We start from the raw sequence: 53,659 nt of genomic DNA, 5'->3' as shown, positions 1-53,659 counted from the left end.
GCTCGGTGACTGGTCCTACCTGCCGAAGGGCTTCGAGGTGCTGCGCGACACCGAGGGCACGCTGCCCGCCGTGCTCGCTGCCGTGGGCCTGGCTGCGGCCGTCGCCGCGCTGGCGACTGGCCTGACCCGGGCCGCGGTGCGGGTGGCGCGGACGGCGGCCGAGCACCCGCGCACCACGTGGCGCAGCCTCGCCGCGCTGGCCGTGGTGTGGGCGGTGTGTGCTGCCGTCGGTGGCCCCGTCGGCGGGGTGGCGGCTGCCGGCTCCGCCGGCCTGCTGGCCGACACCGTCGAGCAGGTGCGCGCCGACCGCGACGACACCTACGTCTTCACCCGGGTGCTCGAGGACGACGACTACGCCCGCGTGCCCGGCGACGAGCTGCTGCGCGGCCTGCGCGGCAAGGACGTGCTGCTCGTGTGGTTCGAGAGCTACGGCCGGGTCGCGCTGGAGGACAGTTGGTTCGCCCCGTCCGTGGTGGACGTCCTCGAGCGCGGCGACCGGCAGCTGGCCGCCGCCGGCTACCACTCCCGCAGCGCCTTCCTCACCTCGCCGACCTTCGGCGCCGCGAGCTGGCTGGCGCACGGCACCCTGCAGTCGGGTGCGTGGGCGGACAGCGAGCAGCGCTACGCCCAGCTCCTCGACAGCAACCGGGTCAGCCTCACCAGCGCGTTCGCGGACGCGGGGTGGCGCACGGTGTTCGCGGTGCCGGCCAACACCCGCGACTGGCCCGAGGGAGCGGCGTACTACGGCTTCGACGCGCTCCACGACTCGCGGAACGTCGGCTACCGCGGGCCGGAGTTCGGCTACGCCTCGATGCCGGACCAGTACACGCTGGACCACCTGCGCCGCGCCGAGCTGGCCCCGGCCGACCGGGCACCGGTGTTCGCCGAGGTCGACCTCGTCTCGAGCCACCACCCCTGGGCGCCCGTGCCCGAGCTGGTGCCGTGGCCGCAGGTCGGTGACGGTTCGGTCTTCGACGGCATGCCGGAGCGCGGCGCGGAGGCGGTCGACGGCGACGACGAGCCCGAGGCGGTGCAGCGCAACTACGCCACGTCCGTGCGCTACACGTGGCGCACCCTGCTGTCCTTCCTCACGACCTGGCCCGACCCCGACCGCGTCGTCATCGTCGTCGGCGACCACCAGCCGCACTCGTTCGTCAGCGGCCCCTCCCCCGGCCGGGACGTGCCGGTCACCGTGCTCGCCCAGGACCCCGAGGTGATCCGTCGGATCGAGGGCTGGGGCTGGCAGCCGGGGATCCACCCGGACCCGGACGCCCCGGTGTGGCGGATGGACCAGGTCCGGGACCGGTTCCTCGCCGCGTTCGCCCGCTGACGGCACCTGGCACCGCCGCTGCGACCGTGAGCGCGAGGCCGGCGAGCAGGTAGGCGTTGCCGGGCAGGTGCTCGAACCAGCGCCAGTCGTACTCCCGGCCCTCCGCCCAGGGCGGCCAGGTGAACGGCCGGGCCACGAACACCGCCGTCCACGCGAGCGCTGCGAGCCGGGAGCGCCCCCACAGCACGAGCGCCAGCGGCACCGCCCACACCCAGTGGTGCGACCACGACACCGGCGACGCGACGAGCATGGCGATGCCGGCGAGGCAGGCCGCGAGCAGCTCGTCGCCGTCACGCCAGCGCCGCACCGCGACGGCGAGCACGGCGAGCGCGACCGGGCCGGCGACGAGCAGCCACAGCCACACCGGGGCGGGCTCGCCGAGGACGCGGGTCAGCGCCCCGTGGACGGACTGGTTGTGCGCCAGGGCCGGTGGACCGACCCGGCGCGCCTCCAGCAGTCCGTCCGTCCAGTACGACGCCGCGGGTCCCGGCAGCGCGACGAACCCGAGCGCCACCGTCACCGCGAACGTCGCCACCGCGCGCCCGGCGTCGGTGCGCCGGCCGACCAGGACGAGCAGCACGACGAGGACGAGCGGGGTGAGCTTGATGCCCGCCGCCACCCCGACCAGCACGCCTGACCACCTCCGCCGCGGGCCGAGCAGGTCGACGAGCAACGCCAGCACCAGCAGCAGGTTCACCTGCCCGAACGACAGCGTCTGCCACACCGGCTCCAGGCCCAGCGCGGCCACACCGGTCCCGACGAGCAACCACGCCGGCACCGGCCGGTCCTGCGCCCGCAGCACGAGGGCCACCGCGGCGACCAGGGCTGCCGTCGACGTCCCGGTCCACGCTGCGGCCGCCACCCAGCCGGGCACCACGGCCAGCGGCACCATCAGTAGCGCCGCGAAGGGAGGGTAGGTGAACGGGTAGCCGGTCACCGGGTCGTCGGCGTCGTAGAGCCCGCCGCCGTGCAGGACCGTGTCGCCGCCGTACCGGTAGACGTGGAGGTCGGGGAAGCCGCCCGCGAGACCCCCGGCGAGCGCACCGGCCACGAGCGCGACGACAACCGCCAGCCCGGGTCCCCGCCGCACGCGGTCCATGCGTGCACCTTAGGGTTGGCCGGTGCGACTGGCCACCTGGAACGTGAACTCCCTGCGCACGCGGATCGGCCGCGTGGAAGCCTTCCTCGAGCGGCACGACATCGACGTGCTCGCCGTGCAGGAGACGAAGGCACGCGAGGACCAGCTGCCCCTCATGGGCCTGCAGGCGCGCGGCTACGAGGTCGCGGCACACGGGCTCAACCAGTGGAACGGTGTGGCGCTGATCAGCCGCGTCGGCCTCGAGGAGGTGACCGTCGGCTTCCCCGGCCAGCCGGGGTACGGCGACACCGCCGAGGTCGAGGCGCGTGCCCTCGGTGCGACCTGCGGCGGGGTGCGGGTGTGGAGCCTCTACGTGCCGAACGGGCGCAAGCCCGACGACCCGCACTACGTCTACAAGCTCGACTGGCTCGCCCGCCTGCGCGAGGCCGCCGGTGAGTGGCTCGACACCCCCACCGCGCTCGTCGGCGACTGGAACATCTGCCCCACCGACGACGACGTCTTCGACGTCAAGCAGTTCAGGAACTCCACGCACGTCACCCCCGCCGAGCGCGCCGCCTTCCAGGCGTTCCTCGACGGCGGCTGGTCCGAGGTGACCCGCGACCACGCCCCGAGCTACACCTACTGGGACTACTACCGCCAGCGCTTCGAGCGCGACCGCGGCCTCAAGATCGACTTCGTCCTCGGCTCCGCGTCCTTCGCCGAGCGGGTGACCGGGGCGTTCATCGACCGCGAGGAGCGCGACCCGTCGGTGTTCCCGGGAGCGCCGTCCGACCACGCCCCCGTGGTCGTCGACCTCGCCGACTGACCCAACCGACCCGACCGACCCGACCCGGCCGGGGAAATCCGCTGGTCGGGCGCCCTCACGTCCTAGCGTGGAGGGGTGAGCTCCGTCCGCGCCCGTCCCGCCACGCTCTGGGACGCCGGCACCCGCCCCGCCGGCGGGGCGCTGCGCCTCGCGAGCGCGCTCATCATGTCGGCGGCGGTGGTCGACCTGGTCCTCTCCGACGGCCTCGGCCTGTTCCACGACCTCGTCTTCGCGACGGTCTGCGTCGGCCTCGCGCTGCTCGTCCGCCCCCGCGACTTCTTCTCCGTCGGCGTCTTCCCGCCGCTGGCGATGCTGGCCGTCGTGCTGCTGCTCGCCATCGCCGAGCCTGGTGCGGTCGCCGACGAGCGCGACGGCGTGGTGCAGGCGACCGTCTCCGGCCTCTCCTCGCACGGGATCGCCCTGGCCCTCGGCTACGGCGCCTGCCTCGCCCTCCTCGCCGTACGCCGCCAGTACCTCACCACCCACCCGCGCTGACCCTGCTCACCGCAGCCCGCCCCGCAGGCCCGGAGGTTTCGAGGCTCGGCCGCGGGCGGCCTCACACCTCAACCACCGGGAGTCAGGCGAAGCGCACCCAAGGCTTGCCGCCAGACGGACTGTGCCACCTCCCGAAGCCAACCGCGCGCGCCGACCTCGACAGGCGACGCGCTCGCGCAATCAGGCACGAGCGCGGCGCCCGCGGCCTCGCACCTCAACCACCGGGAGCAACGCTCGGACCACCTACGCCGGTCTTGCCGCCAGACGGAGGCTGGACCTACGAAAGGCAACCGCGCGCGCGGCAGCGCGGCGCCCGCGCCGAAGGCGCGTCGGCGGCAAGCGTGGGCCGAGCGGAGCGAGTGCCTGCGCGCAGCCGTCGACAGGCGACGCGCTCGCGCCACCAAGCCAGTCGGCGACGCGCTCGCGCCATCAAAAGCGGTCGGGGTCGCCGGCTCCGCGTCGGATGACCTCGGGGGCGCCGTCGGACCAGTCGACGACGGTGGTCGGCTCGGCCGGGGTCTCCCCGGCCTCGACGACGACGTCGACGTCGTGGTCGAGGTCCTCCTTGACCTCCCAGCCCATGGTCCGCGGCTCGGTCTCGCCGGGGAGGATCAGGGTGGAGCTCAGCAGGGGCTCGCCGTGCTCGGCGAGGAGGGCCTGGACGAAGGTGTGGTCGGGGATGCGGACGCCGACGGTGCGCTTCTTGGGGTGCATCAGGCGGCGGGGCACGTCGGGCATCGCGGGCAGGATGAAGGTGTAGGGCCCGGGGGTCGCGGCGCGGATGGCGCGGAACGCGGAGTTCTCGACGTGGACCATCTGCCCGAGCTGGGAGAAGTCCTTGCAGAGCAGGGTGAAGTGGTGCTTGTCGTCGAGTCCGCGGATCCGCAGGATCCGGTCGCGGCCGTCGCGGTTGCCGATGCGGCAGCCGAGCGCGTAGCCGGAGTCGGTGGGGTAGGCGATGAGGGCGTCGTCGTTGAGCGCGTCGACGATCTGGCCGAGCAGCCGCGGCTGCGGGTTGTCCGGGTGGACGTCGAGGTAGCGGGCCATGGCTCAGGCGCGGCCGGCGGCCTTGAGGTCGCGGTGCAGCTCCTTGGGGAGCGAGAACGCGAGGGTCTCCTCGGCGGTCTGCACCGGCCGGGCGTCGGGGTAGCCGCGCTCGGCGAGGTAGCCCAGCACCTCCTGGACGAGGTGGTCGGGCACCGAGGCGCCGGAGGTGACGCTGACCGAGCGGACGCCCTCGAGCCAGGACTCGTCGAGCTCGGAGACGTCGTCGATGCGGTACGACGCCTTGGCGCCGGCCTCGAGCGCGACCTCGACGAGACGCACGGAGTTCGACGAGTTCGCGGAGCCCACCACGATGACGAGGTCGGCGGCGGCGCCGATCTCCTTGACCGCGACCTGGCGGTTCTGGGTGGCGTAGCAGATGTCGTCGCTCGGCGGGTCCTCGAGCTGCGGGAACTTCGCGCGCAGCCGGCGGACGGTCTCCATCGTCTCGTCGACGCTCAGCGTGGTCTGCGAGAGCCACGCCAGCTTGGCGTCGGCCGGGAACTCGAGCCGGTCGACGTCGTCGGGGTGCTCGACGAGGACGGTCTGCTCGGGGGCCTCACCAGCGGTGCCCTCGACCTCCTCGTGGCCGGCGTGGCCGATGAGCAGGATCGTGTAGCCCTCGCGGGCGAAGCGCACGGCCTCGCGGTGCACCTTGGTGACCAGCGGGCAGGTGGCGTCGATGGTCTTGAGCTCGCGCTCCTCGGCCTGCCGGTGCACGGCCGGCGAGACGCCGTGGGCGGAGAAGACGACGGTCGCACCGGGCGGGACCTCGTCGAGCTCCTCGACGAAGATCGCGCCGCGCGACTCGAGGTTGGCGACGACGTGCTTGTTGTGGACGATCTGCTTGCGCACGTAGACCGGGGCGCCGTAGAGGTCGAGCGCCTGCTCCACGGTCACGACCGCGCGGTCGACGCCGGCGCAGTAGCCGCGGGGGTCGGCGAGCAGCACCTCACGCTCACTGTCCTCGAGCAGGCGCGGCGTCCCCAGGTCGATCGTCATGCCCCCAGTCTACGGACGGAGCACGCACGAGCCGACTTCTCGACGTCCTGCCGCGGAGTCGTGGGAACGGCGACGGCCCGCCACCCCGGCGGGGTGGCGGGCCGTCGTACGACGTGACGCGGGGCGTCAGGCCTTGTCGGCGTCCTCGGCCGGAGCCTCGGTCTCCTCGGCGGTGGTCTCCGCCTCGGCGGTCTCGACGTCGGTCGCGGAGGTGTCGACGACCTCGGCCTCGCCGGTCTCGTCGGTGGCCTCGACCTCGGCCGGGGCGTCCACGGCCGGCTTGGTGACCTCGGCGGCCGGAGCAGCCGGGGCAGCCTTGGGCGCGGACGGGGTGAACGCCTCGGTCACCAGCTCGATGACGGCCATGGGCGCGTTGTCACCGGCACGGTTGCCGATCTTGGTGATGCGGGTGTAGCCGCCCGGGCGGTCGGCGAAGGTCGGCGCGATCTCCGTGAAGAGGGTGTGCACGACACCCTTGTCCCGGATGACCTTGAGGACCTCGCGGCGCTGGTGCAGCGGGTTCTCGCCGGCGTGGGCCTTCTTGGCCTTGGTGATCAGCTTCTCGGCGTAGGGCCGCAGGGTGCGGGCCTTGGCCTCGGTCGTCGTGATCCGGCCGTGCTCGAAGAGCGAGGTGGCGAGGTTCGCGAGGATGAGGCGCTGGTGCGCCGGGCTGCCGCCGAGGCGGGGACCCTTCTTGGGCTTGGGCATGTCGTTCTCTCTTTCCTGCCCGGCCGTACGAGGTACCGGGTGCTAGGTCCGGCCGTGTCAGGTACCGGAGGTGGGAACCGGGCGATTGCCCGGTCCTTCTTCACTTGTCTTGCCGCCAGGCGGGGCCAGGCCCCACCCGACGGCTGCGTCTCTCGTGTCTTGCCGCCAGGCGGAGGCAGGACCTACGGAAGACAACTGCGGCGTGGCAGCGTGTCGCCCGCGGCGAAGCCGCGTCGACGAGGGCCCGCGAGCCGAGCGCAGCGAGCGCCCGTGCGGCCCTCGTCGACAGGCGACACGCTCACGCCATCAGCTCAGAACTGCTCGTCCTCGACGAAGCTCTCGTCGTCGTCCTCGTCGTCGCTGTAGTTGGCGAGGGCGGCGGACGGGTCGAAGCCGGGAGCGCTGTCCTTGAGGGACAGGCCCATCTCGTGCAGCTTGGCCTTGACCTCGTCGATGGACTTCGCGCCGAAGTTGCGGATGTCCAGCAGGTCCTGCTCGGAGCGGCTGATGAGCTCACCCACGGTGTGGATGCCCTCGCGCTTGAGGCAGTTGTAGGACCGGACGGTCAGCTGCAGGTCCTCGACCGGGAGGGCGAGGTCGGCGGCGAGCTGCTCGTCGACGGGCGACGGGCCGATGTCGATGCCCTCGGCCTCGACGTTGAGCTCACGGGCCAGGCCGAAGAGCTCGACCAGCGTCTTGCCGGCCGACGCGATGGCGTCGCGGGGCAGGATCGACGGCTTGGTCTCGACGTCGATGACGAGCTTGTCGAAGTCGGTGCGCTGCTCGACACGGGTGGCCTCGACCTTGTAGGTCACCTTCAGCACGGGGCTGTAGATCGAGTCGACCGGGATGCGGCCGATCTCGTTGTCGGCGCCCTTGTTCTGGACGGCCGAGACGTAGCCGCGGCCGCGCTCCACGACGAGCTCGAGCTCGAGCTTGCCGTTGTCGGAGAGGGTGGCGATCTTCAGGTCGGGGTTGTGGACCTCGACACCGGCCGGTGGGGCGATGTCCGCGGCGGTGACGTCACCGGCACCCGACTTGCGCAGGTACATGGTGACGGGCTCGTCGTGCTCGGAGGAGACGACGAGGCCCTTGAGGTTGAGGATGATCTCCGTGACGTCTTCCTTGACGCCCTCGATGGTCGAGAACTCGTGGAGGACGCCGTCGATCTTGATGCTGGTGACGGCGGCACCGGGGATCGAGGACAGGAGGGTACGACGCAGCGAGTTGCCGAGCGTGTAGCCGAAGCCGGGCTCGAGCGGCTCGATGACGAAGCGCGACCGGAACTGGTCGACGGTCTCCTCCGAGAGGCTGGGGCGCTGTGCGATGAGCACTTGTTTCTTTCCTTTCCGGGCCGACCGCTATATGAGGACCCAGAGTTGGTGCGGAGTAGGGAGAAGAAAGGCGTGTGCGGTCGGGGGCGGCGACGCCCCCGACCGCATGGAGATCACTTCTTGGAGTAGTACTCCACGATGAGCTGCTCCTGGATCGGCATGTCGATCTGCTCGCGCACGGGCAGCGAGTGCACCAGGATCCGCATCCGGTTCGGGAGCGCCTCGAGCCACGCCGGGACGATCCGCTCGCCGTGGGTCTCGCGGGCCACGATGAACGGCGTCATCTCGAGCGACTTCTCGCGCACGTCGATGATGTCGTACTGGGTGACCTGGAAGGACGGGATGTTGACCTTCTTGCCGTTGACCAGGAAGTGACCGTGGGTCACCAGCTGGCGGGCGTGGCGGCGGGTGCGGGCGAAGCCGGCGCGGTAGACCACGTTGTCGAGGCGGCACTCGAGCAGCTGGAGGAGGTTGTCGCCGGTCTTGCCCTGGCGACGGGCGGCCTCCACGTAGTAGCGGTGGAACTGCTTCTCGAGCACGCCGTAGGTGAAGCGGGCCTTCTGCTTCTCCTGCAGCTGGTTGCGGTACTCGCTCTCCTTGATCCGCGCGCGGCCGTGCTGGCCCGGCGGGTAGGGGCGCTTCTCGAAGGCGGCGTCGCCGCCGACGAGGTCGACGCCGAGGCGGCGCGACTTCTTGGTCAGGGGTCCGGTGTAACGGGCCATGTCAGTTCTCCTTCAAGTCCAGATCAGACGCGCCGGCGCTTCGGCGGGCGGCAGCCGTTGTGCGGGGCGGGGGTCACGTCCTGGATGGTGCCGACCTCGAGGCCGATCGCACCCAGCGAGCGGATCGCCGTCTCGCGGCCCGAGCCCGGGCCCTTGACGAAGACGTCGATCTTCTTCATGCCGTGATCCATCGCCCGACGGCCAGCGGCCTCGGCGGCCATCTGAGCGGCGTACGGGGTGGACTTGCGGGAGCCCTTGAAGCCGACGGTGCCGGCAGAGGCCCACGAGATCACCGCACCGGTCGGGTCGGTGATCGTGACGATCGTGTTGTTGAACGTGCTCTTGATGTGGGCCTCGCCCTGAGCGACGTTCTTCTTCTCCTTGCGGCGGACCTTCTTGGCCGCGCCCGCACGAGCCTTGGGAGGCATGCGTTATCTCCTTGAGAAAGCTGGTCTGTGGTGAGAGGCAGTGACGAGCCGGAGGCTCAGGTCACTTGGCCTTCTTCTTGCCGGCAACCGTGCGCTTCGGGCCCTTGCGGGTGCGAGCGTTGGTCTTGGTGCGCTGACCGCGGACCGGGAGGCCCATGCGGTGACGGCGACCCTGGTAGCTGCCGATCTCGATCTTGCGACGGATGTCAGCCTGGACCTCGCGACGGAGGTCACCCTCGATCTTGAAGTTCGCTTCGATCTCGTCACGGAGCTTGACCAGCTCCTCGTCACCCAGCTCGTGGACGCGGAGGTCCGGGCTGACGCCCGTGGCCTTCAGCACCTGCTGGGCGCGGGTACGGCCGATGCCGTAGATGTAGGTGAGAGCGACCTCGATGCGCTTGTCGCGCGGCAGGTCCACTCCGACGAGGCGAGCCATGAATGGCTTCCTTTCAATGGATCACGGTGGTGTGGTCGTGATGCGTCCGGGCGGTGTTGCGGTAGTGCCCAGCTCCGGCCATCCGTCCCGGAGGTGGTTCGCCGTCGGCGGCGCCGGCGGCTAAGCGATCACGTGGATGTCGTGTTCAGTTGTGGCGGGCCGGGGTGGTCCCGACCCGTGCGACTCAGCCCTGGCGCTGCTTGTGGCGCGGGTTGTCGCAGATCACCATGACGCGGCCGTGGCGACGGATCACCTTGCACTTGTCACAGATCGGCTTGACGCTCGGGTTGACCTTCATGTCAGCCCTTTCTCGGTAGTGGCGGAGAGAATCCGTGGCGGGTCGTGGCGCGCGGCGAGCGGGGCAGCGAGCTGCCTGCTCCCACCGGGTCACGCCCGGGCGGGATTCACTTGTAGCGGTAGACGATCCGTCCGCGGGAGAGGTCGTAGGGAGAGAGCTCCACCACCACGCGGTCCTCGGGGAGGATCCGGATGTAGTGCTGGCGCATCTTTCCGCTGATGTGAGCCAGGACCTTGTGGCCGTTGCTCAGCTCCACGCGGAACATGGCGTTCGGAAGGGCCTCCACGACGGAGCCCTCCATCTCGATGACGCCTTCCTTCTTTGCCATGTCTCACAATCTGGTTGGGGATCAGGGTGTCTACCGGTGGTCCGGGAACCTCCTCCCCCCGCGAGCGAGGGGCGGTGGACCTCGTGAAGCCGTGCACCACACACGAACCCACGTTGGACCGACACGCCAGTCTATGACTTGTCACCAATGAACTCCCAATCCGCGAGCCGCAGCCTCGCACTCCGGCCCGGGGGTGAGCCACTTCGCACTCGCCGGGCGTGGTTTCCCGACGCCGCGTTGCTATCTTTGTCGACATGCCGTCGACAACTTCCGGGAGCTGACCGCCCGTGTTCCTCGCCCTCCGTGAGATCGCGTTCGCGCGCGGTCGCTTCGTCCTGATGGGCTCGGTGATCGCACTGATCGCCGTGCTGATGGTCCTGCTGAGCGGCCTCTCCGTCGGCCTGGTCCGCGACGGCGTGTCCGGCCTGCAGCGGATCCCGGCCACGTCGTTCGCCTTCCAGGACGACGTCGCCAAGGACTCGGCCTTCTCCCGCAGCACGGTCTCCACCGAGGCCGTCGCGACGTGGGCCGAGCAGCCCAACGTCGAGGACGCCAGCCCGTTCGGCAACGCGCTGGTCAACGGCCGCACCGACCGCGGGGTGGAGATCGACCTGGCCCTGTTCGGCGTCGAGGTCGACGGGTTCCTCTCCCCCGAGGTCGCCGAGGGCGAGGCCCTGAGCGGCGCCCCGGACGAGGTCGTGCTGAGCGCCACCGCCGCCGACGAGGGCGTGGCCGTGGGCGACGTGGTCGTGCTCGAGCCGAACGGCACCGAGCTGCGGGTCGTCGGGCTGCTGGAGGACCAGCACACCTTCGGCCACGTCGACATCGGCTACCTGCCGCTGAGGACCTGGCAGGAGGTCAACGCCGGCGTGCGCGATGGCGACCAGGTCGCACCGCGCGTGTACGACGAGATCACCGCGGTCGCCGTACGCGGCACGGACGTGGACCTCGCCGCCGGCGACAAGGCGGCCGGCACCACCTCGATGACCGTCGAGGAGTCGTACGACGCCTCGCCGGGCTACAAGGCCGAGACGTCGACGCTCAGCCTCATCCAGGCCTTCCTCTACGCCATCTCGGCCCTGGTCGTCGGCGCGTTCTTCAGCGTCATGACCGTTCAGCGGCGCCAGGAGATCTCGGTGATGCGCGCGATGGGCGCCTCGACCGGCTACCTGCTGCGCGACAGCATCGCGCAGGCCGTGATCCTGCTGGTCGTCTCGGCCGCGGTCGGCGTCGGCATCGGCGTGGGCGCCGGTGCGGCGATCTCGTCGACCCCGATGCCCTTCGCACTCGACGCCGGCCCGATCGCCGGCGCGACCGCCGCGCTGCTCATCCTCGGCGTCGTGGGCGCCGTCGTGTCCGTGCTGCGGATCGTCCGCGTCAACCCGCTGACCGCCCTGGGGGAGAACCGATGACCGAGCAGAGCCTGCACCTCGAGGACGCCCTCCTCGTCCACGGCGACGGCGACGAGACCGTCACCGCCCTCGACCACGTCACCCTCACCGTCGAGCCCGGCGAGATCGTGGCCGTCGTGGGCCCGTCCGGCGCCGGCAAGTCCAGCCTCCTCGCGGTCGCCGGTGGCCTGACCCCGCCGACCAGCGGCAGCGTCCGCGTCGGCGGCACGGAGCTGACCGGGCTGTCCCGGCGCGAGCTGACCTCGTTCCGCCGCCGCAACGTCGGCTTCGTCTTCCAGACCGGCAACCTCGTGCCTGCGCTCACGGCGCTCGACCAGCTGAGGCTGCCGCTCACCTTCGGCAAGGTCGAGGACCCGCGCGACCCGCGCGAGCTGCTCGCCGAGGTCGGCATGGACCACAAGGCCGGACGCCGTCCGCACCAGCTCTCCGGTGGCGAGCGCCAGCGCGTCGGCATCGCCCGCGCGCTGGTCACCCGCCCGGCACTGCTGCTGGTCGACGAGCCGACCGCTGCCCTGGACCGCCAGCGCAGCCAGGACGTCGTCGGACTGCTCGCCCGCGAGACCCGGGCCCACGGGGTGGTGACGGTGATGGTCACCCACGACCGCGACGTGCTCCACCACTGCGACCGGGTGTACGAGATGATCGACGGCAGGCTCGGGGCCGCGGCCGACTCGCCGGCCTGACCGGGACGTCGCGGGAGCCCAGCAGTCGCAGGAGTCGCAGGAGTCGCAGGAGGAGGTGGCCGGTGCCGCGGATCAACGCCCCCACGGTGGCTGCCCACCGCGAGCAGCAGCTGCGGGCGCTGCTCGACGGCGCCCGGGCCATCCTCGGCGAGACCGGGAGGGCACCGACCCTGGCCGCGACCGCCGAGCGGGCGGGCCTGGCGCGGTCGAGCGTCTACCAGTACTTCTCCTCCCCCGACGACCTGCTCGCGGCGGTCGTCGCGGACGTCTTCCCGGCGTGGGCGCAGCAGGTCCGCGACCGGATGGAGGCGGCCGACGGCCCGGGTGAGCGGGTGTGGGCCTACGTCTGCGCCAACCTCGAGCTGTTCACCAGCTCCGAGCAGGCCGTCGCCACCGCGCTGCGCAAGGTGGTGGAGCCCAGCGTGCTGCGGGAACCGGTCGCAGCCTTCCACGCCGAGCTGCACCAGCCCCTGGTCGCGGCCCTCGTCGACCACGGCGAGCCGCACCCGCGCCTGGTCGCCGACACCATCGACGGGATCGTCGTGCGGACCGCACAGGCCCTGGTCGACGGCAGGGAGGACGCACCGCGCGACCACGACGCCGCGCTGGCCCACCTGCGCCGGTTGCTCGTCGGGTACCTCCGCCTGGCCGACTGAGGCCGGCTGAGGCCGGCTGGGGGCGGCTGGAGGCGGCTCAGCCGGCGAGCAGCTCCAGGGTCCGCACCCGGGCGGGGGCGGTGCGCGGGTCGGTGCCGGAGGTGGCACCACCGACCGGGTTGACCATCACCTCGTCGACGCCGTACGACGCCGCGAGGTCCGCGATCTCCTTGCGGGCCGACTCGGCGTCGCCGATGACCCACGTGCGCCGCATCGCGTCGACGAGCGACTGGTGCGCCTCGGGCAGGCCGGCCTCGACGATCGTCTCGGCGTCCTCGATCGTGCGCTGCGCGACGAGCGGCTGGCCGGTGCGCAGCGCGAGCATCTGCAGCAGCTGCGGCAGCGCCTGGCGGTGTGCCTCCTCGGCGGTGTCGGCCACCGAGGCGTTGACCGTGAGGAACGTGCGCGGGGCGTCGCCCTCCGGCGAGGGCTGGAAGGTCGAGCGGTAGAGCTGCAGGGCCTCGGCGGTCCCGGAGCCGGAGAAGTGGTGCGCAAAGACGTAGGGCAGGCCCTTGGCGGCGGCCAGCCGGGCGGAGTAGTCGGAGGAGCCGAGCAGCCACACCTCGGGCACCGACCGCGCGACGGGCGTGGCCTTGAGCACGTGCTGGCCGTTGCGCAGGGCCAGGCCGACGCCGGCCGGCTCCATCATCGCGAGCACGTTGTCGACGTACTCCGGGAAGCGGGCGACGGCGTCGTCCTCCACTCCCCCGGCGCCGTGGCGCAGCGCCCAGCTGGTGACCGGGTCGCTGCCCGGCGCGCGGCCGATGCCGAGGTCGATCCGGCCGGGGAACGCCGCCTCGAGCAGCGCGAACTGCTCGGCGACGACCAGGGGCGCGTGGTTCGGCAGCATGACGCCGCCCGAGCCGACCCGGATCCGCTCGGTCGCGCTCGCGAAGAGGCCGATCAGCACCGGCGGGTTGGTCGCCGCGACGGCCGGCATGTTGTGGTGCTCGGCCACCCAGAAGCGGCGGTAGCCCAGTCGGTCGGCGGTGCGGGCGAGCTCGACCGACGCGGCGACGGCGTCGCCGGTGGTCTGGTCGCTGCGGACGGGGACGAGGTCGAGGACGGAGAGCGCGAGATCAGGCATCGTCGACCCAAGGCTGGTGGGGGCTCGAACATTCCCGCCGCGTGGGGTCGGTCGGCCTGCCTCGGGCGCGCGCTGCAACACGTGGTCTGCCGACCTGGCAGCCCGACGGCTCGTGTAACACGTGGTCTGCCGACCTGGCAGCCGCATGGCCGCTGCAACACGTGGTTCGCCGACCTGGCAGCCCCGCCACTGCTGTTCCAGCCCCACCCAGCGCCTCTCGGGCGCGGTCAGCGGGCGGGTAGAGCCGCGATCAACGTGTTACAGCGGACCGAGCCCCGCCCGAGCCCGGGCCGAGCCCGGCCCGAGCCCCGCCCGAACGGCCTCGGGCCGCCCACCGGCCATGCAACACGTGGTCTGCCGACCTGGCAGCCCCTCCACTGCTGTTCCAGCCCCACCCAGCGCCCCTCGGACGCGGTCAGCGGACGGGGAGAGCCGCGATCAACGTGTTACAGCGGACCGAGCCGGCCCGAACGACCCGCGGACCGAGCCCCCGCACCCCGAGCCCGGCACCAGAGCCGGCCGGCCTCAGTCGTCGGCGGTGGCGCTGCGGCGGACGAGCAGGAGGCCGACGACGTACGACACCAGGCACAGCAGGGCGAGGACGAGCAGGTCCATCACGTAGTGCGCGGCGCCGCCGAGGGCGATCCAGTCCTCCTTGTCGGTGCCCTCGGTCTCGCGGACCAGGTCCATCGCGGACGCAGCCGCGGCGTAGCCCCAGCGGGACGGGGAGAGCCAGGCGACCTGCTCGAGGATCGGGCGGCCGGCGATCTCGAAGAGGGCGCCGGAGAGCACGAGCTGCAGCATCACCAGGCCGACGAGCGCGGGCATGGTCTGCTCGGTGCTGGTGACCAGGGCCGACAGGGCGAGGCCGATGACGACCATCGTGAACGACAGCGCGGCGATCGCGAAACCGACCCGGATCGTGCCGAGCTCGCCGTCCGCACCGGGCAGCCCGACGGTGGCGAGGAAGGTGACGACCAGGCCCTGCAGGAAGGCGGCAGAGCCGAGGACCATGACCTTGCTGGTGAAGTACACGCCGGGCGAGAGGCCGACGGCGTACTCCCGCTTGAAGATCGGCCGCTCCCCCACCAGCTCTCGGATCGCCAGCGCGGTGCCCATCAGGCAGGCGGCGACGATGAGCACGATCAGGCGCTGGGACGCCTCGCCCGTGGCGAAGGACTCCACGACCCCGCCGTCGGGCAGGGTGCGCTCCTTGCGCGACACGTCGAGCGAGAGGCCGTTGCTGCCGGGCACGAGGCGGCTCAGTCCGCCGAGGACCAGCGGCAGCACGAGCAGCATCCCGAGCAGCAGCCGGTCGGCGAGGACGACGGCGAGGTTGCGCTTGACCAGCGTGCTGAGCTGGCGCGCGACCGACTGCCGCGGTGGCGCGGGTACGGCGGCCTGGTGGTGCCGCTGCAGCGAGGAGGTGTCGACGGCCTGCCGCGGCGCGGGGATCCGCTGCCACAGGTCCGGTTCGTCGAGCAGGTCGAAGACCTCGGGGTAGTTGCTCGCCCCGAAGTGGGCGAGCACGCCGTCCGGCGGGCCGAAGTAGGCGATCCGTCCGCCGGGGGCGAGCACCATGACGTTGTCGCAGACGTCGAGGGCGAGCACCGAGTGGGTGACGACCATGACGACGCGGCCGTCGTCGGCGAGCGAGCGCAGCTGCTTCATCACCTCCAGGTCCAGGCCCGGGTCGAGGCCCGAGGTCGGCTCGTCGAGGAAGAGCAGCGGCGGCGCGGTGAGCAGCTCGGTCGCGATCGACACGCGCTTGCGCTGGCCGCCGGAGAGCTGGGTGCCGATCCGGTTGTCCATCCGCTGCACCAGCTGCAGCTGGTGCGCGACGTGGTTCACCCGCGCGTCCCACTCCTGCGCGGTGGTGTCCGGGGGCAGGCGCAGCTGGGCGGCGTAGCGCAGGCCCTGCCGCACCTTCAGCTGCGGGTGCAGGATGTCCTGCTGCGGCACCAGGCCGATCTGGAAGCGCAGCTGGTCGTAGTGCTGGTAGAGGTCGTGGCCCTGCCAGATCACCCGGCCGTGGCTGGCCGGGCGCAGGCCGGTGAGGGCCCCGAGCAGGGTCGACTTGCCGGCACCCGAGGGGCCGATGACCGCGGTGAGGCTCTTCGGTTCGAGCTTGAACGAGATGTTCTCGATCAGCCGCTTGCCGCCGGCGACGACCTGGGTCAGGCCGTCGGCGTACAGGGTGAGCTCGTGCGCGGTCGCGGACGCGATGAGCTGCTGGCCGTCCCACCGGAAGGTCTGGTTGCCGAAGATGACCTCGGAGCCGACCGGCAGCTGCACGGCGCCCTGGACGCGGTGGCCGTTGACGAAGGTGCCGTTGAACGAGCCGAGGTCGTGCAGCACCGCGAGGGTCTGCCCCGTCGGCGGGTCGAGCCGGGCGTGGCGACGGCTGACCAGCGGGTCGTCGAGCACGATGTCGTTGGCGTGGTCGCGACCGATGCCCAGTGAGCGGCCCGCCTGCAGCTGCTGGGGCAGCACGACGGAGTGGCCGTGCGGGAGCTGGCCCGGCGGGAGCACGCCGGCCGGGCGCCACGCGTCGGCGGGGGCGCCGCTCGCCGGCAGCTGCGGCGGAGGCAGGTTCTTCCAGAACTCGCCACCGTCCGCCGGCTGGGCCTGCGGCTGCTGGGGGGCCTGCGGCGAGGGCGTCCCGACCTGCGGGGTGCCCTGCGGCAGCGGGCGCGAGGACTGCGGTGCCGGCTGCTGGTACGGCGGCGGCGCGGCCACGCCTCCCCCGCCGGACTGGCCGACCAGCACGGTCAGCACCACCGGCTCACCGGCCGGGCCACCGAGGTGGATGCTGACGGGTCCGCCGGTCAGCGGGAGCCGGGTGATCCGCTGCCCGGCGACGAAGGTGCCGTTGCTGCTGGAGTCGACGACCACCCAGGTGCCGTCCTCGAGCTGGACCGTCGCGTGGTGGCGCGAGGCCCGGGCGTCGGCGACGGTGACGTCGCAGTCATGCTCCCGGCCGACCACCACGCTGGGCCCGTCGAAGGTCCGGGTGGTCCCCGCCCACTGCACCTGGAGACGGTCCACTGATCATCCTTCGGTCGGGAGCCGCTGACGCGGGAACCCTAACCGATGGAGGCGCCGTCGAAACGGTTCTTCGCCCCTTCCCGCTCCTCCTGCCGTCGCGCCCGCCACAGGCTGGCGACGGCGGTCACGACGAGGGTCACGACGATGACGCCGAGGCTGAGCAACGACGGGACCTCGGGCACGTGGAGCGGCTCACCACCGTTGACGAAGGAGAGCTCGTTCTCGTGCAGTGCGTGCAGCACCAGCTTGACGCCGATGAAGGCGAGGATGACGGCCAGGCCGAGCGAGAGGTAGACCAGCTTCTGCAGCAGCCCACCGAGCAGGAAGTAGAGCTGGCGCAGGCCCATCAGCGCGAAGACGTTGGCGGTGAAGACCAGGTAGGGCTCGCGGGTGACGCCGAAGATGGCGGGGATCGAGTCGAGCGCGAAGAGGATGTCGGTCGCACCCAGCGCCACGATGACGACCACCATCGGGGAGACGAACCGGACGCCGTTCTCGCGGTACCAGAGCCGCAGGCCGTCGTACCGCTCGCCGACGCGGAGGTGGCTGCGGGTGAAAGCGACGATCGCGTTGTCCTCGGGGTGCTCCTCCTCGTGGGTGCGCCGGGACCGGGCCAGCTTGACCGCCGTCCAGACCAGGAAGGCACCGAAGACGTAGAAGACCCAGCTGAAGTTCTCGATCAGCGCGTAGCCCAGGGCGATGAACACTGCGCGGAAGAGCAGGGCGAGCACGATGCCGACCATCAGCGCCTGCTGCTGGAACTGGCGCGGCACCTTCAGCGCTGCCATCAGCAGCAGGAAGACGAAGAGGTTGTCGATCGAGAGCGAGTACTCGGTGAGCCAGCCGGTGTAGAACTGCAGCCCGTACTCCTGGCCGTGGCCCAGCCAGGTCCACGCGCCGAAGGCGAGCGCCGCGCCGATGTAGAAGGTCAGCGCGATCGCGCACTCGCGCATCGTCGGCTCGTGCGGGTTGCGCGCGATGACGGCGACGTCGAAGAGGAGCACGGCGACGGTCGCCGCGATGGTGATGGTCCATTCGAGGGTGGTCACGTCCACGGGACGAGGTCCTTCCAGGGGTCGGTCAATGGTCGACCGAGGTCTCGTCCGCTGTCCGGATGGACAACCTGCGGGTCCGGAGCGGCACGACGACCGCTCGTACTGACGAGCCCGCAGCGGAGGACTACTCCCCTTGGCTGCCTCCATGGTGACAGACGGACCGGCCCCGACCAAGGCGACCGCCCGCCGGACGTGTCAGGAAGCCGGCTCCCCGGGCGGGGCGAAGCCGGTGACGCGCGCCATCGTGGCGAGCTTCGCGCCGGTCTCGCGCACCTCGAGCGCCGGGTCCGAGCCGGCGACGATGCCCGCGCCGGCGAACAGCCGCAGCTTCGGCCCGTCGATCACCGCGGCGCGGATGGTGACGGCGAACTCGCCGTCGCCGTTGCCGTCGACCCAGCCGACGCAGCCGGCGAAGAAGTCGCGCAGGTCGCCCTCGAGGTCGGCGATGACCGCGTTGGCGGCGGCGGTGGGGACGCCGCCGACGGCGGGCGTCGGGTGCAGCAGCTGGGCCAGGCGCAGCGCGCTCAGTCCGTGGTCGTCACCGGCGAGGCGGGCGCGGATCGGGGTCGCGAGGTGCCACACGGTGTCGGTCGAGAGCAGCTCCGGCGTCGCCGGGTGCTCGATCTCGACGCAGACGTCCTTGAGGGCGTGCACGATCGCGTCGACGACGAACGCGTGCTCGGCGAGGTCCTTGGCGGAGGCCTGCAGGCCGGCGGCGCGCCTCGCGTCCTCGTCGGGGTCGTCGGAGCGCGGCACCGACCCTGCGAGCGGGGTGCAGGTGATGGTGCGGCCGTCGCGGCGGACCAGCAGCTCGGGGCTGGCTCCGACGAGGATCGGCCCCTCCGTCGGCGTGCCGTCCTCGGTGCCCGGCACCAGCGGGACGCTGAAGACGTAGCGGCCCGGTCGGGTCGTGAGCAGCCGGTCGATGATCTCGGCCGGCACGAGCGGCGGCGTGCTGACCACGTCGAGGCAGCGGCCGAGGACGACCTTGTGGAGGTCGCCGCCGGCGATCTTCTCCAGCGCGGCCTCGACCATGACGGCGTACTCGGCCGGGGTCGGGAACTCGGTCACGTCGTAGTGGCGGTCGACGGTCGTGTCGGGCTCGACCCGGAGCAGGGCCCGCTCGGCGCCCTCGACCTGGTGGGCGATGCCCGGGGCCCCGGCGGCGAAGGACAGCGCGCACAGCGCCCGCTCGCCGGGGGCGAGGCCGGCGACGACCTCGTCCGCCCAGCCCGGGTCGGCACCGTCCGGCGTCTGCCAGGTGCGCACCACGCGGCTCGCGACGTAGGCCTGCACCCCGGACGCGAACAGCAGCGGTCGCTCGGCCAGCGCCGCCGGGGTGATCGGCTCGCGAGCGTCGTTCTGGCTCACTGGCGGTCTCCTCCGTGGACGTGCTCGTGGTGCAGCGTCACATGCGGGGCGGCGAGGTCCAAGTCGGAGGGCACCTCAGATCGCGCCGTACGGCGCACCGAGCTCCTCGAGCCGGGCCTGCCCACCGTCCTCGGCGGTCAGCACCCACACCCCCGCGTCGGTGAGCGCGAAGGTGTGCTCGTAGTGCGCCGCCCACGACCGGTCGGCGGAGATGACGGTCCACTCGTCGTCCGCGACCACGGTGTCGGCCGTGCCGAGGGTGACCATCGGCTCGACCGCCAGGGCCATGCCCCGCTTCAGGCGAGGGCCACGGCCGCGCCGCCCCTCGTTCGGGACGTCGGGCTCCATGTGCATCGAGGTGCCGATGCCGTGCCCGGTGTAGCCCTCGACGATGCCGAAGTCGCCGGCGGCTCGGACGAAGCTCTCGACGGCGTGCGAGATGTCGCCGACCCGTCCGCCGACGCGCGCCGCCGCGAGACCCCGCCACAGGGCGTCCTCGGTGACCTGCATCAGCCGCCGCACGTCCTCGGGCACGTCGCCGACGGCAACGGTGATGGCCGCGTCGCCGTGCCAGCCGGTGCCGTCCTCGTCCGCGACGATCGCGCCGCAGTCGATGGAGATGATGTCGCCCTCCTGCAGCACCCGCGGGCCGGGGATGCCGTGCACGACCTCGTCGTTGACCGAGGCGCAGATGCTGGCGGGGAACGGGGGCACCCCGTAGCCCAGGAAGGACGGCACCCCGCCCTGCTCCCGGATGCTCGCCTCGGCGAGCGCGTCGAGGTCGGCCGTGCTCACCCCCGGCTGCACCGCGTCACGCAGGCGCGCAAGGGTGCGACCGACCACGAGCCCCGCGGCGCGCATGGAGCGCACCTGCTCGGGGGTCTTGACCTCGATCCGGTGGTCGAACAGCACCGAGGGCAGGTCAGCTCGTGGTGAGGGCGTCCAGCGCGGAGAAGATCCGCTGCTGGACGTCGGCGATGTCGCCCATGCCGTCGACCGAGACGACCAGGCCGCGGCCCGAGTAGACCTCGATGAGTGGCTCGGTCTCCTCGGCGTAGACCTCGAGGCGACGCCGGATGACGTCCTCGGTGTCGTCGGCGCGACCCTCGATCTCGGCGCGCTTGAGGAGCCGCTCGACGACCGCCTCGCGGTCGACTGTCAGCACCAGGACGGCGTCGAGCTTGTGACCGGTCTCCTCGACCATCGAGTCGAGCTCGGTGACCTGGGCCAGGGTGCGGGGGTAGCCGTCGAGCAGGAAGCCGCCCTCGGCGTCCGGCTCTGCGAGCCGGCTGCGCACCATGTTGTTCGTGACCTCGTCCGGCACGTACTCGCCGGCGTCCATGTAGCGCTTGGCCTCGATGCCGAGCGGCGTGCCGCCGCTGACGTTCGCCCGGAAGATGTCACCGGTCGAGATGGCGGGGATGGAGAAGTGGTCGGCGACCGCGGTGGCCTGGGTGCCCTTGCCGGCGCCCGGGGGGCCCATGATCAGAAGCCTCAACGCAGGAATCCTTCGTAGTTGCGCTGCTGGAGCTGGCTCTCGATCTGCTTCACCGTGTCCAGGGCGACGCCGACCATGATCAGGATGGACGTTCCGCCGAACGGGAAGTTCTGGTTGGCGTCGATCAGCACGAACGCGATGAGCGGCACGAGCGAGATCAGACCCAGGTAGAGCGAGCCCGGCAGGGTGATGCGGGAGAGGACGTAGGACAGGTAGTCCTGGGTCGGCTTACCTGCCCGGATCCCGGGGATGAAGCCGCCGTACTTCTTCATGTTGTCGGACACCTCTTGCGGGTTGAAGGTGATCGACACGTAGAAGTAGGTGAAGAAGATGATGAGCGCGAAGTACGCCGCCATGTGGACCGGGTTGCCCTGGTCGACGAGGTACTCGTTGAGGAAGTCGATGAACCAGTTGGTCGACTCGGCGTTCGCGTTGAACTGCACGGCCATGGCCGGCAGGTAGAGCAGCGAGCTCGCGAAGATGACCGGGATGATGCCGGCCTGGTTCACCTTGAGCGGGATGTAGGTCGAGCTGCCGCCGAACATCTTCCGCCCGACCATGCGGCGGGCGTACTGCACCGGGATCCGGCGCTGCGACTGCTCGATGAAGATGACCGCGGCCACCAGTGCGAGACCGATGGCGATGACGATGCCGAAGGTCCACCAGCCCTGGGTGATCTTGACCTGCCACAGCGCCGCCGGGAAGGTCGCGACGACCTGGGTGAAGATCAGGATCGACATGCCGTTGCCGACGCCGCGCTCGGTGATCAGCTCACCCAGCCACATGATCACGGCCGTGCCGGCGGTCATGGTGATGACCATGACCAGGAAGGTCGCGGTGTTGTCGTCGTGCAGCAGGTCGCGGTCACAGCCCTGCAGCAGGTTGCCGGTGCGTGCCAGCGCGACGATGCCCGTCGCCTGCAGCACGGCGAGGCCCAGCGTCAGGTAGCGCGTGTACTGCGTGATCTTGGTCTGCCCGGCCTGGCCCTCCTTCTTCAGGGCCTCCAGGCGCGGGATCACGACGACGAGCAGCTGCAGGATGATGCTCGCGGTGATGTACGGCATGATGCCGAGCGCGAAGACAGTCAGCTGCAGGAGCGCACCGCCGGAGAACAGGTTCACCAGGCTGTACAGCCCGGCGTTCTCGCCGTCCTGGACGATGTCGATGCACCGCTCCACGTTGGAGACGTGCACACCCGGGGCGGGGATCTGCGAACCGGCCCGGAAGATCACGATGATCAACAGGACGAACAGCAGCTTGCGCCGCAGGTCCGGGGTCCGGAAGGCGTTCACGAACGCGCTGAGCACTCGGGTCCTCTTCTCTCATCGCTGGCCTTGTGGCCAGCGGGAAGCCTAACAGGGCGGTCGCAGAAGCCTGGCGGGGTACGGCGACCTGACCGTGGAGACGAGACGAGGGGCGCGGCGAACCCCAGCTGTGGCTGGGTTCGACGCGCCCCTCGCAGCGCCATCACAGGACCGTGACGGTCCCGCCGGCGCCCTCGATCTTCTCCTTGGCCGAGGCCGAGAACGCGTGCGCGCTCACCGCGACCTTGACCGTCAGGTCGCCCTGGCCGAGCACCTTGACGGGCTCGCCCTTGCGGACGGCGCCCTTGGCGACCAGCGTCTCCGGGGTGACGTCGCCGCCCTCGGGGAACAGCGCGCTGATCTTGTCGAGGTTGACGACCTGGAAGGTCACCTTGAAGGGGTTCTTGAAGCCCTTGAGCTTCGGCAGCCGCATGTGCAGCGGCATCTGGCCACCCTCGAACGCGACGGGGACCTGGTAACGGGCCTTCGTGCCCTTGGTACCACGGCCCGCGGTCTTGCCCTTGGAGCCCTCACCGCGACCCACGCGGGTCTTGGCGGTCTTGGCGCCCGGGGCCGGGCGCAGGTGGTGCAGCTTGAGAGTCATGGTCACTCGCCTCCGACGACCTCGACCGTCACCAGGTGACGGACGGTGTGGACCATGCCCCGGATCTCGGGACGGTCCTCCTTGATGACGACGTCGCCGATCCGCTTGAGGCCCAGGGTGCGCAGGGTCTCGCGCTGGTTGGCCTTCGCGCCGATCTTCGACTTGGTCTGCTGGACCTTGAGCTGAGCCATCAGACGTTCACCGCCTCGGGGGCGGCCGACCTGGCGGCGGCCGCAGCGGCCTCGCCCTCGGCCTTGGCCTTCAGCAGCGCCGCCGGGGCGACGTCCTCGACCGGCAGACCACGACGCGCGGCGACCGACTCGGGCTGCTCCAGCATGCGGAGCGCCTCGACGGTGGCGTGCACGATGTTGATCTGGTTCGACGAGCCCAGCGACTTGCTGAGGACGTCGTGGATGCCGGCGCACTCCAGGACGGCGCGCACCGGACCACCGGCGATGACACCGGTACCGGGAGCGGCCGGGCGCAGGAACACCACGCCGGCAGCCTTCTCGCCCTGGACCGGGTGCGGGATCGTGCCCTGGATGCGGGGGACGCGGAAGAAGTTCTTCTTCGCCTCCTCGACACCCTTGGCGATCGCCGCGGGAACTTCCTTGGCCTTGCCGTAGCCGACGCCGACCAGGCCGTCGCCGTCACCGACGACCACGAGGGCGGTGAAGCTGAAGCGACGACCGCCCTTCACGACCTTGGCGACGCGGTTGATCGCGACGACGCGCTCGACGTACTGGCTCTTCTCGGCACCGCGGCCGTCACGGCCGCCACGGCCGCCACGGTCGCCGCCCGAACGCTGTCCGCGCTGGGGTCCGCTCATGATTTCTCCTCAGTCCTGTTCGCGGTCAGAAGGTCAGGCCGCCCTCGCGGGCGCCATCGGCCAGGGCCGCGATGCGACCGTGATACTTGTTGCCGGCGCGGTCGAAGACGACCGACTCCACGCCCAGCTCCTTGGCACGGGCGGCGACGAGCTCGCCGACCTTCTTGGCCTTGGCGGTCTTGTCGCCGTCGAAGGCGCGCAGGTCGCCCTCGAGGGTCGAGGCCGACGCCAGGGTCTTGCCGACCAGGTCGTCGACGACCTGGGCGGTGATGTGCTTGCTCGAGCGGGTGACCACCAGGCGCGGCCGCTCGGCCGTGCCGGAGATCTTCTTGCGACCGCGGATCTGGCGGCGCAGGCGCGAGCTGGCGCGCGCGGACAGGTTCCGCTTGTGCTTGAGAGTGATCGCCATGGTCACTTACCAGCCTTTCCGACCTTGCGGCGGACGTGCTCGCCGGCGTACCGGACACCCTTGCCCTTGTACGGCTCGGGCTTGCGGAGCTTGCGGATGTTGGCGGCGACCTCGCCGACCAGCTGCTTGTCGATACCGACGACGCCGAGCTTGGTCGGGCCATCCACCGTGAAGGTGATGCCCTCGGGGGCGTCGAAGATGATCGGGTGCGAGTAACCGAGCTGGAACTCCAGCTGGGTCGGGCCCTTCGACAGGACGCGGTAACCCACGCCCACGATCTCGAGCTTCTTCTCGTAGCCCTCGGTCACACCCACGACCATGTTGTTGATCAGGGTGCGGGACAGGCCGTGGAGCGAGCGGGAGACCCGCTCGTCGTCGGGACGCTTGACGTCCAGGACGCCCTCGCCCTTCTCCACGGTGATCGGAGCGGCGACGGTGTGGCTCAGGGTGCCCTTGGGGCCCTTCACCGTGACGTCTGCGCCGTTGATCTGGACGTCGACCCCAGCCGGGACCGGGATGGGGAGCTTGCCGATGCGCGACATGTTCTTCTCTCTCCTTCCCTTGTCACCAGACGTAGGCGAGGACTTCCCCACCCACGCCCTTCTGGTTGGCCTGGCGGTCGGTCAGGAGGCCCTGGCTCGTCGAGATGATCGCGACGCCGAGGCCACCGAGGACCTTGGGCAGACCGGTGTGCTTGGCGTACACGCGCAGACCGGGCTTGCTGATGCGGCGGACGCCGGCGATCGAGCGCTCCCGGTTGCGGCCGTACTTGAGGGTGATCGTCAGCAGCTTGCCGACGCCGTTCTCGTTGTCGGCGACCTCGTAGGAGGTGATGTAGCCCTCCTGCTTGAGGATGCCGGCCACGCCCTCCTTCAGCTTGCTGTACGGCATGGTCACCGCGTCGTGGTACGCCTGGTTGGCGTTGCGCAGACGCGTGAGCATGTCTGCGATCGGGTCAGTCATCGTCATGATGTGTGTTCTTTCTCGAAGTGGTTTCGCACCGGTCCCAGCCGGCGCGACCTGCTACGTGGTGGGTTACCAGCTCGACTTGGTGACACCGGGCAGCTCGCCACGGTGCGCCATCTCGCGCAGGCAGATACGGCACAGGCCGAACTTGCGGTACACGGCCTTGGGGCGGCCGCAGCGCTGGCAACGGGTGTAGCCACGCACCGCGAACTTGGGCTTGCGGGCGGCCTTGACCTTGAGGGCAGTCTTCGCCATGTCTTCTCTCCTCGCTGACTCAGCGCTCAGCGAACGGGAAACCGAGCTGCTTCAGCAGCGCGCGCCCCTGCTCGTCGTTGGTCGCCGTGGTGACGATGGTGATGTCCATGCCCCGCTGGCGGTCGACCTTGTCCTGGTCGATCTCGTGGAACATGACCTGCTCGGTCAGACCGAACGTGTAGTTGCCGCGGCCGTCGAACTGCTTCGGCGACAGACCACGGAAGTCGCGGATACGCGGCAGGGCCAGCGTGAGCAGGCGGTCCAGGAACTCCCACATCCGGTCGCCGCGCAGCGTGACGTGCGTGCCGATCGGCATGCCCTCGCGCAGCTTGAACTGCGCGATGGACTTGCGGGCCTTGGTGACCGCCGGCTTCTGGCCGGTGATCGCGGTCAGGTCGCGGATCGCGCCCTCGATCAGCTTCGAGTCACGCGCGGCCTCGCCGACGCCCATGTTGACCACGATCTTGACGAGGCCGGGCACCTGCATGACGTTGGCGATCTCGAACTCGGACTTGAGCGCCGGGAGGATCTCCTCGCGGTACTTGGTCTTGAGCCGGGGCGTGACCTTCTCGATGGTGCTCTCGGTCATCAGATTTCCTTCCCGGTCTTGCGGGAGATGCGGACGCTGCGCGTCGAGGTGTACTCCGAGCCGTCGGGACGGCGCTTGGTGACCTCGACCCGCTTGTGGCCGACGCGGGTGACGCCGTCACCCTCGACCAGCATCACGTTGGACACGTGGATCGGCGCCTCGGTGGTGATGATGCCGCCGGTGTTGCCGGCGCGACCACCCTGGTCGACGACCTTGGTGTGCTTCTTGATCCGGTTGACGCCCTCGACGATCACCCGCTGCTCCTCACGGAGCACCTTGATGATCTTGCCCTCGGCGCCCTTGTCCTTGCCGGCGATGACCTTGACGGTGTCGCCCTTCTTGACGTGGAGGTTGGGACGCTTGCGGTCCTGCTCCGACTTCCTGCGGGCAGCCATCACAGCACCTCCGGCGCGAGCGAGATGATCTTCATGAACTTCTTCTCCCGCAGCTCACGGCCGACGGGGCCGAAGATGCGGGTACCGCGGGGCTCGCCGTCGTTCTTGAGGATCACCGCGGCGTTCTCGTCGAAGCGGATGTACGAGCCGTCGGGACGACGGCGCTCCTTGACGGTGCGCACGACGACCGCCTTGACGACGTCGCCCTTCTTGACGTTGCCGCCGGGGATGGCGTCCTTGACGGTGGCGACGATGACGTCACCGATCCCGGCGTAGCGACGACCGGAGCCGCCGAGCACCCGGATGCAGAGGATCTCCTTCGCACCGGTGTTGTCGGCGACCTTGAGTCGCGACTCCTGCTGAATCATCGATTTCTCCTGGTTGTCGTGCCGGTTCTCGGCCCCTCACCGGGGGCCGAGCCTGGCCGAACGGAATTACTTGGCGCGCTCGAGGATCTCCACCACGCGCCAGCGCTTGGTGGCCGACAGCGGGCGGGTCTCCATGATGAGGACGCGGTCGCCGACGCCGCACTCGTTCTGCTCGTCGTGGGCCTTGAGGCGCGTGTTGCGCCGCATGACCTTGCCGTACAGCGCGTGCTTGACGCGGTCCTCGACGGACACGACCACGGTCTTGTCCATCTTGTCGCTCACGACCAGGCCCTCACGGGTCTTGCGCGCGTTGCGCTGGTTCTCGGTCGTCTCGGCCATCAGTTCTCCTCCTCCGAACCCGGAGCGGTCCGGATGCCGAGCTCGCGCTCACGCACCACGGTGTAGATCCGGGCGATGTCCTTCTTGACCGTGCGGAGCCGGCCGTGGCTCTCCAGCTGGCCAGTGGCCGCCTGGAACCGCAGGTTGAACAGCTCCTCCTTGGCCTCGCGCAGCTTGGCCTCGAGGTCGACGTCGTTGAGCTCGTCGAGCTCGTGCGCGCGGATGACGTTCGCCATCAGAACTCACCAGCCTCTCGCGTGATGAATCGGGCCTTCATGGGCAGCTTGTGGATCGCGCGACGCATGGCCTCGCGAGCCACGTCCTCCGGCACACCCGACAGCTCGAACATGACGCGGCCCGGCTTGACGTTGGCGACCCACCACTCGGGGGAACCCTTACCGGAACCCATGCGGGTCTCGGCAGGCTTCTTGGTGAGGGGGCGGTCCGGGTAGATGTTGATCCAGACCTTTCCGCCACGCTTGATGTGGCGGGTCATGGCGATACGGGCCGACTCGATCTGGCGGTTGGTGACGTAAGCACCCTCGATCGCCTGGATACCGAAGTCACCGAACGCCAGCGACGTACCGCCCTTGGCGGCACCCCGACGCTTCGGGTGGTGCTGCTTGCGGTGCTTGACGCGACGCGGCATCAACATGTCGTCAGCCCTCCTGGGTCTCTGCCGGGGTGGTGGCCTGCGCCGTGTCGCCGCCGGCCGGAGCCTCGGTCACGGCGGGGGCGTCGCCACCACGGTCCGAGCGGTTGGGACGGTCGCCGCGCGAGCCGCGGGTCGGACGGTCGCCACCGCGGTTGGGACGGCCACCGCGGCCGGGGACGCCGGCGCGGGCAGCGGCCTGGGCCTGGCGCTCGGCACGGGTGCCGGCGACCTCGCCCTTGTAGATCCACACCTTCACGCCGATGCGGCCGAAGGTGGTGCGGGCCTCGTAGAAGCCGTAGTCGATGTCGGCGCGCAGCGTGTGCAGCGGGACGCGGCCCTCGCGGTAGAACTCGGTGCGCGACATCTCGGCGCCGTTGAGGCGGCCGGAGCACTGGATCCGGATGCCCTTGGCACCGGAACGCATCGAGGTCTGCATGGCCTTGCGCATCGCGCGGCGGAACTGCACGCGGCCCGAGAGCTGCTCGGCGACACCCTGGGCGACCAGCTGCGCGTCGATCTCGGGGTTCTTGACCTCGAGGATGTTCAGCTGGACCTGCTTGCCCGTGAGCTTCTCGAGCTCGCCACGGATCCGGTCGGCCTCGGCGCCACGGCGACCGATGACGATGCCCGGACGCGCGGTGTGGATGTCGACGCGGACCCGGTCACGGGTGCGCTCGATCTCGACCTTGGCGATGCCGGCCCGCTCCATGCCCTTGCTGAGCAGCTTGCGGATGGCGACGTCCTCGCCGACGTAGGACTTGTACAGCTTGTCGGCGTACCAACGCGACTTGTGGTCGGTCGAGATGCCGAGGCGGAAGCCGTTCGGGTTGATCTTCTGACCCATTACTTCTTGCCCTTCTTCGCGACGACGTCGGCCGGCTGGACCGCGATGGTGATGTGGCTGGTGCGCTTGTTGATCCGGGTGGCCCGGCCCTGCGCACGCGGACGCCAGCGCTTCATCGTCGGGCCCTCGTCGACCCGCGCGACGGAGACGACCAGGTCACCGGAGGCGAGGCCCTCGGTGGTGGTCGCGTTCGCGACGGCGGAGCTGAGGACCTTGTAGACGGTCTCGGCGGCCGACTGGGGCGCGAACTCCAGCAGGGTCAGCGCCTCGTCCGCGGGCAGGCCACGGACCAGGTCGACGACGCGGCGCGCCTTCATCGGGGTGATGCGCACGAAGCGGGCGGTCGCGAAGGCGCCGGGCTCGTCGCCCAGGATCGACTCGCGACGCGCGCTGGTGCGGTGACGCTCAGTGGTGCTCATCGACGGCGTCCCTTCCGGTCTTCCTTGACGTGGCCGCGGTAGGTGCGCGTGGGGGCGAACTCACCGAGCTTGTGGCCGACCATCGAGTCGGAGATGAAGACCGGGACGTGCTTGCGGCCGTCGTGGACGGCGATGGTGTGGCCGATCATCGAGGGGATGATCATCGACCGACGCGACCAGGTCTTGATGACGTTGTGGGTGCCCTTCTCGTTCTCGGCGTCCACCTTCTTGAGGAGGTGGCCGTCGACGAAGGGGCCCTTCTTCAGGCTGCGAGGCATCTCTGACGGTTCCTATCAGCGCTTGTTCTTGCCGGACTTGCGGCGTCGGATGATCTGGGAGTCGCTGGCCTTGCGCTTGCGCGTACGGCCCTCGGGCTTGCCCCACGGCGAGACCGGGTGACGACCACCCGAGGTCTTGCCCTCACCACCACCGTGCGGGTGGTCGACCGGGTTCATGACGACACCGCGGACGGTCGGGCGCTTGCCCTTCCAGCGCATGCGGCCGGCCTTGCCCCAGTTGATGTTCGACTGCTCGGCGTTGCCGACCTCGCCGACGGTGGCGCGGCAGCGCACGTCGACGAAGCGCATCTCGCCCGACGGCAGGCGCAGCGTGGCGCGCGAACCCTCACGGGCGACCAGCTGCGCGCTGTTGCCGGCCGAGCGGGCCAGCTTGGCGCCGCCACCGGGGCGGAGCTCGACGCAGTGGATGGTGGTACCGACCGGGATGTTGCGCAGCGGCAGGTTGTTGCCCGGCTTGATGTCAGCGTTGACACCCGACTCGACCCGCATGCCCTGGACGAGGTCCTTCGGCGCGACGATGTAGCGCTTCTCGCCGTCGGCGTAGTGCAGGAGCGCGATGCGCGCCGTGCGGTTCGGGTCGTACTCGATGTGCGCGACCTTGGCCGGCACGCCGTCCTTGTCGTAGCGACGGAAGTCGATGACGCGGTAGGCACGCTTGTGGCCACCGCCCTGGTGCCGGGTGGTGATCCGGCCCTGGTTGTTGCGACCGCCCTTCTTGGGCAGCGGACGCGTCAGGGACTTCTCCGGGGTGGTCCGGGTGATCTCGGCGAAGTCGGCCACCGAGGAGCCACGACGGCCCGGGGTGGTCGGCTTGTACTTGCGGATAGCCATCAGGCCTGACCTCCGAAGATGTCGATGCGGTGACCCTCGGCCAGGCTCACGATGGCGCGCTTGGTGTCCTTGCGCTTGCCGAGGCCGTGCCGGGTGCGGCGGACCTTGCCCGGACGGTTGAGGGTGTTGACCGAGGTGACCTTGACGCCGAACACCTTCTCGACCGCGATCTTGATCTCGGTCTTGTTGGCGTCGGGGCGCACCAGGAACGTGTACTTGTTGTTGTCGAGGAGGCCGTAGCTCTTCTCGGACACGACCGGCGCGATCAGGACGTCGCGGTGGTCCTTGTGCAGGGTGCTCATCAGTTGCTCTCCTCCTGGGCGTTGCCACCGGCGACGAACAGGTCGAACGCGGCCTTGCTGAACACCACGTCGTCGCTCGCGAGCACGTCGTAGGTGTTGAGCTGGTCGACGGCCACGATGTGCACCTCGGGAGCGTTGCGCAGCGACAGCCAGGTGAGGCTGTCGGTCCGCTCGAGCACCACGAGGAACTTGCGGCGGTCGGACAGCTCGAAGAGCGACGCGAGCGCGGCCTTGGTGGACGGCTTGTCGCCCGACACGAGGCCCTCGACGACGTGGATGCGCTCGTTGCGGGCCCGGTCGGTGAGGGCACCGCGCAGGGCGGCGGCCTTCATCTTCTTCGGGGTCCGCTGCGAGTAGTCACGCGGCTGCGGGCCGTGGACGGTGCCACCGCCGGCGAACTGCGGCGCACGGGTCGAGCCCTGGCGGGCGCGGCCGGTGCCCTTCTGCTTGTAGGGCTTCTTGCCGCCACCGCGGACCTCGCCGCGGGTCTTGGTGGCGTGCGTGCCCTGCCGGGCGGCCGCCTGCTGGGCGACGACGACCTGGTGGATCAGCGGGACGTTGACCTCGACGTCGAAGATCGACGAGGGGAGGTCGACGGAAACGGTCTTGGCCATGGCGATCAGCCCTTCTTCGCGGCCGTGCGCAGGACGACGAGGCCGCCCTTGGGGCCGGGGACGGCGCCCTTGAGGAGGACCAGGCCCTTCTCGACGTCGACGGCGTGGACGGTGACGTTCTGGGTGGTGACGGTGTCGGAACCCATGCGGCCGGCCATGCGCAGGCCCTTGAACACGCGGCCCGGCGTGGCGCAGGCGCCGATCGAGCCCGGCTTGCGGTGGTTGCGGTGGGCACCGTGCGAGGCGCTCACACCGGCGAAGCCGTGACGCTTCATGACACCGGCGAAGCCCTTGCCCTTGCTGGTGCCGGTCACGTCGATGGCCTGGCCGGCCTCGAACGTGTCGACGGCCAGCTCCTGGCCAACGGTGTACTCGGCAGCGTCCGCGGTGCGGATCTCGACGAGGTGACGACGCGGGGTCGTGCCGGCCTTGGCGAAGTGACCCGCCTGCGGCTTGTTGACCTTGCGGCCCTCGATCTCGCCGTAGCCGATCTGGATGGCGTTGTAGCCGTCCGGCTCGGGCTGGCGAACCTGGGTGACCACGTTGGTGCCAGCGGCGACGACGGTCACCGGGACGACGCGGTTGTTCTCGTCCCACAGCTGGGTCATGCCGAGCTTGGTGCCCAGCAGCCCCTTCACGTTGCGCTCAATAGTCATGTCGGCAAACCTCAGAGCTTGATCTCGATGTCGACACCGGCCGGGAGGTCGAGGCGCATCAGGCTGTCGACGGTCTTCGGCGTGGGGTCGATGATGTCGATGAGCCGCTTGTGGGTGCGCATCTCGAAGTGCTCGCGCGAGTCCTTGTACTTGTGCGGCGAGCGGATGACGCAGAAGACGTTCTTCTCGGTCGGCAGCGGGACCGGGCCCGCGACCTTCGCACCCGTACGGGTGACCGTGTCGACGATCTTGCGCGCCGAGGTGTCGATCACCTCGTGGTCATAGGCCTTGAGCCTGATGCGGATCTTCTGTCCCGCCATAGGTCTCTCTCGTCCTTACTCGTCCGTGCCATGTCGGCTCGTTCTGTGGGCCAGCCCCCGACCCCCGAGGTCGGGCGTGTCGCGCCTGTTGAACGCGCACGTCTCCCGTCCTGGGGGAAGTGGAGCTGTTGTTCTCGGCTGCTTCGGGTCTCGGCGCGGTGCGACCAACGTCGACCACCGCGCACGCTCACCGCGGTGCGGGAGTGTCCGGAAACCGGATTCCAGCTCCACGAGGGAGACACGATTCAGTAGTCAAGGTGTGGCACGCACCCCGACGAACCCCGTCGGAGCAACCGGAACATCTTGGCAGAGTTCGGCGCGGCCAACAAATCGACAAGGAGGTCCCCCGGCCAGGCTGTTGCCGCCTGCAAGGATGGGCGCACCCCCAGCGACCGAGGAGAGCCATGACCGACGGCCCGCACGCGTTCCCGCCACCGGGTGCGCCGCCGCCGGAGCAGCCTGCGTCCCAGCCCGCCCAGACCGCCTTCCCGGGGCACCCGGGTCACCCCGGCTACCCGGGCTACCCGGGTACGGCGGCCTTCCCGGCACCGGGCGCTCCCCCGCCGGCCGACGCTCCCCCGCCCGGGTGGGCGACGTACCCCGCCCCCGGGCCGGGCCCGCGGCCCGGCCTGGCGTTGGGCGCCGCCCACAAGCCGGGCGCCTTCCCGCTGCGCCCGCTCGGGCTCGGCGACCTCTACGACGGCGCCTTCCGGATCATCCGGTTCAACCCACGGGCGACGGTCGGCGCGGCGGTGCTGGTGACCGCCGTCGCCATGCTGCTGCCCGTGGTGATCACGACCGTGCTCACCCTCACCGCCGGGCTCGCCGTCGACCTGACTGCGGAGGAGGCCGACCTGACCACCGGCGAGGCGGTCGGGCTGGTCGCGGCGTACGGCTCGCTGGTCGTCTCCTACTTCCTGTCCTTCGTCGGCATCGCCCTGGTCACCGGGATGGTGGTGCACGTGACCCGCGCCGCCGCGGTCGGGCGCCGGCTGGGCCTGGCCGAGGCCTGGGCGGCGACGCACGGGAAGCGCTGGCGGCTGATCGGCCTCGTCACGCTGTCGATCGTCGCCTTCCTGCTCCTGACCACCGCCTACGTCCTGATGTGGGTCGTCGTGGTGGTGGCCGGCCTGCCCGCGGGGCTGGTCGTGCTGTGGGGACTGCTCAGCGTGCCGGCCTTCATCGCACTCTGCTGCTGGCTGTGGATCAAGGCCTACTACCTCGCCGTCCCGGTGCTCATGCTCGAGCCGGTCGGGGTGTTCGGCTCCATCGGCCGGGCATGGCGGCTGACCACCCGGCACTTCTGGCGGACCTTCGGCCTCGCGCTGCTGACCGCCCTCATCGGCGCCATCGGCGGGAGCATCCTGTCGACCCCGTTCTCCCTCATCGGCCAGTTCGGCGTCTTCGTCGTCCCGGAGTACGCCCTGCTGCTGCTCGTGGTGACCCAGGCGCTCGCGATGGTGGTGCAGAACGCGTTCAGCGCTCCCTTCCTCGCCAGCGTCAACTCGATGCAGTACCTCGACCTGCGCATCCGCAAGGAGGCGCTCGACGTCGAGCTGCTGCGGGAGGCGGGGATCATCTCCGCATGACGCCGCTCGCCGCCCTCCTCGCCGGGAGCCTCGAGCCGCCGCTGGACCCCAGCGGCGACGAGGCGCGCCGGAGCCTGCGGCGCGAGCTGGCGGACCCGAAGTACTACGACACCGACCTGCTCCAGCGCCTCCGGGACTGGCTGGAGCGCACCGTCGGCCGGACCATCGAGGGGGTCTCCGGCTCGCGGCCGCTGTCCGCGCTGCTCGCGATCCTCGTCGCGATGGCGCTGGTCGCCGCGGTGATCCTCATCGTGTCCCGCGCCCGGCGCACCGCGCGCGCCGGGCGGCGGCCGGCCGCGGCGCTGACCGACGAGGTGATCACCGCCGCGGAGCTGCGGGCACGGGCGGAGGCGGCGCTCGCGGCCGGCGACTCCTCGGCCGCCCTCGTCGACGCCTTCCGCGCCCTGGCGGTCCGGCAGGTCGAGCGGCACCGCATCGAGGACGTCCCCCAGGCGACCGCGCACGAGCTCGCCCGCGCCCTCGCCGCGGAGTTCCCCGCGCACGCCGGCGCGGTGCACCACGGGGCGGACCTCTTCGACCAGACCCTGTACGGCGAGCGGGAGGCCACCCCCGGCCAGGCCCGCGAGCTGCTCGACCTCGACGACGCGCTCGCGGGACGGGCGGTCCGCCGGTGACCCTCACCCGCCCCCGACGGACCACGGTGCTGGTCGCGCTCGCGCTCGTCGCCGCGCTCCTGGTCGCCGTGTGGTCCACCCGCGGCAGCACCGAGTACCCGACCCCGCTCGACCCGCGCAACCCCGGACCCGACGGCGCCCAGGCGCTCGCCGAGGTGCTCGACGACCAGGGCGTCGCGGTCACCGTCGTCCGCTCGGCCGACGCGCTGGAGGACACCACGGTCGGCGAGGACACCACGGTGCTGGTCACCGCCACCGCCGCGCTCTCACCGCGCACCCTCGACCGGCTCCGCCGGCACGCGGAGCCGGCCCGCCTCGTGCTGGTCGAGCCGTCGTACTCCCTGGTCCGGGAGATCGACGAGGACCTGCGCGCCACCACCGTCTACCCCGACGAGGTCGAGGCCGCGTGCGAGGCCGGGTCCGCCCCGGCCGGCACCGACCTGTCCGACCTGACCATCGAGGTCGACCAGCTCACCGTCTTCACCGGCGGCGACGCGCTCGACGGCGCCCGGTGCTTCCCGACCAGCGGCGGCGTGGTCGTGGCCGAGTCACGCGCCCACGACCTCGTGCTCCTGGGCGCGGGCCAGGCGCTCACCAACGACCAGGTGCTGCGCGCCGACAACGCCGCGCTCGCGCTGCGCGTGGCCGGCGGCAGCAACCGCCTCGTCTGGTACGTCCCGGACCCGACCGACGCCGGCGCGGACGAGGTGGTCTCCCTCGGCTCCCTGCTGCCCCGCTGGGTGGTGCCCGGGCTGTGGCTGACCGCGCTCGCCCTGCTCGGCCTGCTGCTGTGGCGGGTGCGCCGGCTCGGGCCGCTCTCGCGCGAGCCCCTGCCGGTCGTGGTGCGGGCGGTGGAGACCGCACGGAGCCGGGGCCGGATGTACCGCCGCAGCGGCGACCGCCGGCACGCCGCCGGCGTCCTGCGCCGGGCCGCGCGCACCGACGTCGCCGCCCGCCTCGGCCTGGACCGTCGGGCCGGCACCGGCGAGGTCGTCGAGGCGACCGCCCGCCACACCGGCGCACCCCTCGAGCAGGTCGCCGCCCTGCTCGACGACCACGGCCACGTCCCCGCGAGCGACCAGGACCTGGTCGCGCTCGCCCAGGAGCTCGCCCGTCTCAGGAAAGAGGTACGACGAGGATGACCGATCTGACGAAGCACACCCCGCCCCCGCCACCGCCGTACGGCACGGGCGGTCCCGGCGAGGCCGGGGGCCCCGGTGGCCCGAGCGGCGTCGGAGGGTCCGGCTGGTCCGGCGGGTCCGGCGTCCCCGGCTCCGGCGGCGCCGGGGACGCGGCGCTGCGCGAGCGGCTGCTCGCCGTGCGGCAGGAGGTCGCGAAGGCCGTCGTCGGCCAGGACGCCGCGGTGTCCGGCCTGCTCGTCGCGCTGCTGTGCGGCGGCCACGTGCTGATGGAGGGCGTGCCTGGCACGGCGAAGACGCTGCTCGTGCGCACCCTCGCCGCCAGCCTGTCGGTGCAGACCCGGCGCGTGCAGTTCACGCCCGACCTGATGCCGGGCGACATCACCGGCTCGCTGGTGATCGACTCGAAGAACGCCGGCGAGCTGTCGTTCCGCGAGGGCCCGATCTTCACGAACCTGCTGCTCGCCGACGAGATCAACCGGACGCCCCCGAAGACGCAGTCGGCGCTGCTGGAGGCGATGGAGGAGGGCCAGGTGTCCGCCGACGGCGTCACCCGCCAGCTCCCCCGGCCGTTCCTCGTCGCCGCCACGCAGAACCCGGTCGAGTTCGAGGGCACCTACCCGCTGCCCGAGGCCCAGCTGGACCGCTTCCTGCTCAAGGTGGTGCTGCCGGTGCCGCCGCGCGACGACGAGGTCACCATCCTGACCCGCCACGCCTCCGGCTTCGACCCGCGCGACGTGGCGGGCGCCGGGGTCACCGCGGTCGCCAGCGGTGAGGACATCGAGGCCGCCCAGGCAGCCGTGCGCACCGTGCAGGTCTCGCCCGAGGTGGCGGCGTACATCGTCGACGTCGCGCGCGCCACCCGGCAGTCGCCGAGCCTGTCGCTGGGCGTCAGCCCGCGTGGTGCGACCGCGCTGCTGCGCGCCGCCCGCGCGTGGGCGTGGCTCTCGGGCCGCGACTTCGTGACGCCCGACGACGTCAAGGCGCTCGCCCAGGCCACCCTCGTCCACCGGCTCGGGCTGCGGCCCGAGGCCGAGCTCGAGGGTGTCGACGTCGCGCAGGTGCTGGCCTCGGCCATCGCCTCCGTGCCCGTCCCGCGCTGAGCCACCGGGGTCGACATGGCGATCTCCGGGCGCGTGCCGCTGCTGCTCCTGCTGGGGCTGGTGGCGGTCGTGCTGCGCCCCGAGGGCAGCACCGTGTGGCTGTGGCTGCTCGGGGTGCTGCTGCTCGTCGGCATCGACCTCGCCGTCGCACCGGCGCCGGCGTCGGTCACGCTCACCCGCCGCCAGCCGGGCACGGTCCGCCTCGGCGACCCCGCGACCGCCGGGCTGCGGGTCGCCGCCACCCGCAGCGGCCGGGTCCAGGTGCGTGACGCCTGGCAGCCGTCGGCCGGCGCCACCGACAACCGGCACCGCTTCCACCTGCGCGCCGGTGAGTCGCGCCGGCTCACCACCCCGCTCCTCCCCCGCCGCCGCGGCGACCTGCACGCCGCCGGGGTGACGGTGCGGACCTGGGGACCGCTCGGCCTCGCCGCCCGGCAGCGGACCTACGACGTCCCCGGCACCGTGCGGGCGCTGCCGCCCTTCGAGTCCCGCAAGCACCTGCCGTCCCGGCTGGCGCGGCTGCGCGACCTCGACGGGCGCGCCGCCGTACGCGTGCGGGGGCAGGGCACGGAGTTCGACTCGCTGCGGGAGTACGTCCGCGGTGACGACGTCCGCTCCATCGACTGGCGCGCCTCCGCCCGCGCCCCGCACGTGGTCGTGCGCACCTGGCAGCCCGAGCGGGACCGGCGGGTGGTGATCGTCCTCGACACCTCCCGCACCTCCGCCGGCCGCGTCGCCCGCTCCGTCGACGAGGACGTCGCCGACGGCATGCCGCGCCTCGACGCCGCGATGGACGCCGCCCTCCTCCTCGGCGCCCTCGCCTCGCGTGCTGGCGACCGGATCGACTTCCTGGCCGGCGACCGCCGCGTCCGCGCCCGGCAGCGCGTCCACGGCGTCCGCGACGTCGCCGCCCGCCTGCAGGAGCAGATGGCCGACCTCGAGCCCACGCTCGTCGAGGCCGACTGGGACGCACTGGCCGGCGGCGTCCAGGAGTTCGGCCGCCAGCGCGCCCTCGTCGTCCTGCTCACCGCGCTCGAGCCGTCCGCCATCGCCGACGGCCTCCTCCCGGTCCTGCCGGCCCTGACCCGCCACCACCGCGTCGTCCTCGCCTCGGTCCGCGACCCCGAGCTCGGCCACCTCGCCGACGTCTCGGCCACCGACCGGCCGACCGCCGACGCCGTCTACGACGCCGCCGCCGCCGAGCACGAGCTCGAGCGGCGGGCCCGGATGGAGGAGGTGCTCGCCCGCCTCGGGGTGGACGTCGTCGACGCCGACGCCGCCCAGCTCCCCCCGGCGCTGGCCGACCACTACCTGCACCTGAAGGCGCAGGGGTTGCTGTAGGGCGCGGGAGCACCAGCCGTCACAGGAATCACCGCTCCGGCGGCGATTCCCGGACTTGTTGACTCCTGCAGCAGCCAACAAGTCCCAGAAGCGGCCACCAGGTACGCCGCCCGGCCGCGTCCTGCAGCATGGACCCCACCAGCCTCACCCGTCCCGAGAATCACCACCCAGGCGGTGATTCCTGCACTTCCCGACCGTTGCAACGGCCAGGAACCAGCAGGAAAGGGGCAGGAAGCTCAGCCCTGGGTGGCGACCCGGTCCTCGAGCAGCTCGGCCCCCAGGTCCCCGGTCGCTCCGCGCGCCACCGCGGCGCGGCCGACGACGAAGACGTAGGCGAGGAAGACGACCTCGGCGAGGATGCCGATCGCGATGCGGGCCCAGGTCGGCAGCGGGGAGGGAGTCACGAAGGCCTCGATCACCCCGCTGATCGCGAGCACCACGCCGAGGCCGAGGGCCACGGTGACCGCGGTGCGGCCCTCGCGGGCCAGCGAGGCGGCGCGGCTGAGGTCGCGGGGCTCGACCCACGACCAGAACAGGCGCAGGCCGACGCCGCCGGCGACGAAGACGCAGGTGAGCTCGAGCAGGCCGTGCGGGATGATCAGGCCCCAGAACACCTCGCCGCGGTCGTGGCGGATCATCAGCGAGCCGACGATGGCGAGGTTCGCGATGTTCTGGAAGAGGAGCCAGATCACCGGCAGGCCGAGGATGCCGAGCGCGATGCACAGCCCGGACACCCAGGTGTTGTTGAGCCACACGTGGGTGGCGAAGGCGCCGGCGGCGTTCTCGCTGTAGTAGCTCTCGAAGTCGCTGTTGACCAGCTGCTCGACCTGCTGCGGGTCGAGGAGGTTCTGCTCGACCGACGGGTTGCCGACCAGCCAGGCCATCATCACGCCGGTGACGACGACGTTGCCGGCCAGGCACGCCAGCCACCACCAGCGCAGCCGGTAGAGCGCGGCCGGGAACCGGTCGGTGAAGAAGTGCAGCACCCCGCGCCAGCTGGGCACCCGCGCGGCCAGCATCGCGATCCGGGCCCGGCCCAGCAACGACGAGAGGTAGGCGACCAGCTGGGCGTCCGGCGCCGAGGTGCGTACGACGGACAGGTGGGTCGCGACCTGCTGGTAGCGGTCGACGAGCTCGTCGGCCTCCGCGCCGCTCCGCCGGCGCTGGCGCACCAGCTGCTCCAGGCGGGCCCACGAGTGCGAGTGGGCCGCGACGTAGGCGTCGAGGTCGATGCGCGGCACGGGTGCAGCCTACGGTCCCCGGCCACGCGGTCCGCACCATCCACCGGCGCCCACCCGGCATCCACCCGGCGCCACCCGCGGGTCTCCTAGGCTGTGCCCGATGTCCGCACCCGACTTCGCCACCGTCACCGCCGACGACCTCGTCACCGGCGAGGGCGTCGCGCTCGACCTGCCCGCCGCCTCCCTGGGCCTGCGGCTGGCCAGCGGCGTCATCGACGTGCTGGTCACGATCGTGTCGTTCGTCGTGCTCTACATCGTCCTGGTGGTCACCGCACTCCAGCTCCGCGACGAGGCCGCGGTGGGTGCGGCGGTCGTGCTGGCGACCATCGTCGCCCTGCTCGGCGTGCCCACGACCGTCGAGACGCTGACCCGAGGCCGCTCGATCGGCAAGCTGGCGCTCGGCCTGCGCACGGTGCGCGACGACGGCGGGGCGATCTCGTTCCACCACGCGCTGGTGCGCGCGCTGATCGGCGTCGTCGAGATCTACTTCCTCAGCGGCGCCCCGGCGTTCTTCGCGGTCATGCTGAGCAGCCGCGGCAAGCGGCTGGGCGACTACGCCGCCGGCACCTACGTCGTGCGCGACCGCGTCCCGCTGCGGCTCCCGCCGCCCCCGGAGATGCCGCCACCGCTCGCGGCGTGGGCACGTCGGACCGACCTCGCCGCGCTGCCGACCGGCACCGCGCTGGCGGTACGCCAGTTCCTCAACCGGGTCGGCACGCTGGACCCGCTCTCCCGCGACCGGGTCGCCCGCACGCTGCTGGCCGACGTGCTTCCCCACGTCGCACCGGCGCCGCCGCCGGGTGCGCCGCCGGAGATGGTGCTGGTCGCCGTGGTCGCCGAGCGCCGGCGCCGCGACCTGGAGCGGCTGCGCCGCGACGAGGCGCTGCGTACCCGCCTGCTGGAGCGCGCCCCGCAGGTCCCCCGATCTGGCAGGTGATCCCGCACACCTGCTGGGTAGGTTGGGCGGCATGACCGACGTCTTCGAGTCGCCGACCCACCCGAGCGGCAGCACGTTGCGGCGCGCCCACGTCGACTCGACGGTCCCGCTGACCGAGGCAGAGCTGGCCCGCGCCGCCGAGCTCGTCGGCCGCATCTCGGAGGCCTTCTCCAGCCGCGTCGTCGGCCAGCACCGGGTGCGCACCGCCCTGCTGGTCACCCTGCTCGCCGAGGGCCACGCCCTGCTGGAGAGCGTCCCGGGCCTGGCCAAGACGCTCGCCGCGTCGACGCTCGCGCAGGCGGTCAGCGCCCGCTTCGCGCGCATCCAGTGCACCCCCGACCTGCTGCCGAGCGACATCATCGGCACCCAGGTCTACGACCCGCGCCGCCACGAGTTCGAGACCCAGCTCGGCCCGGTGCACGCCAACTTCGTGCTCCTCGACGAGATCAACCGCGCCAGCGCGAAGACCCAGTCCGCGCTGCTCGAGGCGATGCAGGAGCGGCAGACGTCGATCGCCGGCACCATCCACCCGCTGCCGGACCCGTTCCTGGTCCTCGCGACGCAGAACCCCATCGAGGAGGAGGGCACCTACGTCCTCCCCCACGCCCAGATGGACCGCTTCCTGCTCAAGGAGATCGTCGACTACCCCAGCGAGGAGGACGAGCTGATGGTCCTCGAGCGGATCGACGACGGCACGCTGGGCCAGCACATGACCGACGTCGCGCCCGTCGCCACCCCCGCCGAGGTCGTCGAGCTGCAGGGCCTGACCCGCCGGGTGTACGTCGACCCCGCGATCCGCCGCTACGTCGTCTCCCTGATCCGGGCCACCCGCAACGTCACCGCCCTGCTCGGGCCCGAGCTCGGCGGCTACGTCGAGATCGGCGCCAGCCCGCGCGGCTCGATCGCCTTCTTCCAGGCAGCCCGGGCGATGGCGGTCGTGCAGGGCCGCCACTACGTGATCCCCGAGGACGTCCGCGAGCTGCGGCACAGCGTGCTGCGGCACCGGATCCACCTCTCCTTCGAGGCGCTCGCCGACCGGGTGCGCCCCGAGACCGTCATCGACGCGGTCTTCCGCGCCGTCCCCACGCCCTGACCGGAGCCCGCGACCGTGCCCGCCCACCTGCCCCGGATCAAGGCCCGCCTCTCGATCCACGCGCACCGCAAGGTGCGGGGCCTGCTCGAGGGCGAGTACGCCGCGCTCCACGTCGGCCGGGGCATCGACTTCAACGACCTGCGGGAGTACGTCCGCGGCGACGACGTGAAGGACATTGACTGGAAGGCGTCGGCACGCAGCCGACAGCTCCTGGTGAAGCGGTACGTCGCCGAGCGCAAGCACACCGTCCTGCTGTGCGTCTCGACCGGCCGCAGCATGGCTGCGATGAACGACGCGGCGGTCTCCAAGCGCGAGCTCGCCGTCCTGGTCGCCGGCGTGATGGGCCTGCTCGCCGTGCAGCACGGCGACCTGGTCAGCCTCGTGCACGGCGACGAGGCCGGCCGGCACGCGGAACCGCCGAAGGGCGGCGAGCTGCACCTCGAGCGCCTGCTGGGCACGGTGCACGACGCCATCCGCCCCGACGGTGCGCACACCGACCTCGCTGCGCTGCTGCGCTACGTCGTGCGCACCGTGCGCCGCCGCACGATCCTGGTCGTCGTCTGCGACGAGACCACCGTGCCGGACGAGACCGCCGACCTGCTGCGCCGGCTCACGGTCCAGCACGAGGTCCTGCTCCTGACCATCGGTGACCTCGACCCCACCCAGCCGACCGTCGCCGACCGCCGGCTGGTCGACGTCGACTCGGCGGCCGAGGTGCCCGGCTGGCTGCGCCACGACCGGCGGCTGCGCCGCGAGCTGGCGACCCTGGTCCGTGAGGAGGAGCAGCAGCTGCGCCGCCGCCTCGAGCAGCTCGGCGTGGTCCACGAGCGGGTCCACGACACCGAGTCCGCGCTCACCGCCGTCTTCCGCCTGTTGGAGAGGCAGCGCCATGCCCGCCGCCGCTGACGTCCCGGGGATGCCCGAGGAGTTCACCGGCCCGGTCGCCTACAGCGACCGGTGGTTGTGGATCGGCATCGCGCTGCTCGTCCTCGTCCTCGCCTACTACCTCGTGTCCTGGTGGGTCACCCGCCCGCCGCGGGTGCCCACGGTGCCGCGCCGGGCCGTCGACGTGCCCGACGCCCAGCAGCAGCACCTCGCCCTCATCGACGACCTCGCCGCCCGCGTGCGGTCCGGCGACGTGGGCCCGCGCGAGGGGCACCAGCAGCTCAGCGAGCTCGTCAGGTCCTACGTCGCCGCCGTCTCCACGCTGCCCGCCCGCACCATGGCCCTCGCCGACTTCCGCGACCGGGCACCGCGTGAGCTGGTGGAGGCGATCGAGCTCATGTACCCGCCCGAGTTCGCGCCCGACCCGGCCGACCCGCTCGCCACCTTCGAGGACGCGGTCGGCCGGTCCCGCGACCTCGTGAGCACGTGGGGCTGACGGGGTGGACATGGACCTGACCTGGAACGGCGGCGAGACCGGCTTCCGCTGGCCGTGGCTGGTGCCCGTGCTCGCGCTGCTTGTGCTCGTGCTGATGGCGTGGTGGGCCCGGTCCCGGGACCGTCGCTCGTCGACGGGGGCGTCGTACGTCGCCCACGCGGCGCGGTTGCGGGCGCTGCCCCGCTACCAGGCCCTGGTGCGCCGCCAGGTCGCGATCGGCACCTGCCTGACCGTCGCCGCGCTGGTCGCCTGCGCCGGGGCGATCGTGCTCGGCGCACGGGTGCAGGAGCGGCAGTCGCTGGTGCGCGAGGACCGGACCCGCGACATCATCTTGTGCCTCGACGCCTCCGGGTCGATGGCGGAGGTCGACGCCGCGGTGCTGCGCGAGTTCCGCACGATCGTCGACGGCCTGCGCGGCGAGCGGGTGGGGCTGACCATCTGGAGCGGCGTGGCGATCACGATCTTCCCGCTCACCGACGACTACGAGTTCGTCCTCGAGCAGCTCACCGAGGCCGAGTCGGCGTTCGGGTCCGGCGGCATCTACTCCGACGACTACGCCCGCTACACCGCCGGCACCGTGATCGACTGGACCGTGCAGTCGCAGCTCGGCGACGGGCTGGCGTCGTGCGTGCAGCGCTTCGACAACCGCGACCAGGAGCGCAGCCGCGCCATCGTGCTCGCCTCCGACAACGAGCCGATCGGTGAGGGGATCTACGACCTCGAGGGTGCCGCGGAGCTGGCCCGCTCCGAGGACGTTGTGGTGCACGGCATCGCCGCCCCGATGACCGCGGACCGCCCGAGTGCCGCACGGCTGTTCCGGGACGCGGTGACCAGCACCGGCGGCACGTTCTCGCTGCTCGGCCAGGACGGCAGCGCCGCGACCGTCGTCGAGGCGATCGGCCGGCTGGAGGCCAAGGAGATCGAGCGCCCGCCGATCGTCCAGGTCCTCGACCGGCCGCGCCTGGGCACCGTGGTCGCCGCGGTCGGCGTCGGCGGGCTCGGCGTGGTCTGGGCGGTGCAGGGCGCGCTCGCGCTGGCCGCCCGGCGGGAGGACGCGTCATGAGCCCCCGCACCGCCACGCTCCTGCTCGTCGGCCGACGGCTCGCGATCGTGCTCGCCTTCGTGATGGTGCTGCTGCGACCGGGGTTCGGGACCGCGCAGGTGCCGACCCAGCTCGCCGACGTCGACCTGCTCGTCGTCGTCGACCGCACCCGGTCGATGGCGGCGCTCGACCACGGCGGCAGCCGGCCCCGGGTCGAGGGCGTGCGCGCCGACCTCGAGGCGCTGGCCTCGGAGGTGCCGGGGGCGCGCTTCGGGATCGTCATCTTCGGTGCGGAGAGCCGGCTGACGCTGCCGTTCACGACCGACGCGTCGGCGTACCTGTCCGCGGTCGAGACCCTCGACCTCGAGCGCCCGCGCGAGGGCAACGGCTCATCGTCGACCCGGCCTGCGGCCGAGGTCGCCGAGGTCCTCGAGCGCGCAGCGGAACGGCGCCCGGACCGGCGGCGGGTCGTGGTCTACGTGGGCGACGGTGAGGACACCACCAGCCCCGACCCCGGGGAGACCTTCGCGCCGGTGGCCGACCTGGTCGTCGGCGGCGCCGTGCTCGGCTACGGCACGACCGACGGCGCGCGGATGCCGGCGTCGGACGACCTGGACCTCGACGGGGGCTACGTCGAGGACCCGGAGAGCGGTGGCCCTGCGGTCTCCCGTGCCGACCTCGACAACCTGCGCGCGATCGCCGACGAGCTCGAGGTCGGCTTCTGGCACCGCACCAGCACGGCGGGGATCGACGAGGTGGTCGACTCCTTCGGTGCGTCGTACGTCGAGGGCGAGCGCGGCGACGGCCCGCCCGCCGCGCACGACCTGACCTGGGTGTTCGGCCTGCTCCTGCTCGGCCTGGTGCTGATCGAGCTGCGCTCCGGCTGGCGGGCGATGTGGCGCTCGCAGGACGCGTTGAAGGAGGTGCCGTGATGAGGCGCACCCGCCGGCCGAACCCGAACGCGCGGCGCCGCATGGTGCTCCTCGTCGCCGGCGCCCTGCCGGCGCTGGTCGTGGCCGCCTACCTGCTCAAGGTCGTGCTGATGCTGCAGCACAACGCGGCCGGGCGCGACGCCTTCGACCGCGGCGACTACGACGGCGCAGCGGCGGAGTTCTTCGAGACCCGCGACCTCAACTGGTTCGAGCCGTGGGTCGCCCCCTTCGGCCAGGGCGCCTCGCTGCACGCCGACGGCCTGCTGGACGACGCGGTCGCGGCCTACGGGACCGCGCTCGAGGACGTGCCTGAGCGCGACGAGTGCACCGTCCGGATCAACCTGTCGCTGGCCCACGAGGCCATCGGCGACGCCCGGCAGGGCGAGGGCGACCTGGACGGCGCGACGGACGCCTACCAGGAGGGCATCGACGTGCTCGCCGCCGGCGGGTGCCCGACCGACGCCGGGCGCGGCGAGGAGCAGACCGAGGACGCCGAGGACGTCGACGAGCGGCTGCGGGAGAAGCTGCAGCAGGTCGAGGAGCAGCAGCAGCAACAGGGCGGCGGCGACCAGGAGCAGGAGCCCGAGGAGCAGCAGGGCGAGCGTCCGGACCAGGGCGGCGACCCGCGCCAGGACCGGCTCGAGCGCAACAACGAGCTCGGCCGCGAGCAGCGCTCCGAGGAGCAGGACCTGTTCCGCGACGAGGACTACACGCGCCCCGAGACCTGGTAGGCGGCCCGGGACGGCGGCCCTCCGCCCCCGCGAGGCGCTACGAGCGGCGCAGCAGCCGCCGCAGCACCGCCAGCACGAGCAGCGCCCCCACGGCGGCGGCGGCCTGCTTGCCGTAGCTGCGCAGCAGCACGGGCAGCAGTGCCGAGCCGAGGTCGAGCGCGTCGTCGTCCGGGTCGGGCGCCGGGCGCGGGGTCGCGCGCGGCGGCTCCGCGGACGCCTGGGACGTCGCCACCGTCGGTGGCTCGGCGTCCACGGCCGGGGCCGCCCCGGTCGCCCCGGCCGCCTGTGCGCCGGGCGCCGCGGTCGCCTCCGGTGCCGCCGGCTCGTCGTCGGCCGCCGGCTGCTGCTCGCCTGCGAGCCGCTGCTCGAGGCAGGCGACGAACTGGCCGAGCAGCTTGTCGGAGACGTCCTGCATCACGCCCCGGCCGAACTGCGCCGGCTTGCCCGTGATCGCGAGGTCGGTCAGCACCTCCACCTGCGTCGCGCCGGCCTCGGCGGGCGCCATGGTCACCGTGACCGTGGCGCCCGCCGTGCCGTTGCCCCTCTTGTCGCGTCCCTTGGCCTCGACGACGAAGCGGCGTCCGGCCTCGTCGCGCTCGACGAAGGCGCCGGAGCCGGCGTAGACGAGCGCGATCGGACCGAGCTTCACCTTGCAGGTGCCCTCGAAGGTCGGGTTGCCGGCGTCGTCCTCGCCGACCGAGGTGACCTGGGCGCCCGGGAAGCACTCGGCGAGTCCGCCGATGTCCTGGAAGTGCGCCCAGGTCGCGTCGACCCCGGTCGGGACGGTGAAGGCGTGGGTGAGGTCCACGGCGTCCTCAGCTCCTGCCGGCCGCCGACAGCACGGCCCGCCGGGTGAGCACCGTGGCGAGGTGGCGCCGGTAGTCGGCGTCGCCGTTGAGGTCGCTCGGCGGGTTGGTGCCCTCGGCCGCGAGGGCGGCGGCCGCGGCCACGCCCTCCTCGGTCGCCGGCTGACCGACCAGCGCCTGCTCCACCGCGGCGGCGCGCAGCGGCGTCGACCCCATGTTGGTCAGCCCGACCCGAGCCTCGGCGATGGTGTCACCGTCGAGCCGGACCGCGGCGGCGACCGCCACGATCGGCCACTGGTGGGCGATCCGCACGAACTTCTCGTACGACGCCCCCCAGCCCGTGTGCTTGGGCACCCGGACCTCGGTGAGGATCTCGTCGTCGGAGATCGCGGTCTCGAACAGGTCGACGAAGAAGTCGTCGGCCGGCACCTCCCGCGTCCCGCCGGGCCCCTGCACCACGAAGGTCGCACCGAGCGCCCGGGCCGGTGCGCCGAGGTCCCCGGCCGGGTCGGCGTGCGCGAGTGCCCCGCCGAAGGTGCCGCGGTGACGCACCTGCGCGTCGGCGAGATGGGTGATCGCCTTGCTGACGAGCAGCGCGTGCTCGTGCACCAGCGGGTCCTGGCCGACGTCGTGGTGCGTGGTCATCGCGCCGATGACGAGGTGGTCGCCACCGTCGCGCACCCCGCGCAGGCTGTCGATCCGGCCGAGGTCAATCACCCACTCCGGGGCGTTGAGGCGCATCCGGAGCACCGGCAGCAGGCTCTGCCCGCCGGCGATGACCTTGGCGTCGTCACCGTGCTCGGCGAGCGCGGCCAGTGCCTCCTCGACCGAGGTCGGGGCGACGTACTCGAAGGCTGCGGGAATCACTGGACGTCTCCTTCCGCGCGGTCGACGGTCCCTGACATGCCCGTCGACGGATCGAAGTGCGGTGCGGCCGCACCGGTGGTCTCGCCACCGGCCGAGCCCTCGTTGATCGCCCGCCACACCCGCTCGGGCGTGCACGGCATGGCCACGTCGTTGACGCCCAGCGGCCGCAGCGCGTCGACGATCGCGTTCACCACCGCCGGCGTGGACGCGATGGTCCCGGCCTCGCCGACGCCCTTGGTGCCGAGCGAGTTGGTGGTCGACGGCGAGGTGGTGTGGTCGATCTCGAAGCTGATCGTGTCGGCCGCGGTGGGCAGCAGGTAGTCGACGAACGAGCCGGTCACCAGGGTGCCGTTCTCGTCGTACACCGCCTCCTCCCACAGCGCCTGGGCGATGCCCTGCACCAGCCCGCCGTGGACCTGGCCGGCCACGATGAGCGGGTTGATGACCACGCCGATGTCGTCGCAGCAGACGTACTTGCGCAGCTTCACCTGCCCGGTCTCGGTGTCGACCTCCGCCGCACACAGGTGCGTGCCGTGGGGGTAGTTGAAGTTCACCGGGTCGTAGGTCGCCTCGGAGTCGAGCGAGGCCTCCACCCCGTCCGGCAGGTTGTGCGCGGCGAACACGGCGGTCGCGATCTCCGTGATCGCCATGCCCTGGTCGGTGCCGCGGACGGTGAACCTGCCGCCGTTGAACTCGAGGTCGTCGGCGGAGGCCTCGAGCAGGTGCGCCGCGATCGGCTTCGCCTTCTCGATGACCTTGTCGGCGGCCCGGACCAGCGCCTCGCCGCCGACGACGAGGCTGCGCGAGCCGTAGGTGTCGAGGCCCTTGTGCGAGATCTGGGTGTCACCGTGCAGGATCTCGACGTCGTCGAACGGTACGCCGAGGCGGTCGGCCACGATCTGGCTGAACGCCGTCTCGTGCCCCTGCCCGTGGGCGGAGGCGCCGGTGACGACCTCGACCTTGCCGGTGGGGAGCATCCGCACCTCGGCGTGCTCCCAGCCGCCTGCGCCGTAGTTGAGCTGGCCGAGCACCCGCGAGGGGGCCAGGCCGCACATCTCGGTGAAGGTCGAGACGCCGATCCCGAGCTGGACCTTGTCCCCGCGCGCGCGGCGCTCGGCCTGCTCGGCCCGCAGCTCGTCGTACCCGAACATCTCTCTGGCCCGCGCGGTGGCGGCCTCGTAGTTGCCGGAGTCGTACTCGAGCCCGGCGACCGTGGTGAACGGGAACTCCTCGTGCTTGATCCAGTTCATCTCGCGGACCTCGAGGGGGTCCTTGCCGAGCTCGGCGGCGAGCTCGTCCATCAGCCGCTCGATCGCGTACGTCGCCTCGGGCCGGCCGGCGCCGCGGTAGGCGTCGGTCCAGGTCTTGTTGGTCAGCACGTTCGTGGTCTGGAACTGGTAGGCGGGGAACTTGTAGATCGCGTTGAACATGAACGCGCCGAGCACCGGGACTCCGCCGCCGACGATGGCGACGTAGGCGCCGAGGTCGGCGAGCAGGTCGACCTTGAGGCCGGTGACCTTGCCCTCCTTCGTCGCTGCGAGGGTGAGCCGCTGCCACTGGTCGCGGCCGTGGTGCGCGGTGAGCAGGGACTCGCTGCGGGTCTCGGTGAACTTCACCGGCTTGCCGAGCCTGCGCGCGACCGCGAACGCGATCATCTCCTCCGGCGTCTGCTGGAGCTTGCCGCCGAAGCCGCCGCCGACGTCGGGCGCGATCACCCGGATCTTCGACTCGGGCACGCCGGTGGTGGCGGCGAGGGCGAAGCGCAGGATGTGCGGGATCTGGGTGGCCGACCAGATGGTGATCTGCTCGCCGGTCGGGTCCACCACGACGCTGCGCGGCTCCATGAACGCGGGGATCAGCCGCTGCTGGCGGTACTCCCGCTCGATGACGATGCCGTTGGCGCGGGCCTCGCTGATCGCCTGCTCCACGTCGCCGCCGGTGCCGGCCTCGGCGGAGTCGAACTTCCACACCGCGGTGACGTTGGTGCCGAGGTCGGGGTGCGCGAGCGCGCCCCCGGTCTCGTGGGCCGCGGCCGCCTCCTTGAGGTCCAGCGCGGCGGGCAGCTCCTCGTAGTCGACCTCGACCAGCTCGGCCGCGTCACGGGCCTCAGCCGCGCTGCGGGCGACGACGACGGCGACAGTCTCCCCGGCGAACGCGACCCGGTCGGTCGGCATCGGCACGTGCGGCGGGGTGACCTGGTCGGTGGTGACCGGCCACGCGTTGATGCACGCGCCCTGCGCCTCGCCGAGGTCGGCACCGGTGTAGACCGCGACGACGTTGGTCGCCTGCCTGGCGGCCTCGATGTTGATGCCGGTGATCCGCGCGTGCGGGAACGGGCTGCGCACCATCGCCAGGTGCAGCATCCCCGGCAGCGTGATGTTGTCGGTCCACCGCGTCCGGCCGGTGATGAGGCGCTGGTCCTCCTTGCGTCGCCGGTCGCGGCCGATCTCCTGCCCGGTCGTGGGCTCCTGGGTCGCGGTCATGCCGATGCCCCCTCCGTCGTACCCGTGGCCGTGCCGGCGGCGTGCTGCACGGCGCGGACGATGTTGTGGTAGCCGGTGCACCGGCAGAGGTTGCCCTCGAGGCCGAGCCGGATCGCCTCCTCGGAGGGGCTGGGGTTCTCGTTGAGCAGGTCGACGGTCTGCATGATCATCCCGGGCGTGCAGAAGCCGCACTGCAGGCCGTGGCACTCGCGGAAGGCCTCCTGGACCTTGTGCAGCTGGCCGTCCTCGCCGGCCAGCCCCTCGATCGTGGTGACCTCGCCGCCGTCCGCCTGGACGGCCAGCACGTTGCAGGACTTCACGCTCCTGCCGTTGAGGTGGACCGTGCACGCACCGCAGTTGCTGGTGTCGCAACCGACGACCGTGCCGGTCTTGCCGAGCTTCTCGCGGAGGTAGTGCACGAGGAGCATGCGGGGTTCGACGTCGTCGGCGACCTTCTGGCCGTCGACGGTGAGGTTGATCCGGGCCATGACTCTCCCTTGAGCGCGAGGGACCTGTGACGCGACTCACGCTAGGGAGCCAAGGTTGGCCGAAGGTTGCGGCGGGCGCCGGGCGCGAGGGCGCGGCCTGCGGGTCGCTCCGTCGGCTGCGCGTCGGCTACGCGTCGGCGACGGCCAGGCGCGCCTTGAGCAGCGGGATGGAGGGGTGGTCCACGCGTCCGGACCGCTCGAGGTGGGCGAGGCAGGCCTCCAGCACCGCGGTGTCGTACGGCGCCAGCTCGGCGTAGTCGAGGACGGCATCGGGCTGCGGGTCGGCCAGCAGCGCCTCGCGGACGGCGACGGCGACGTACTCCCCCATCTCGACCAGGGCCGGGCTCTCGGTGCCGGGCAGCAGGTCGCCGCCGTAGGCCGCGACGGCTGCGGCCACCTCGCCACGACGGAGCAGGCCGAGCACGTGGTCGACGTCCGTGGTGATCGGCATCAGCAGCCGGTAGGGCCGCGAGGCGAGCTGGCCGGCGAGCGCGTGGCGCAGGTGCGAGACCTCGGCCTTGAGCGTGGAGAGGGTGACGGCGTGGTCGCCGTAGAGCATCGCGTGGAGCTGGTCGAGCGAGAGGCCGTCGGGGTGCAGCGCGAGCAGGGCGAGGATCTCGGTCTGGCGGCGGTTGAGCAGCAGGCGCTGGCCGTCGACGGTGGCCTCGGCCTTGCCGAGCAGGCGCAGCACGAGGCCGGGCTCGGCGACGTCGTCGGCGGCCGCGGCGCGGGCGGCGGGGTCGAGGTAGTGGTTCGAGCGCGGCATCGCCTGCTCGACGAGGCGGGCGAGCACGCGGGCGGTCGCGAGGCCGATCGGGTGGGTGCGGTCCCAGGTCGTGGAGATGTCGAGGACGCCGAGCTTGGCGCCGGTGACGGGGTCGTGCAGCGGCGCCGCCCAGCACACCCAGTTGTGCACCATCGGCGCGTAGTGCTCGGCGCTGAACACCATCGAGGGCCGCTCGAGCCGGTTGGCGAGGTCGAGCGCGTTCGTGCCGACGGACTGGTCGTCCCAGCGGCCGCCGGCCACGAAGTTCACGCTCTCCGCGCGGCGGCGCATCACCCGGCCGCCGTACGTCCACAGCACGCGGGTGTCCGGGTCGGTCACCGCTAGCACCAGGTCGCCGTCCTCGGCCGTGCGACGCAGCTCCTCCTCGACACGGGCGACGCCGACCTGCAGCGGGGAGCCCTCCCAGAAGGAGCGGGTCTCGGACTCGTCCGCCAGCGGGGCCTCGCCGACGTCCTTCGGCACGGCCGGGCGCGAGCGCTCCCAGCTGTCGCGGATCTCGGGGCGGACCAGCGGCGCGGCCCCGTCGCCCAGCTCGACGAAAGTGGTCCAGGCAGAGAGCGCCGCCCTCCGCCGTTCGAGGAGCTCGTCCATGGGCGCACCCTACCCCCGGCGTGTGACGGCAATCACTCCCTTCGGAGGTAGCCGGGAGCCGGGTGCCCGGGCGGCCCTCAGCCGTGGATGCGCCCCTCCCTGACCGCGAGCGGCTTGCCGCTGCCGCCCCACCGGCCGGCGACGACCTCCGCGGCGATGCTGATCGCCGTCTCCTCCGGCGTGCGGGCGCCGAGGTCGAGCCCGATCGGGCTGTGCAGGCGGGCCAGCTCGTCCTCGCCCAGGCCGGCCTCGCGCAGCCGCTCGAGCCGGTCGTCGTGGGTGCGCCGCGAGCCCATCGCGCCGACGTACCCCACCTCCGGCAGGCGCAGCGCCACCTCCAGCAGGGGGACGTCGAACTTGGGGTCGTGCGTGAGCACCGTGATCACCGTGCGCCCGTCGATGCGGCCGGCCTCCTGCTCGGCGGCCAGGTAGCGGTGCGGCCAGTCGACGACGACCTCGTCGGCGCCGGGGAAGCGGCTGGTCGTCGCGAACACCGGCCGCGCGTCGCACACCGTCACCCGGTAGCCCAGGAAGCCGCCGACCCGCGCCACGGCGGCCGCGAAGTCGATCGCACCGAAGACCAGCATCCGCGGTGGCGGCGCGAACGCCCACACGAACACGCGCATCCCCTCGCCGCGACGCTCGCCGTCCGGCCCGTAGGACAGCGTCCCGCTGTGCCCGGCCGCCAGCAGCCCCAGCGCGTCGTCCCGCACCGCGTCGTCGATCCGGGCGCTGCCGAGGGACGGTCCCTGACGAGGAGCACCGTCCGGCGGCGTGTCGCGGTGCTCGTCGCCGTGGACGACCGGCTCGGGGCGGATGGTCGTGCGGCGGCCGACGTACGACGGGTCGGGGTGCTCGACGACGGTGGCGACGGCGACGGGGCGGCCGGCCTCGATGTCGGCGGCGATCTCACCGAGGTCGGGGAAGGTCTCGCGGTCCACCTTCTCGACGAACACGTCGAGGATGCCGCCGCAGGTCAGGCCGACGGCGAACGCGTCGTCGTCGGAGACGCCGTAGCGCTGCAGCACGGGCGTGCCGGAGGACGCGACCTCCTGGGCGAGCTCGTAGACGGCGCCCTCGACGCAGCCGCCGGAGACCGAGCCGACCGCCGAGGCGTCCGGGCCGACCAGCATCGACGCGCCGGGCGGGCGCGGGGCGGAGCGGAACGTCGCGACGACCGTCCCCATGCCGACGGTCTCGCCCGCCTCCCACCAGGCGAGCAGCTGTGGCAGGACCTCACGCACCGGCCAGCACCTCCGTGAGCTCGGCGAACGTCGCCAGCGAATGGCCGGCGAGGAAGTGGTCGACGTGCGGCAGGACGGCGACGATGCCCTGCTGCACCGGGGCGTAGCCCTCCTTGCCGCGGTGCGGGTTGACCCACACGACGGTGTGGGCGAGGCGGTGCAGGCGGGCGGCCTGCTCGCCGAGCAGCTCGACCCCGCCGCGCTCCCAGCCGTCGCTGAGCACGACGACCGCCGCACCGCGCGCCATCCCGCGCTGCCCGTGCCGGTCGAGGAACGCCTGCAGCGTCTCGCCGAGCCGGGTGCCACCCGACCAGTCCGGGACGACGTCGCCTGCTGCGGCGAGCGCGCGGTCGGGGTCGCGCAGCCCGAGCGGGCGGGTGATCCGGGTGAGCCGGGTGCCGAGCGTGAAGGTCTCGACGTCGCCGGCCCGCCCCGCGGCGGTGACCCGGTGCGCGAGGCGCAGCAGCGCGTCGGCGTACCCGCTCATCGAGCCGGACACGTCGACCAGCAGCACCACCCGCCGGGTCCGGCGGGCGCGACGGCGGTGGTGGATCCGCGCCGGCTCCCCCATCCGGCGCAGGCTGGCCCGCAGCGTGCGGGAGGCGTCGACGTCACCCCTGCGGTGCGGGGTACGACGAGGGGTCGGTCGCGCCGGCAGGCGGACCGGCAAGGAGGAGAACATCGACGCGAGCAGCGCCTGCTCCGCCGGGTCGAGCGTCGCGACGTCGCGGTGGCGCAGCACCTCCGCGGCGCTGGCCGCCGCGCGCAGCGGGTCGTCGTCGGCGGCGCCGGCACCCTCGCCGAGGTCGTCGGGCAGCAACCCGGCCCCGGGCCGGGCCTGCGCTGCCCGCGGCTGCAGCGTCGGCTGCGTGTTGTCGCGGTGGAACCACGCGTCGAAGACCCGGTCGTGCCGCTCGACGTCCTCGCGGGTCGCGCACAGCGTGGCCCGGCCGGCGGCGCGGGTGGCGTCGCGGTCGGCGATGCCGACGAGGGCGACGGCGTCGAGGTAGGTGCGGGTGCGGTCCTGGGTCACCGTGACCCCGGCGGCGCGGAGCGCGGTGGTGAAGCCGAGCAGCACCTCGTCGGCGTCACGGAGCAGGACGGTGTCGCTCACTGGACTACCTTCCTCGTGTCGGCGGTCCTGGACGGGCCGCTGATGCACCCCAGGTGCCGTCGGGTCACTGCCCTGCTCGCTCGACCCCTTGAGGTCCACGATGAGTTCTGCAGGGCCCGGCGGTCACCCGGGACGCCGTGATCGTCGACAGGGCTGTGCGCCAAGGCCGACCGGATGGCTGGCTGGGAGCGCCGATCAGTGAGCTGACAGACAGATGCGTCCCGGCACCAAGACGAGGGTGCCTCCCCACTGGGTCTAGCAGCGAGGAGGCTGACATG

General features: G+C 72.0%; 62 protein-coding genes and 2 pseudogenes (1 of these 64 cut by a window edge). 18 read left to right on the top strand and 46 right to left on the bottom strand.

What is annotated here, in order from left to right; translation table 11 throughout:
- Positions 1-1,330 carry the 3' portion of a CDP-alcohol phosphatidyltransferase family protein gene (locus NOCJ54_RS0116535; RefSeq protein WP_084255341.1) on the top strand. 851 nt of this gene lie to the left of the window's left edge, so 1,330 of the gene's 2,181 nt are visible here — the last part of the coding sequence; the start codon falls outside the window, past its left edge; the stop codon is at positions 1,328-1,330.
- Between the two features lie 244 nt (positions 1,331-1,574).
- Here NOCJ54_RS0116535 and NOCJ54_RS30350 read toward each other — a convergent pair.
- Positions 1,575-2,429, bottom strand: a pseudogene (locus NOCJ54_RS30350) (glycosyltransferase 87 family protein); the annotation flags it as partial.
- Between the two features lie 22 nt (positions 2,430-2,451).
- Between NOCJ54_RS30350 and NOCJ54_RS0116525 the strand changes: the two are divergent.
- Together NOCJ54_RS0116525 and NOCJ54_RS26390 are read left to right on the top strand one after the other, a co-directional pair.
- Positions 2,452-3,234, top strand: a complete 783-nt coding sequence (locus NOCJ54_RS0116525) for an exodeoxyribonuclease III (protein WP_028656377.1) — start codon at positions 2,452-2,454, stop codon at positions 3,232-3,234.
- Positions 3,235-3,309: 75 nt separating this feature from the next.
- Complete coding sequence (locus NOCJ54_RS26390) at positions 3,310-3,729, top strand: DUF6542 domain-containing protein (RefSeq protein WP_145724719.1); 420 nt, start codon at positions 3,310-3,312, stop codon at positions 3,727-3,729.
- Between the two features lie 429 nt (positions 3,730-4,158).
- Here the strand turns inward: NOCJ54_RS26390 and NOCJ54_RS0116515 are convergent, their stop codons facing one another.
- The 9 genes from NOCJ54_RS0116515 to infA all read right to left on the bottom strand — a co-directional run bounded on the left by NOCJ54_RS0116515 (position 4,159) and on the right by infA (position 10,029).
- Complete coding sequence (locus NOCJ54_RS0116515) at positions 4,159-4,776, bottom strand: L-threonylcarbamoyladenylate synthase (protein ID WP_028656376.1); 618 nt, start codon at positions 4,774-4,776, stop codon at positions 4,159-4,161.
- 3 nt (positions 4,777-4,779) lie between these two features.
- A complete protein-coding gene (locus NOCJ54_RS0116510; RefSeq protein WP_084255339.1) occupies positions 4,780-5,775 on the bottom strand; it encodes a 4-hydroxy-3-methylbut-2-enyl diphosphate reductase in 996 nt (331 codons plus the stop codon).
- A 126-nt stretch (positions 5,776-5,901) separates the two neighbouring features.
- A complete protein-coding gene (gene rplQ, locus NOCJ54_RS0116505; protein WP_028656374.1) occupies positions 5,902-6,483 on the bottom strand; it encodes a 50S ribosomal protein L17 in 582 nt (193 codons plus the stop codon).
- A gap of 311 nt (positions 6,484-6,794) precedes the next feature.
- On the bottom strand, positions 6,795-7,817 hold the full coding sequence (locus NOCJ54_RS0116500) for a DNA-directed RNA polymerase subunit alpha (protein ID WP_028656373.1): 1,023 nt from the start codon (positions 7,815-7,817) through the stop codon (positions 6,795-6,797).
- A 113-nt stretch (positions 7,818-7,930) separates the two neighbouring features.
- Positions 7,931-8,539 (bottom strand): 30S ribosomal protein S4, encoded by a 609-nt coding sequence (gene rpsD / locus NOCJ54_RS0116495; protein WP_028656372.1) that lies wholly within the window; start codon positions 8,537-8,539, stop codon positions 7,931-7,933.
- A gap of 23 nt (positions 8,540-8,562) precedes the next feature.
- The gene (gene rpsK / locus NOCJ54_RS0116490; RefSeq protein ID WP_028656371.1) at positions 8,563-8,967 is read right to left on the bottom strand and encodes a 30S ribosomal protein S11; all 405 of its coding nucleotides are present in this window, start codon (positions 8,965-8,967) and stop codon (positions 8,563-8,565) included.
- A 61-nt stretch (positions 8,968-9,028) separates the two neighbouring features.
- Positions 9,029-9,403 (bottom strand): 30S ribosomal protein S13, encoded by a 375-nt coding sequence (gene rpsM / locus NOCJ54_RS0116485; protein ID WP_028656370.1) that lies wholly within the window; start codon positions 9,401-9,403, stop codon positions 9,029-9,031.
- 184 nt (positions 9,404-9,587) lie between these two features.
- Positions 9,588-9,701: a 50S ribosomal protein L36 gene (gene rpmJ / locus NOCJ54_RS0116480; protein WP_028656369.1), complete on the bottom strand. Its 114-nt coding sequence runs from the start codon at positions 9,699-9,701 to the stop codon at positions 9,588-9,590.
- Between the two features lie 106 nt (positions 9,702-9,807).
- Positions 9,808-10,029 (bottom strand): translation initiation factor IF-1, encoded by a 222-nt coding sequence (gene infA, locus NOCJ54_RS0116475; protein ID WP_028656368.1) that lies wholly within the window; start codon positions 10,027-10,029, stop codon positions 9,808-9,810.
- A 287-nt stretch (positions 10,030-10,316) separates the two neighbouring features.
- On the opposite strand from infA, the gene NOCJ54_RS0116470 reads away from it, so the two are divergent.
- The 3 genes from NOCJ54_RS0116470 (at position 10,317) to NOCJ54_RS0116460 (ending at position 12,780) form a co-directional block, all read left to right on the top strand.
- Positions 10,317-11,441, top strand: coding sequence for an ABC transporter permease (locus NOCJ54_RS0116470; protein ID WP_028656367.1), 1,125 nt, complete (start codon positions 10,317-10,319; stop codon positions 11,439-11,441).
- Positions 11,438-12,124 carry an ABC transporter ATP-binding protein gene (locus NOCJ54_RS0116465; RefSeq protein ID WP_028656366.1) on the top strand — a complete coding sequence of 229 codons (687 nt, stop codon included), beginning with the start codon at positions 11,438-11,440 and terminating at the stop codon, positions 12,122-12,124. Before NOCJ54_RS0116470 ends, NOCJ54_RS0116465 begins: the two co-directional genes overlap by 4 nt.
- 62 nt (positions 12,125-12,186) lie before the next feature.
- A complete protein-coding gene (locus NOCJ54_RS0116460) occupies positions 12,187-12,780 on the top strand; it encodes a TetR/AcrR family transcriptional regulator (RefSeq protein ID WP_028656365.1) in 594 nt (197 codons plus the stop codon).
- A 37-nt stretch (positions 12,781-12,817) separates the two neighbouring features.
- Here the strand turns inward: NOCJ54_RS0116460 and NOCJ54_RS0116455 are convergent, their stop codons facing one another.
- The 28 genes and pseudogenes from NOCJ54_RS0116455 to rpsJ form a co-directional block, all read right to left on the bottom strand.
- On the bottom strand, positions 12,818-13,867 hold the full coding sequence (locus tag NOCJ54_RS0116455; RefSeq protein ID WP_028656364.1) for an LLM class flavin-dependent oxidoreductase: 1,050 nt from the start codon (positions 13,865-13,867) through the stop codon (positions 12,818-12,820).
- Between the two features lie 525 nt (positions 13,868-14,392).
- The gene (locus tag NOCJ54_RS26385) at positions 14,393-16,915 is read right to left on the bottom strand and encodes an FHA domain-containing protein (protein WP_036518347.1); all 2,523 of its coding nucleotides are present in this window, start codon (positions 16,913-16,915) and stop codon (positions 14,393-14,395) included.
- Between the two features lie 38 nt (positions 16,916-16,953).
- On the bottom strand, positions 16,954-17,970 hold the full coding sequence (locus NOCJ54_RS26380) for a TerC family protein (protein ID WP_051485962.1): 1,017 nt from the start codon (positions 17,968-17,970) through the stop codon (positions 16,954-16,956).
- A gap of 195 nt (positions 17,971-18,165) precedes the next feature.
- Positions 18,166-19,341 (bottom strand): isochorismate synthase, encoded by a 1,176-nt coding sequence (locus NOCJ54_RS26375; RefSeq protein ID WP_051485961.1) that lies wholly within the window; start codon positions 19,339-19,341, stop codon positions 18,166-18,168.
- A 75-nt stretch (positions 19,342-19,416) separates the two neighbouring features.
- Positions 19,417-20,253, bottom strand: a complete 837-nt coding sequence (map, locus tag NOCJ54_RS0116435; RefSeq protein ID WP_028656363.1) for a type I methionyl aminopeptidase — start codon at positions 20,251-20,253, stop codon at positions 19,417-19,419.
- A 10-nt stretch (positions 20,254-20,263) separates the two neighbouring features.
- A complete protein-coding gene (locus tag NOCJ54_RS0116430) occupies positions 20,264-20,839 on the bottom strand; it encodes an adenylate kinase (RefSeq protein ID WP_028656362.1) in 576 nt (191 codons plus the stop codon).
- A complete protein-coding gene (secY, locus tag NOCJ54_RS0116425) occupies positions 20,836-22,146 on the bottom strand; it encodes a preprotein translocase subunit SecY (RefSeq protein ID WP_028656361.1) in 1,311 nt (436 codons plus the stop codon). The genes NOCJ54_RS0116430 and secY overlap by 4 nt, the downstream gene beginning before the upstream one ends.
- A 160-nt stretch (positions 22,147-22,306) precedes the next feature.
- Positions 22,307-22,747: a 50S ribosomal protein L15 gene (gene rplO / locus NOCJ54_RS0116420; RefSeq protein ID WP_028656360.1), complete on the bottom strand. Its 441-nt coding sequence runs from the start codon at positions 22,745-22,747 to the stop codon at positions 22,307-22,309.
- A gap of 2 nt (positions 22,748-22,749) precedes the next feature.
- Positions 22,750-22,938, bottom strand: coding sequence for a 50S ribosomal protein L30 (gene rpmD, locus NOCJ54_RS0116415; protein WP_028656359.1), 189 nt, complete (start codon positions 22,936-22,938; stop codon positions 22,750-22,752).
- On the bottom strand, positions 22,938-23,576 hold the full coding sequence (rpsE, locus tag NOCJ54_RS0116410) for a 30S ribosomal protein S5 (protein ID WP_028656358.1): 639 nt from the start codon (positions 23,574-23,576) through the stop codon (positions 22,938-22,940). Before rpsE ends, rpmD begins: the two co-directional genes overlap by 1 nt.
- 25 nt (positions 23,577-23,601) lie before the next feature.
- Positions 23,602-23,985 (bottom strand): 50S ribosomal protein L18, encoded by a 384-nt coding sequence (gene rplR, locus NOCJ54_RS0116405; protein ID WP_028656357.1) that lies wholly within the window; start codon positions 23,983-23,985, stop codon positions 23,602-23,604.
- Between the two features lie 2 nt (positions 23,986-23,987).
- Positions 23,988-24,527, bottom strand: a complete 540-nt coding sequence (gene rplF / locus NOCJ54_RS0116400; protein WP_028656356.1) for a 50S ribosomal protein L6 — start codon at positions 24,525-24,527, stop codon at positions 23,988-23,990.
- Between the two features lie 22 nt (positions 24,528-24,549).
- A complete protein-coding gene (gene rpsH, locus NOCJ54_RS0116395; protein WP_028656355.1) occupies positions 24,550-24,954 on the bottom strand; it encodes a 30S ribosomal protein S8 in 405 nt (134 codons plus the stop codon).
- A 66-nt stretch (positions 24,955-25,020) separates the two neighbouring features.
- Positions 25,021-25,206 (bottom strand): type Z 30S ribosomal protein S14, encoded by a 186-nt coding sequence (locus tag NOCJ54_RS0116390; RefSeq protein ID WP_011757321.1) that lies wholly within the window; start codon positions 25,204-25,206, stop codon positions 25,021-25,023.
- A gap of 19 nt (positions 25,207-25,225) precedes the next feature.
- Positions 25,226-25,795, bottom strand: coding sequence for a 50S ribosomal protein L5 (rplE, locus tag NOCJ54_RS0116385; protein WP_028656354.1), 570 nt, complete (start codon positions 25,793-25,795; stop codon positions 25,226-25,228).
- Positions 25,795-26,190: a 50S ribosomal protein L24 gene (rplX, locus tag NOCJ54_RS0116380; protein WP_028656353.1), complete on the bottom strand. Its 396-nt coding sequence runs from the start codon at positions 26,188-26,190 to the stop codon at positions 25,795-25,797. Before rplX ends, rplE begins: the two co-directional genes overlap by 1 nt.
- Positions 26,190-26,558 carry a 50S ribosomal protein L14 gene (rplN, locus tag NOCJ54_RS0116375; RefSeq protein WP_011757324.1) on the bottom strand — a complete coding sequence of 123 codons (369 nt, stop codon included), beginning with the start codon at positions 26,556-26,558 and terminating at the stop codon, positions 26,190-26,192. Before rplN ends, rplX begins: the two co-directional genes overlap by 1 nt.
- A gap of 66 nt (positions 26,559-26,624) precedes the next feature.
- The gene (rpsQ, locus tag NOCJ54_RS0116370; protein WP_028656352.1) at positions 26,625-26,897 is read right to left on the bottom strand and encodes a 30S ribosomal protein S17; all 273 of its coding nucleotides are present in this window, start codon (positions 26,895-26,897) and stop codon (positions 26,625-26,627) included.
- Positions 26,897-27,133 (bottom strand): 50S ribosomal protein L29, encoded by a 237-nt coding sequence (gene rpmC, locus NOCJ54_RS0116365; protein ID WP_028656351.1) that lies wholly within the window; start codon positions 27,131-27,133, stop codon positions 26,897-26,899. The genes rpsQ and rpmC overlap by 1 nt, the downstream gene beginning before the upstream one ends.
- Positions 27,133-27,552 carry a 50S ribosomal protein L16 gene (gene rplP / locus NOCJ54_RS0116360; protein ID WP_028656350.1) on the bottom strand — a complete coding sequence of 140 codons (420 nt, stop codon included), beginning with the start codon at positions 27,550-27,552 and terminating at the stop codon, positions 27,133-27,135. The genes rpmC and rplP overlap by 1 nt, the downstream gene beginning before the upstream one ends.
- A gap of 4 nt (positions 27,553-27,556) precedes the next feature.
- Entirely contained in the window at positions 27,557-28,396 is an 840-nt protein-coding gene (gene rpsC / locus NOCJ54_RS0116355; RefSeq protein WP_028656349.1) for a 30S ribosomal protein S3, read from the bottom strand.
- On the bottom strand, positions 28,396-28,815 hold the full coding sequence (gene rplV, locus NOCJ54_RS0116350; protein ID WP_051485960.1) for a 50S ribosomal protein L22: 420 nt from the start codon (positions 28,813-28,815) through the stop codon (positions 28,396-28,398). The genes rpsC and rplV overlap by 1 nt, the downstream gene beginning before the upstream one ends.
- Entirely contained in the window at positions 28,812-29,093 is a 282-nt protein-coding gene (gene rpsS, locus NOCJ54_RS0116345) for a 30S ribosomal protein S19 (protein ID WP_028656347.1), read from the bottom strand. The genes rplV and rpsS overlap by 4 nt, the downstream gene beginning before the upstream one ends.
- A 15-nt stretch (positions 29,094-29,108) precedes the next feature.
- On the bottom strand, positions 29,109-29,945 hold the full coding sequence (gene rplB / locus NOCJ54_RS0116340; RefSeq protein WP_028656346.1) for a 50S ribosomal protein L2: 837 nt from the start codon (positions 29,943-29,945) through the stop codon (positions 29,109-29,111).
- Positions 29,945-30,247, bottom strand: a complete 303-nt coding sequence (gene rplW, locus NOCJ54_RS0116335) for a 50S ribosomal protein L23 (RefSeq protein ID WP_028656345.1) — start codon at positions 30,245-30,247, stop codon at positions 29,945-29,947. Before rplW ends, rplB begins: the two co-directional genes overlap by 1 nt.
- A gap of 5 nt (positions 30,248-30,252) precedes the next feature.
- A pseudogene (gene rplD, locus NOCJ54_RS0116330) lies at positions 30,253-30,861 on the bottom strand (50S ribosomal protein L4); the annotation flags it as partial.
- A 5-nt stretch (positions 30,862-30,866) separates the two neighbouring features.
- Positions 30,867-31,517: a 50S ribosomal protein L3 gene (gene rplC / locus NOCJ54_RS0116325; protein WP_028656343.1), complete on the bottom strand. Its 651-nt coding sequence runs from the start codon at positions 31,515-31,517 to the stop codon at positions 30,867-30,869.
- An 11-nt stretch (positions 31,518-31,528) separates the two neighbouring features.
- The gene (rpsJ, locus tag NOCJ54_RS0116320) at positions 31,529-31,837 is read right to left on the bottom strand and encodes a 30S ribosomal protein S10 (RefSeq protein ID WP_007078637.1); all 309 of its coding nucleotides are present in this window, start codon (positions 31,835-31,837) and stop codon (positions 31,529-31,531) included.
- 404 nt (positions 31,838-32,241) lie between these two features.
- On the opposite strand from rpsJ, the gene NOCJ54_RS29535 reads away from it, so the two are divergent.
- From NOCJ54_RS29535 to NOCJ54_RS0116295, 5 genes are read left to right on the top strand one after another with little or no spacing between them, the layout of a single operon-like run.
- Positions 32,242-33,426: a hypothetical protein gene (locus NOCJ54_RS29535; protein WP_028656342.1), complete on the top strand. Its 1,185-nt coding sequence runs from the start codon at positions 32,242-32,244 to the stop codon at positions 33,424-33,426.
- A complete protein-coding gene (locus tag NOCJ54_RS28455) occupies positions 33,423-34,061 on the top strand; it encodes a DUF4129 domain-containing protein (RefSeq protein ID WP_051485959.1) in 639 nt (212 codons plus the stop codon). The genes NOCJ54_RS29535 and NOCJ54_RS28455 overlap by 4 nt, the downstream gene beginning before the upstream one ends.
- Positions 34,058-35,203 (top strand): DUF4350 domain-containing protein, encoded by a 1,146-nt coding sequence (locus NOCJ54_RS0116305; protein ID WP_028656341.1) that lies wholly within the window; start codon positions 34,058-34,060, stop codon positions 35,201-35,203. Before NOCJ54_RS28455 ends, NOCJ54_RS0116305 begins: the two co-directional genes overlap by 4 nt.
- A complete protein-coding gene (locus NOCJ54_RS26365) occupies positions 35,200-36,303 on the top strand; it encodes an AAA family ATPase (protein ID WP_084255335.1) in 1,104 nt (367 codons plus the stop codon). Before NOCJ54_RS0116305 ends, NOCJ54_RS26365 begins: the two co-directional genes overlap by 4 nt.
- Positions 36,304-36,318: 15 nt before the next feature.
- Complete coding sequence (locus tag NOCJ54_RS0116295; RefSeq protein WP_028656340.1) at positions 36,319-37,644, top strand: DUF58 domain-containing protein; 1,326 nt, start codon at positions 36,319-36,321, stop codon at positions 37,642-37,644.
- Positions 37,645-37,880: 236 nt separating this feature from the next.
- Here NOCJ54_RS0116295 and NOCJ54_RS0116290 read toward each other — a convergent pair whose 3' ends face one another.
- Positions 37,881-38,885 (bottom strand): stage II sporulation protein M, encoded by a 1,005-nt coding sequence (locus NOCJ54_RS0116290; RefSeq protein ID WP_232221812.1) that lies wholly within the window; start codon positions 38,883-38,885, stop codon positions 37,881-37,883.
- Positions 38,886-38,985: 100 nt separating this feature from the next.
- Here NOCJ54_RS0116290 and NOCJ54_RS26360 point away from each other — a divergent pair, with 100 nt between their 5' ends.
- The 7 genes from NOCJ54_RS26360 to NOCJ54_RS0116255 are packed head-to-tail and all read left to right on the top strand — an operon-like array spanning position 38,986 to position 45,001.
- Entirely contained in the window at positions 38,986-39,822 is an 837-nt protein-coding gene (locus tag NOCJ54_RS26360) for an RDD family protein (protein WP_051485958.1), read from the top strand.
- 31 nt (positions 39,823-39,853) lie between these two features.
- Positions 39,854-40,915: an AAA family ATPase gene (locus NOCJ54_RS0116280; protein WP_084255333.1), complete on the top strand. Its 1,062-nt coding sequence runs from the start codon at positions 39,854-39,856 to the stop codon at positions 40,913-40,915.
- 15 nt (positions 40,916-40,930) lie between these two features.
- Positions 40,931-41,821, top strand: a complete 891-nt coding sequence (locus tag NOCJ54_RS0116275; protein ID WP_028656337.1) for a DUF58 domain-containing protein — start codon at positions 40,931-40,933, stop codon at positions 41,819-41,821.
- Complete coding sequence (locus NOCJ54_RS28450; RefSeq protein ID WP_051485957.1) at positions 41,805-42,296, top strand: hypothetical protein; 492 nt, start codon at positions 41,805-41,807, stop codon at positions 42,294-42,296. Before NOCJ54_RS0116275 ends, NOCJ54_RS28450 begins: the two co-directional genes overlap by 17 nt.
- Before the next feature lie 10 nt (positions 42,297-42,306).
- Positions 42,307-43,359, top strand: a complete 1,053-nt coding sequence (locus NOCJ54_RS26350) for a VWA domain-containing protein (RefSeq protein WP_157514937.1) — start codon at positions 42,307-42,309, stop codon at positions 43,357-43,359.
- Positions 43,356-44,270 (top strand): VWA domain-containing protein, encoded by a 915-nt coding sequence (locus tag NOCJ54_RS26345; RefSeq protein ID WP_051485955.1) that lies wholly within the window; start codon positions 43,356-43,358, stop codon positions 44,268-44,270. The genes NOCJ54_RS26350 and NOCJ54_RS26345 overlap by 4 nt, the downstream gene beginning before the upstream one ends.
- Complete coding sequence (locus NOCJ54_RS0116255; RefSeq protein ID WP_028656336.1) at positions 44,270-45,001, top strand: hypothetical protein; 732 nt, start codon at positions 44,270-44,272, stop codon at positions 44,999-45,001. Before NOCJ54_RS26345 ends, NOCJ54_RS0116255 begins: the two co-directional genes overlap by 1 nt.
- Before the next feature lie 37 nt (positions 45,002-45,038).
- Here NOCJ54_RS0116255 and NOCJ54_RS0116250 read toward each other — a convergent pair whose 3' ends face one another.
- The 7 genes from NOCJ54_RS0116250 to NOCJ54_RS0116220 all read right to left on the bottom strand — a co-directional run bounded on the left by NOCJ54_RS0116250 (position 45,039) and on the right by NOCJ54_RS0116220 (position 53,381).
- On the bottom strand, positions 45,039-45,809 hold the full coding sequence (locus NOCJ54_RS0116250; protein WP_028656335.1) for an SRPBCC family protein: 771 nt from the start codon (positions 45,807-45,809) through the stop codon (positions 45,039-45,041).
- Between the two features lie 7 nt (positions 45,810-45,816).
- On the bottom strand, positions 45,817-46,674 hold the full coding sequence (locus tag NOCJ54_RS0116245; protein WP_028656334.1) for an FAD binding domain-containing protein: 858 nt from the start codon (positions 46,672-46,674) through the stop codon (positions 45,817-45,819).
- The gene (locus NOCJ54_RS0116240; protein ID WP_028656333.1) at positions 46,671-49,157 is read right to left on the bottom strand and encodes a xanthine dehydrogenase family protein molybdopterin-binding subunit; all 2,487 of its coding nucleotides are present in this window, start codon (positions 49,155-49,157) and stop codon (positions 46,671-46,673) included. Before NOCJ54_RS0116240 ends, NOCJ54_RS0116245 begins: the two co-directional genes overlap by 4 nt.
- On the bottom strand, positions 49,154-49,645 hold the full coding sequence (locus NOCJ54_RS26340) for a (2Fe-2S)-binding protein (RefSeq protein WP_036518339.1): 492 nt from the start codon (positions 49,643-49,645) through the stop codon (positions 49,154-49,156). Before NOCJ54_RS26340 ends, NOCJ54_RS0116240 begins: the two co-directional genes overlap by 4 nt.
- 127 nt (positions 49,646-49,772) lie before the next feature.
- Positions 49,773-51,023, bottom strand: a complete 1,251-nt coding sequence (locus NOCJ54_RS0116230) for a helix-turn-helix domain-containing protein (RefSeq protein ID WP_028656332.1) — start codon at positions 51,021-51,023, stop codon at positions 49,773-49,775.
- Between the two features lie 77 nt (positions 51,024-51,100).
- Positions 51,101-52,267: an XdhC family protein gene (locus NOCJ54_RS0116225; RefSeq protein ID WP_028656331.1), complete on the bottom strand. Its 1,167-nt coding sequence runs from the start codon at positions 52,265-52,267 to the stop codon at positions 51,101-51,103.
- Positions 52,260-53,381: a vWA domain-containing protein gene (locus NOCJ54_RS0116220; RefSeq protein WP_028656330.1), complete on the bottom strand. Its 1,122-nt coding sequence runs from the start codon at positions 53,379-53,381 to the stop codon at positions 52,260-52,262. The genes NOCJ54_RS0116225 and NOCJ54_RS0116220 overlap by 8 nt, the downstream gene beginning before the upstream one ends.
- Positions 53,382-53,659: the final 278 nt, after the last annotated feature.

It is taken from the genome of Nocardioides sp. J54 (genome assembly GCF_000519005.1).
Taxonomy (GTDB): domain Bacteria; phylum Actinomycetota; class Actinomycetes; order Propionibacteriales; family Nocardioidaceae; genus Nocardioides.
The sequence above is the reverse complement of the archived record's forward strand: the minus strand, read 5'-3'. Positions and strand labels throughout refer to the sequence as shown.

What these genes read in the sequence shown, in the direction of transcription:
- NOCJ54_RS28455 (WP_051485959.1), top strand. Translation starts at nt 33,423, where the DNA reads ATGACGCCGCTCGCCGCCCTCCTCGCCGGGAGCCTCGAGCCGCCGCTG.
- rpsD (WP_028656372.1), bottom strand. Translation starts at nt 8,539, where the DNA reads ATGGCCCGTTACACCGGACCCCTGACCAAGAAGTCGCGCCGCCTCGGC.
- NOCJ54_RS26365 (WP_084255335.1), top strand. Translation starts at nt 35,200, where the DNA reads ATGACCGATCTGACGAAGCACACCCCGCCCCCGCCACCGCCGTACGGC.
- NOCJ54_RS0116390 (WP_011757321.1), bottom strand. Translation starts at nt 25,206, where the DNA reads ATGGCGAAGACTGCCCTCAAGGTCAAGGCCGCCCGCAAGCCCAAGTTC.
- infA (WP_028656368.1), bottom strand. Translation starts at nt 10,029, where the DNA reads ATGGCAAAGAAGGAAGGCGTCATCGAGATGGAGGGCTCCGTCGTGGAG.
- NOCJ54_RS0116465 (WP_028656366.1), top strand. Translation starts at nt 11,438, where the DNA reads ATGACCGAGCAGAGCCTGCACCTCGAGGACGCCCTCCTCGTCCACGGC.
- rpsJ (WP_007078637.1), bottom strand. Translation starts at nt 31,837, where the DNA reads ATGGCGGGACAGAAGATCCGCATCAGGCTCAAGGCCTATGACCACGAG.
- rpmC (WP_028656351.1), bottom strand. Translation starts at nt 27,133, where the DNA reads ATGGCGAACGTCATCCGCGCGCACGAGCTCGACGAGCTCAACGACGTC.
- rpsQ (WP_028656352.1), bottom strand. Translation starts at nt 26,897, where the DNA reads ATGGCCGAGACGACCGAGAACCAGCGCAACGCGCGCAAGACCCGTGAG.
- NOCJ54_RS0116455 (WP_028656364.1), bottom strand. Translation starts at nt 13,867, where the DNA reads ATGCCTGATCTCGCGCTCTCCGTCCTCGACCTCGTCCCCGTCCGCAGC.
- rpmJ (WP_028656369.1), bottom strand. Translation starts at nt 9,701, where the DNA reads ATGAAGGTCAACCCGAGCGTCAAGCCGATCTGTGACAAGTGCAAGGTG.
- NOCJ54_RS26360 (WP_051485958.1), top strand. Translation starts at nt 38,986, where the DNA reads ATGTCCGCACCCGACTTCGCCACCGTCACCGCCGACGACCTCGTCACC.
- rplP (WP_028656350.1), bottom strand. Translation starts at nt 27,552, where the DNA reads ATGTTGATGCCGCGTCGCGTCAAGCACCGCAAGCAGCACCACCCGAAG.
- rpsM (WP_028656370.1), bottom strand. Translation starts at nt 9,403, where the DNA reads ATGGCTCGCCTCGTCGGAGTGGACCTGCCGCGCGACAAGCGCATCGAG.
- rplC (WP_028656343.1), bottom strand. Translation starts at nt 31,517, where the DNA reads ATGACTATTGAGCGCAACGTGAAGGGGCTGCTGGGCACCAAGCTCGGC.
- rplX (WP_028656353.1), bottom strand. Translation starts at nt 26,190, where the DNA reads ATGGCTGCCCGCAGGAAGTCGGAGCAGGACCGCAAGCGTCCCAACCTC.
- NOCJ54_RS26345 (WP_051485955.1), top strand. Translation starts at nt 43,356, where the DNA reads ATGAGCCCCCGCACCGCCACGCTCCTGCTCGTCGGCCGACGGCTCGCG.
- NOCJ54_RS28450 (WP_051485957.1), top strand. Translation starts at nt 41,805, where the DNA reads ATGCCCGCCGCCGCTGACGTCCCGGGGATGCCCGAGGAGTTCACCGGC.
- NOCJ54_RS0116255 (WP_028656336.1), top strand. Translation starts at nt 44,270, where the DNA reads ATGAGGCGCACCCGCCGGCCGAACCCGAACGCGCGGCGCCGCATGGTG.
- rplQ (WP_028656374.1), bottom strand. Translation starts at nt 6,483, where the DNA reads ATGCCCAAGCCCAAGAAGGGTCCCCGCCTCGGCGGCAGCCCGGCGCAC.
- rpsC (WP_028656349.1), bottom strand. Translation starts at nt 28,396, where the DNA reads ATGGGTCAGAAGATCAACCCGAACGGCTTCCGCCTCGGCATCTCGACC.
- rplE (WP_028656354.1), bottom strand. Translation starts at nt 25,795, where the DNA reads ATGACCGAGAGCACCATCGAGAAGGTCACGCCCCGGCTCAAGACCAAG.
- rpsK (WP_028656371.1), bottom strand. Translation starts at nt 8,967, where the DNA reads ATGCCTCCCAAGGCTCGTGCGGGCGCGGCCAAGAAGGTCCGCCGCAAG.
- rplR (WP_028656357.1), bottom strand. Translation starts at nt 23,985, where the DNA reads ATGGCGATCACTCTCAAGCACAAGCGGAACCTGTCCGCGCGCGCCAGC.
- NOCJ54_RS0116515 (WP_028656376.1), bottom strand. Translation starts at nt 4,776, where the DNA reads ATGGCCCGCTACCTCGACGTCCACCCGGACAACCCGCAGCCGCGGCTG.
- rpsH (WP_028656355.1), bottom strand. Translation starts at nt 24,954, where the DNA reads ATGACGATGACTGACCCGATCGCAGACATGCTCACGCGTCTGCGCAAC.
- rpsE (WP_028656358.1), bottom strand. Translation starts at nt 23,576, where the DNA reads ATGAGCGGACCCCAGCGCGGACAGCGTTCGGGCGGCGACCGTGGCGGC.
- rplV (WP_051485960.1), bottom strand. Translation starts at nt 28,815, where the DNA reads ATGAGCACCACTGAGCGTCACCGCACCAGCGCGCGTCGCGAGTCGATC.
- rplW (WP_028656345.1), bottom strand. Translation starts at nt 30,247, where the DNA reads ATGAGCACCCTGCACAAGGACCACCGCGACGTCCTGATCGCGCCGGTC.
- NOCJ54_RS0116230 (WP_028656332.1), bottom strand. Translation starts at nt 51,023, where the DNA reads ATGGACGAGCTCCTCGAACGGCGGAGGGCGGCGCTCTCTGCCTGGACC.
- rplB (WP_028656346.1), bottom strand. Translation starts at nt 29,945, where the DNA reads ATGGCTATCCGCAAGTACAAGCCGACCACCCCGGGCCGTCGTGGCTCC.
- rplN (WP_011757324.1), bottom strand. Translation starts at nt 26,558, where the DNA reads ATGATTCAGCAGGAGTCGCGACTCAAGGTCGCCGACAACACCGGTGCG.
- NOCJ54_RS0116295 (WP_028656340.1), top strand. Translation starts at nt 36,319, where the DNA reads ATGGCGATCTCCGGGCGCGTGCCGCTGCTGCTCCTGCTGGGGCTGGTG.
- NOCJ54_RS0116280 (WP_084255333.1), top strand. Translation starts at nt 39,854, where the DNA reads ATGACCGACGTCTTCGAGTCGCCGACCCACCCGAGCGGCAGCACGTTG.
- NOCJ54_RS0116240 (WP_028656333.1), bottom strand. Translation starts at nt 49,157, where the DNA reads ATGACCGCGACCCAGGAGCCCACGACCGGGCAGGAGATCGGCCGCGAC.
- NOCJ54_RS26340 (WP_036518339.1), bottom strand. Translation starts at nt 49,645, where the DNA reads ATGGCCCGGATCAACCTCACCGTCGACGGCCAGAAGGTCGCCGACGAC.
- rplF (WP_028656356.1), bottom strand. Translation starts at nt 24,527, where the DNA reads ATGTCGCGCATCGGCAAGCTCCCCATCCCGGTCCCGGCTGGGGTCGAC.
- NOCJ54_RS0116510 (WP_084255339.1), bottom strand. Translation starts at nt 5,775, where the DNA reads ATGACGATCGACCTGGGGACGCCGCGCCTGCTCGAGGACAGTGAGCGT.
- NOCJ54_RS29535 (WP_028656342.1), top strand. Translation starts at nt 32,242, where the DNA reads ATGACCGACGGCCCGCACGCGTTCCCGCCACCGGGTGCGCCGCCGCCG.
- rplO (WP_028656360.1), bottom strand. Translation starts at nt 22,747, where the DNA reads ATGACTCTCAAGCTGCACCACCTGCGCCCGGCCCCGGGCGCCAAGACC.
- NOCJ54_RS26350 (WP_157514937.1), top strand. Translation starts at nt 42,307, where the DNA reads ATGGACCTGACCTGGAACGGCGGCGAGACCGGCTTCCGCTGGCCGTGG.
- rpmD (WP_028656359.1), bottom strand. Translation starts at nt 22,938, where the DNA reads ATGGCTCAGCTCAAGGTCCAGCAGACCAAGTCGAAGATCGGCGCGAAG.
- rpsS (WP_028656347.1), bottom strand. Translation starts at nt 29,093, where the DNA reads ATGCCTCGCAGCCTGAAGAAGGGCCCCTTCGTCGACGGCCACCTCCTC.